This window comes from Paenibacillus sp. JNUCC32 (assembly GCF_014863545.1).
Taxonomy (GTDB): domain Bacteria; phylum Bacillota; class Bacilli; order Paenibacillales; family Paenibacillaceae; genus Paenibacillus_AQ; species Paenibacillus_AQ lautus_A.
This window is the reverse complement of sequence record NZ_CP062260.1, coordinates 5,725,172-5,782,842: the sequence shown is the minus strand read 5'-3', so window position 1 is coordinate 5,782,842 and position 57,671 is coordinate 5,725,172. Positions and strand designations below refer to the sequence as shown.

At 49.3% G+C, this 57,671-nt stretch carries 51 protein-coding genes (2 of these 51 running past the window's edge); 11 read left to right on the top strand and 40 right to left on the bottom strand.

Annotated features, from left to right (window positions below; translation table 11 throughout):
- The 3 genes from JNUCC32_RS25565 to JNUCC32_RS25555 all read right to left on the bottom strand — a co-directional run.
- Positions 1 to 518, bottom strand: the 5' portion of a protein-coding gene (locus tag JNUCC32_RS25565; protein WP_192570193.1) for a uracil-DNA glycosylase. Its footprint begins 82 nt before the window's first position; 518 of the gene's 600 nt are visible here — the first part of the coding sequence; its start codon is at positions 516 to 518; the stop codon falls past the left edge of the window.
- Positions 519 to 773: 255 nt separating this feature from the next.
- A complete protein-coding gene (locus JNUCC32_RS25560; RefSeq protein ID WP_192570192.1) occupies positions 774 to 1,550 on the bottom strand; it encodes an AAC(3) family N-acetyltransferase in 777 nt (258 codons plus the stop codon).
- 198 nt (positions 1,551 to 1,748) lie between these two features.
- Entirely contained in the window at positions 1,749 to 2,303 is a 555-nt protein-coding gene (locus JNUCC32_RS25555; RefSeq protein ID WP_192570191.1) for a TetR/AcrR family transcriptional regulator, read from the bottom strand.
- 167 nt (positions 2,304 to 2,470) lie between these two features.
- Between JNUCC32_RS25555 and JNUCC32_RS25550 the strand changes: the two genes are divergently transcribed.
- Positions 2,471 to 3,922: a DHA2 family efflux MFS transporter permease subunit gene (locus tag JNUCC32_RS25550; RefSeq protein WP_192570190.1), complete on the top strand. Its 1,452-nt coding sequence runs from the start codon at positions 2,471 to 2,473 to the stop codon at positions 3,920 to 3,922.
- 53 nt (positions 3,923 to 3,975) lie between these two features.
- On the opposite strand, the gene JNUCC32_RS25545 is transcribed toward JNUCC32_RS25550, so the two are convergent.
- Positions 3,976 to 4,554: a TMEM175 family protein gene (locus tag JNUCC32_RS25545; protein WP_015738060.1), complete on the bottom strand. Its 579-nt coding sequence runs from the start codon at positions 4,552 to 4,554 to the stop codon at positions 3,976 to 3,978.
- A gap of 251 nt (positions 4,555 to 4,805) precedes the next feature.
- A complete protein-coding gene (locus JNUCC32_RS25540) occupies positions 4,806 to 5,165 on the bottom strand; it encodes a DoxX family protein (protein ID WP_192570189.1) in 360 nt (119 codons plus the stop codon).
- Between the two features lie 167 nt (positions 5,166 to 5,332).
- On the opposite strand from JNUCC32_RS25540, the gene JNUCC32_RS25535 reads away from it, so the two are divergent.
- Positions 5,333 to 5,932 (top strand): TetR/AcrR family transcriptional regulator, encoded by a 600-nt coding sequence (locus JNUCC32_RS25535; RefSeq protein ID WP_192570188.1) that lies wholly within the window; start codon positions 5,333 to 5,335, stop codon positions 5,930 to 5,932.
- A gap of 278 nt (positions 5,933 to 6,210) precedes the next feature.
- On the opposite strand, the gene JNUCC32_RS25530 is transcribed toward JNUCC32_RS25535, so the two are convergent.
- The 4 genes from JNUCC32_RS25530 to JNUCC32_RS25515 form a co-directional block, all read right to left on the bottom strand.
- Positions 6,211 to 6,651: an SRPBCC family protein gene (locus JNUCC32_RS25530; RefSeq protein ID WP_192570187.1), complete on the bottom strand. Its 441-nt coding sequence runs from the start codon at positions 6,649 to 6,651 to the stop codon at positions 6,211 to 6,213.
- Positions 6,648 to 7,097: an SRPBCC family protein gene (locus tag JNUCC32_RS25525; protein ID WP_192570186.1), complete on the bottom strand. Its 450-nt coding sequence runs from the start codon at positions 7,095 to 7,097 to the stop codon at positions 6,648 to 6,650. The genes JNUCC32_RS25530 and JNUCC32_RS25525 overlap by 4 nt, the downstream gene beginning before the upstream one ends.
- Complete coding sequence (locus JNUCC32_RS25520; protein WP_192570185.1) at positions 7,094 to 7,600, bottom strand: MerR family transcriptional regulator; 507 nt, start codon at positions 7,598 to 7,600, stop codon at positions 7,094 to 7,096. Before JNUCC32_RS25520 ends, JNUCC32_RS25525 begins: the two co-directional genes overlap by 4 nt.
- A gap of 218 nt (positions 7,601 to 7,818) precedes the next feature.
- Positions 7,819 to 8,739 (bottom strand): alpha/beta hydrolase family protein, encoded by a 921-nt coding sequence (locus JNUCC32_RS25515; protein WP_192570184.1) that lies wholly within the window; start codon positions 8,737 to 8,739, stop codon positions 7,819 to 7,821.
- Positions 8,740 to 8,899: 160 nt separating this feature from the next.
- On the opposite strand from JNUCC32_RS25515, the gene JNUCC32_RS25510 reads away from it, so the two are divergent.
- Positions 8,900 to 9,370, top strand: coding sequence for a MarR family winged helix-turn-helix transcriptional regulator (locus JNUCC32_RS25510; protein WP_096777227.1), 471 nt, complete (start codon positions 8,900 to 8,902; stop codon positions 9,368 to 9,370).
- A gap of 256 nt (positions 9,371 to 9,626) precedes the next feature.
- Here the strand turns inward: JNUCC32_RS25510 and JNUCC32_RS25505 are convergent, their stop codons facing one another.
- The gene (locus JNUCC32_RS25505) at positions 9,627 to 9,689 is read right to left on the bottom strand and encodes a hypothetical protein (RefSeq protein ID WP_267132990.1); all 63 of its coding nucleotides are present in this window, start codon (positions 9,687 to 9,689) and stop codon (positions 9,627 to 9,629) included.
- Positions 9,690 to 9,835: 146 nt separating this feature from the next.
- Between JNUCC32_RS25505 and JNUCC32_RS25500 the strand changes: the two genes are divergently transcribed.
- Positions 9,836 to 10,837 (top strand): NAD-dependent epimerase/dehydratase family protein, encoded by a 1,002-nt coding sequence (locus JNUCC32_RS25500; protein WP_192570183.1) that lies wholly within the window; start codon positions 9,836 to 9,838, stop codon positions 10,835 to 10,837.
- A 90-nt stretch (positions 10,838 to 10,927) separates the two neighbouring features.
- On the opposite strand, the gene JNUCC32_RS25495 is transcribed toward JNUCC32_RS25500, so the two are convergent.
- From JNUCC32_RS25495 to JNUCC32_RS25455, 10 genes are all read right to left on the bottom strand, one after another.
- Complete coding sequence (locus JNUCC32_RS25495; protein WP_192570182.1) at positions 10,928 to 11,707, bottom strand: class B sortase; 780 nt, start codon at positions 11,705 to 11,707, stop codon at positions 10,928 to 10,930.
- Positions 11,708 to 11,725: 18 nt separating this feature from the next.
- Entirely contained in the window at positions 11,726 to 14,428 is a 2,703-nt protein-coding gene (locus tag JNUCC32_RS31645; RefSeq protein ID WP_267132989.1) for a DUF7601 domain-containing protein, read from the bottom strand.
- A gap of 203 nt (positions 14,429 to 14,631) precedes the next feature.
- A complete protein-coding gene (locus JNUCC32_RS31640; RefSeq protein ID WP_228468822.1) occupies positions 14,632 to 18,120 on the bottom strand; it encodes a collagen binding domain-containing protein in 3,489 nt (1,162 codons plus the stop codon).
- Positions 18,121 to 18,534: 414 nt separating this feature from the next.
- On the bottom strand, positions 18,535 to 24,600 hold the full coding sequence (locus JNUCC32_RS25485; RefSeq protein ID WP_192570181.1) for a CehA/McbA family metallohydrolase: 6,066 nt from the start codon (positions 24,598 to 24,600) through the stop codon (positions 18,535 to 18,537).
- Positions 24,601 to 24,704: 104 nt separating this feature from the next.
- Positions 24,705 to 25,814 carry an SGNH/GDSL hydrolase family protein gene (locus tag JNUCC32_RS25480; protein WP_192570180.1) on the bottom strand — a complete coding sequence of 370 codons (1,110 nt, stop codon included), beginning with the start codon at positions 25,812 to 25,814 and terminating at the stop codon, positions 24,705 to 24,707.
- A 41-nt stretch (positions 25,815 to 25,855) separates the two neighbouring features.
- Positions 25,856 to 26,620: a Cof-type HAD-IIB family hydrolase gene (locus tag JNUCC32_RS25475; protein ID WP_192570179.1), complete on the bottom strand. Its 765-nt coding sequence runs from the start codon at positions 26,618 to 26,620 to the stop codon at positions 25,856 to 25,858.
- The gene (locus JNUCC32_RS25470; RefSeq protein WP_096777233.1) at positions 26,617 to 27,453 is read right to left on the bottom strand and encodes a carbohydrate ABC transporter permease; all 837 of its coding nucleotides are present in this window, start codon (positions 27,451 to 27,453) and stop codon (positions 26,617 to 26,619) included. The genes JNUCC32_RS25475 and JNUCC32_RS25470 overlap by 4 nt, the downstream gene beginning before the upstream one ends.
- Positions 27,454 to 27,482: 29 nt before the next feature.
- A complete protein-coding gene (locus JNUCC32_RS25465) occupies positions 27,483 to 28,433 on the bottom strand; it encodes a carbohydrate ABC transporter permease (protein WP_192570178.1) in 951 nt (316 codons plus the stop codon).
- Positions 28,434 to 28,559: 126 nt separating this feature from the next.
- Positions 28,560 to 30,035, bottom strand: coding sequence for an ABC transporter substrate-binding protein (locus tag JNUCC32_RS25460; protein WP_192570177.1), 1,476 nt, complete (start codon positions 30,033 to 30,035; stop codon positions 28,560 to 28,562).
- Between the two features lie 195 nt (positions 30,036 to 30,230).
- On the bottom strand, positions 30,231 to 30,815 hold the full coding sequence (locus tag JNUCC32_RS25455) for a YdcF family protein (protein WP_192570176.1): 585 nt from the start codon (positions 30,813 to 30,815) through the stop codon (positions 30,231 to 30,233).
- A 331-nt stretch (positions 30,816 to 31,146) separates the two neighbouring features.
- On the opposite strand from JNUCC32_RS25455, the gene JNUCC32_RS25450 reads away from it, so the two are divergent.
- Positions 31,147 to 32,322, top strand: a complete 1,176-nt coding sequence (locus JNUCC32_RS25450) for an ROK family transcriptional regulator (RefSeq protein ID WP_192570175.1) — start codon at positions 31,147 to 31,149, stop codon at positions 32,320 to 32,322.
- Positions 32,323 to 32,585: 263 nt separating this feature from the next.
- Here JNUCC32_RS25450 and JNUCC32_RS25445 read toward each other — a convergent pair whose 3' ends face one another.
- The 5 genes from JNUCC32_RS25445 to pnuC all read right to left on the bottom strand — a co-directional run bounded on the left by JNUCC32_RS25445 (position 32,586) and on the right by pnuC (position 36,271).
- Complete coding sequence (locus tag JNUCC32_RS25445; RefSeq protein ID WP_192570174.1) at positions 32,586 to 32,993, bottom strand: DUF7668 domain-containing protein; 408 nt, start codon at positions 32,991 to 32,993, stop codon at positions 32,586 to 32,588.
- Positions 32,994 to 33,057: 64 nt separating this feature from the next.
- Positions 33,058 to 33,621, bottom strand: coding sequence for a riboflavin biosynthesis intermediates N-glycosidase (locus JNUCC32_RS25440; RefSeq protein WP_192570173.1), 564 nt, complete (start codon positions 33,619 to 33,621; stop codon positions 33,058 to 33,060).
- A gap of 3 nt (positions 33,622 to 33,624) precedes the next feature.
- Entirely contained in the window at positions 33,625 to 34,509 is an 885-nt protein-coding gene (locus tag JNUCC32_RS25435) for an NUDIX hydrolase (protein WP_096777240.1), read from the bottom strand.
- A 77-nt stretch (positions 34,510 to 34,586) separates the two neighbouring features.
- Entirely contained in the window at positions 34,587 to 35,597 is a 1,011-nt protein-coding gene (locus tag JNUCC32_RS25430) for an AAA family ATPase (RefSeq protein WP_192570172.1), read from the bottom strand.
- Positions 35,594 to 36,271: a nicotinamide riboside transporter PnuC gene (gene pnuC, locus JNUCC32_RS25425; protein ID WP_096777242.1), complete on the bottom strand. Its 678-nt coding sequence runs from the start codon at positions 36,269 to 36,271 to the stop codon at positions 35,594 to 35,596. Before pnuC ends, JNUCC32_RS25430 begins: the two co-directional genes overlap by 4 nt.
- A gap of 313 nt (positions 36,272 to 36,584) precedes the next feature.
- Here pnuC and JNUCC32_RS25420 point away from each other — a divergent pair, with 313 nt between their 5' ends.
- Entirely contained in the window at positions 36,585 to 37,691 is a 1,107-nt protein-coding gene (locus JNUCC32_RS25420; RefSeq protein WP_192570171.1) for a PRK06851 family protein, read from the top strand.
- A 348-nt stretch (positions 37,692 to 38,039) separates the two neighbouring features.
- Here JNUCC32_RS25420 and JNUCC32_RS25415 read toward each other — a convergent pair whose 3' ends face one another.
- The 5 genes from JNUCC32_RS25415 to JNUCC32_RS25395 all read right to left on the bottom strand — a co-directional run bounded on the left by JNUCC32_RS25415 (position 38,040) and on the right by JNUCC32_RS25395 (position 41,752).
- Positions 38,040 to 38,444 (bottom strand): VOC family protein, encoded by a 405-nt coding sequence (locus tag JNUCC32_RS25415; protein ID WP_192570170.1) that lies wholly within the window; start codon positions 38,442 to 38,444, stop codon positions 38,040 to 38,042.
- A 278-nt stretch (positions 38,445 to 38,722) separates the two neighbouring features.
- Complete coding sequence (locus JNUCC32_RS25410; protein WP_192570169.1) at positions 38,723 to 39,091, bottom strand: hypothetical protein; 369 nt, start codon at positions 39,089 to 39,091, stop codon at positions 38,723 to 38,725.
- Positions 39,092 to 39,302: 211 nt separating this feature from the next.
- On the bottom strand, positions 39,303 to 39,782 hold the full coding sequence (gene rlmH, locus JNUCC32_RS25405) for a 23S rRNA (pseudouridine(1915)-N(3))-methyltransferase RlmH (RefSeq protein WP_036659547.1): 480 nt from the start codon (positions 39,780 to 39,782) through the stop codon (positions 39,303 to 39,305).
- Positions 39,783 to 39,972: 190 nt separating this feature from the next.
- Positions 39,973 to 41,097, bottom strand: coding sequence for a cytochrome P450 (locus JNUCC32_RS25400; RefSeq protein ID WP_228468821.1), 1,125 nt, complete (start codon positions 41,095 to 41,097; stop codon positions 39,973 to 39,975).
- A 76-nt stretch (positions 41,098 to 41,173) separates the two neighbouring features.
- A complete protein-coding gene (locus JNUCC32_RS25395; RefSeq protein ID WP_015738090.1) occupies positions 41,174 to 41,752 on the bottom strand; it encodes a TetR/AcrR family transcriptional regulator in 579 nt (192 codons plus the stop codon).
- Between the two features lie 267 nt (positions 41,753 to 42,019).
- Between JNUCC32_RS25395 and JNUCC32_RS25390 the strand changes: the two genes are divergently transcribed.
- From JNUCC32_RS25390 to JNUCC32_RS25380, 3 genes are all read left to right on the top strand, one after another.
- Positions 42,020 to 42,193: a DUF3934 family protein gene (locus JNUCC32_RS25390; protein WP_015738091.1), complete on the top strand. Its 174-nt coding sequence runs from the start codon at positions 42,020 to 42,022 to the stop codon at positions 42,191 to 42,193.
- Between the two features lie 54 nt (positions 42,194 to 42,247).
- Positions 42,248 to 42,691 carry a HEAT repeat domain-containing protein gene (locus JNUCC32_RS25385; protein WP_430623445.1) on the top strand — a complete coding sequence of 148 codons (444 nt, stop codon included), beginning with the start codon at positions 42,248 to 42,250 and terminating at the stop codon, positions 42,689 to 42,691.
- Positions 42,692 to 42,801: 110 nt separating this feature from the next.
- Positions 42,802 to 43,095: a hypothetical protein gene (locus tag JNUCC32_RS25380; protein ID WP_090909598.1), complete on the top strand. Its 294-nt coding sequence runs from the start codon at positions 42,802 to 42,804 to the stop codon at positions 43,093 to 43,095.
- Between the two features lie 93 nt (positions 43,096 to 43,188).
- On the opposite strand, the gene JNUCC32_RS25375 is transcribed toward JNUCC32_RS25380, so the two are convergent.
- The 3 genes from JNUCC32_RS25375 to JNUCC32_RS25365 all read right to left on the bottom strand — a co-directional run bounded on the left by JNUCC32_RS25375 (position 43,189) and on the right by JNUCC32_RS25365 (position 46,372).
- Positions 43,189 to 44,235 carry a GTPase gene (locus tag JNUCC32_RS25375; RefSeq protein WP_096777248.1) on the bottom strand — a complete coding sequence of 349 codons (1,047 nt, stop codon included), beginning with the start codon at positions 44,233 to 44,235 and terminating at the stop codon, positions 43,189 to 43,191.
- 187 nt (positions 44,236 to 44,422) lie between these two features.
- Complete coding sequence (locus JNUCC32_RS25370) at positions 44,423 to 44,590, bottom strand: CxxH/CxxC protein (RefSeq protein WP_007129186.1); 168 nt, start codon at positions 44,588 to 44,590, stop codon at positions 44,423 to 44,425.
- Between the two features lie 414 nt (positions 44,591 to 45,004).
- Positions 45,005 to 46,372 carry a S1C family serine protease gene (locus tag JNUCC32_RS25365; protein WP_015738095.1) on the bottom strand — a complete coding sequence of 456 codons (1,368 nt, stop codon included), beginning with the start codon at positions 46,370 to 46,372 and terminating at the stop codon, positions 45,005 to 45,007.
- 1,120 nt (positions 46,373 to 47,492) lie between these two features.
- Here JNUCC32_RS25365 and JNUCC32_RS25360 point away from each other — a divergent pair.
- Complete coding sequence (locus JNUCC32_RS25360) at positions 47,493 to 47,756, top strand: alpha/beta-type small acid-soluble spore protein (protein WP_192570166.1); 264 nt, start codon at positions 47,493 to 47,495, stop codon at positions 47,754 to 47,756.
- A 145-nt stretch (positions 47,757 to 47,901) separates the two neighbouring features.
- Here JNUCC32_RS25360 and JNUCC32_RS25355 read toward each other — a convergent pair whose 3' ends face one another.
- From JNUCC32_RS25355 to JNUCC32_RS25325, 7 genes are all read right to left on the bottom strand, one after another.
- Complete coding sequence (locus JNUCC32_RS25355; RefSeq protein WP_009591509.1) at positions 47,902 to 48,705, bottom strand: MBL fold metallo-hydrolase; 804 nt, start codon at positions 48,703 to 48,705, stop codon at positions 47,902 to 47,904.
- Between the two features lie 7 nt (positions 48,706 to 48,712).
- Positions 48,713 to 49,462 (bottom strand): two-component system regulatory protein YycI, encoded by a 750-nt coding sequence (gene yycI / locus JNUCC32_RS25350; RefSeq protein ID WP_009591504.1) that lies wholly within the window; start codon positions 49,460 to 49,462, stop codon positions 48,713 to 48,715.
- A 37-nt stretch (positions 49,463 to 49,499) separates the two neighbouring features.
- Positions 49,500 to 50,774, bottom strand: a complete 1,275-nt coding sequence (locus JNUCC32_RS25345; protein WP_192570165.1) for a YycH family regulatory protein — start codon at positions 50,772 to 50,774, stop codon at positions 49,500 to 49,502.
- The gene (gene walK, locus JNUCC32_RS25340) at positions 50,771 to 52,525 is read right to left on the bottom strand and encodes a cell wall metabolism sensor histidine kinase WalK (RefSeq protein WP_430623473.1); all 1,755 of its coding nucleotides are present in this window, start codon (positions 52,523 to 52,525) and stop codon (positions 50,771 to 50,773) included. The genes JNUCC32_RS25345 and walK overlap by 4 nt, the downstream gene beginning before the upstream one ends.
- A 74-nt stretch (positions 52,526 to 52,599) precedes the next feature.
- Positions 52,600 to 53,331 carry a response regulator YycF gene (gene yycF, locus JNUCC32_RS25335; RefSeq protein WP_009591483.1) on the bottom strand — a complete coding sequence of 244 codons (732 nt, stop codon included), beginning with the start codon at positions 53,329 to 53,331 and terminating at the stop codon, positions 52,600 to 52,602.
- A gap of 915 nt (positions 53,332 to 54,246) precedes the next feature.
- Entirely contained in the window at positions 54,247 to 55,806 is a 1,560-nt protein-coding gene (locus JNUCC32_RS25330) for a peptidoglycan DD-metalloendopeptidase family protein (RefSeq protein WP_192570164.1), read from the bottom strand.
- A gap of 279 nt (positions 55,807 to 56,085) precedes the next feature.
- Entirely contained in the window at positions 56,086 to 56,772 is a 687-nt protein-coding gene (locus tag JNUCC32_RS25325; RefSeq protein ID WP_192570163.1) for a hypothetical protein, read from the bottom strand.
- 253 nt (positions 56,773 to 57,025) lie between these two features.
- Between JNUCC32_RS25325 and JNUCC32_RS25320 the strand changes: the two genes are divergently transcribed.
- Positions 57,026 to 57,671 carry the 5' portion of a response regulator transcription factor gene (locus JNUCC32_RS25320; protein WP_096777256.1) on the top strand. 32 nt of this gene lie beyond the right edge of the window, so only the first 646 of its 678 coding nucleotides appear in the window; the start codon lies at positions 57,026 to 57,028; its stop codon lies beyond the right edge, outside the window.

The window sequence follows — 57,671 nt, the reverse complement described above, 5'->3', positions numbered from 1 at the left end:
CTTCTTCTAACGGCCAGCGGATGATAGGTAAAGCCAATCGGGATTCCTTCAAATTCATGCCAGCTCCCCCGCAACTCCTTGACGGTGGCATTCTCCTTCTGCGGGAATAATCCTTCGACTACGACATTGCCAAAGCCAAACAATACGAGCGGCTGCTTCTGAAGGAGCTGCGACTGCAAATGCGGAAGGCATGCCGCTCGGGTTGCAGGCTTATCATAAGCACGGGTTGGCCGGCGTTTCAGCAAATAGGTGACGTAAACCGAGTGGATATCCATGCCCGCTTCCCTCATGCCGAGTTGGAGGGTTTCCCGGGTCCCGCACAAGAACGGGTTACCCTCCCGATCCTCCCGGGCTCCCGGATTATCCAGGATCATCATCAGCGAGCCTTGCGGATTGCCTTCCCCCCAGATGACGCGATTCCGCTGTCTGCACAATTCGCAGCGTTCGCATTGCTGCATATCTTCGGGTGCTTGCTCTTCTGGCAAAATGACACAGGGATGGTTCGTTTCCGTAGACATGCCATTTCTTCCTTTCTATCGCATGCAATGGTTCCATTATGCCCACCTGTCACCTAATGTAAAAACTTCCCGCGCGTATATTCGGTCAGGTCGCCAGCAGAACGAACACGGAATCCAGCGGGATCGGCCTTTATCTGTCTAAACAGTTAGTTGAGAAGATGAACGGGAAAATGGATGCAGCGTTACAAGACGGCTGGTTTATTCTTAACATCCATCTTCCCATCCATCGCAGTCACATACGATGAAAGTCCTCGTCTAAACGTTATGCATGGTATGGTCCAAGGGTTGATTATCCGAGAACAAGTCCGGATTGTCCTTGAGCATTTCCGTTATGACATCCGCCACCGCGGCCGCATCGCATACCCGGACGACGGCATCGCCAAGATGCCCCTTATGCATCGCGCCCCGACTTTCCAGGACCTCATCGACCTTCCAAAAATGCTCCGACCACGACAACCCGCAATGTCTGCGGGAAGGCACCGGGATTTCCGTTCCATCCGGTAAAACCGTGTACAGCTTCTCATGGCCATCCGTTAACCTGCCCGGGATGTCCACCCACTCCTCGACTCCATGAATAAAGGTGTTGCGTTTTAAATCGACACCCACTAACAAAATCGTCGCCTTGCGGTCAAGCAGCTTGCCCCAAGCGGATCCTCTAGCGCATGGCGTGTCGAAACGATGGTCGTCGTTTGTGAACGGGATGGCATCCTGGCCCAGTGCCGCCACGGAATGCGTGGGGTGCAGCGAACGCACCACATCCGGACGTTTGCGAAAAAGCTCCGGCAGGATTCCGACGCAGGATGGAGATTGGTCTACGTAAAATTTCGGATTATCCGCATTGATATAAGACCACGTGTGGGTGGGCAGCACCAGCAGCCCCTCTTTCATATACGCTGTCAGCGCATCGAGGACCGTGTCCGCGCCGCCTTCGACCTGCCCCATGCTCTTCATGGAAGAATGGACCAGCAAGGTCCCTTGTCCGTCAATGCCCAGCTGCTCTAATTGCTTCATTAAGCTTTCCCATGTATGCATGTTCTTCTCCTCCCGGCCAGGATATCTAAACTGGCTGTCACTAATATTTTTCGATGATTTCCCAGTGCAGTTCCGCGGATGTATCTCCTTTTATAGGCTTTTACATACGATACGTCCATGATATAGAGAACTGGGAATATTTGCAATGAATGCACGTTGGTTCTAACGTTCCAAGCTTTACCTCTTGCGCCTCATCGGTTACAAATACTTTCTTCTATACATCAAGGTAATCTGATCGGCAATGTATTCTGCGCTATGCTCGGTACCATCCTTAATCCACCACATAATAATCCCCAGAAGTGATGAGGCCACAATATCAACGGAGGCAACCCGACTTGTGGAATGGATGTTTCTTGCGTCTCTGCGTTGTTCTATCGTGTTTTTCAATAGGTTCGACAAGTGGGTTTTGAAGCCCGTATGCTCAACCAACACGGCGAAAATTTTCCGGTATTCATAAAAATAATTTAAAAATGTAATTAGCTGCTCCCGCTCGTTTCTGCTCTTCACTTGTAATAGCGGCTCGACTTTCATGGACAGGTCGTCAAAGATCTCATGCACGATCTGGCGCAGCAAATCATTAATATCCTCATAATGCAAATAAAACGTGGCGCGATTTAGCTCTGCGCGGGTTGCAATTTTTTGGACGGTCAATTGAGAGACTTCCAGATTGTCGGCCAGTAATGAAAAAACGGCCTGTTTCAGCAGCTTTTTGGAGCGAACGGCTCGTGGATCCACTCTTTTATGTTCAGGCATGTCATCCCTCGATTATCGTTTATTTGGCACTTCATCGACCGATCTTCCCATACTGTCGTTTAGTCGACAGTTTCAGCAGAATTGTAAATGGGAATCACGCTTCAATGCTGTTAAGATATATTTTATTGACACTGTGTCGAAAAAGCAATGAAGAGAGGACCGCAGCCATGCAAGAAGACATAAAGAACATAAATAAAGGGATATTACTAACCATCTTAATCCTTGGTTGTTTCTTATCCACGCTCAATCAAACGCTGTTAAATGTCGCCTTAAGCAATCTAATGGATGTATTTGATGTCACGGCAGCCACCGTTCAATGGATCTCAACGGGATTTATGCTGGTCAACGGGATATTGATCCCGATTACGGCCTATTTAATGAAACGCTTTACCACGCGGCAATTATTTATAAGCGCCATGTCGTTTTTATTGATCGGTTCAGTCATCTGCGCGGCGGCGCCAAGCTTTGTTGTGCTCTTGTTAGGACGGATGGTCCAAGCAGCCGGTGCAGGAATCGTGATGCCCCTCATGATGAGTGTTGTGCTCGCCATCTTTCCCGTTGAAAAACGCGGCAGCGCTATGGGGCTGCTGGGACTGGCCATGATTTTCGCTCCGGCCATTGGGCCGACGCTAGCGGGATTTATTGTCGAATACCACTCTTGGCGGTGGTTATTTATCGGTCTCATTCCGCTTGTCATCATGGTCATCGCATTGGCATTCAAGTATTTGGTCAATGTTTCCGAAACGGCAAGGTCGAAGCTTGATATGGGAAGCGTTCTTCTATCAACCGTCGGATTCGGCTTTATTTTATACGGTTTCAGTAGTGCAGGCAGTAAGGGCTGGGACGATGCCATGGTCATCTTGTCCTTAGGCATTGGGATCGTGGTAACGGCCATATTCTGTATACGACAAGTCAGGTCCGATGATCCCCTATTGAACCTGTCTGTCTTCAAAAACAAAATCTTTACGTTAACGTCCCTTATTAACGTGTTAGTCACGATGTTGATGTACGCGGACATGATCTTACTGCCTATTTATCTGCAGGATGGTCGCGGTTTTACAGCATTCGAAGCAGGACTGCTCTTATTGCCGGGTGCGGTTGTCAATGCGCTGATGTCACCCGTCACCGGCAGGTTATACGACCGTTTCGGTGCGAGGCCGCTGTTCATCATTGGTTTGCTGTTTATTATTCCATCCATGTGGGCGGTAACAGATTTATCTGAATCGACCACGTATATGTATTTGATGATTCGCACCATTGGCCTGCGGATCGGATTAAGCTTCATTACCATGCCGCTCAATACGGCCGGACTCAATGCGCTGCCCAAACACCTCGGTACGCACGGTACCGCGGTGAACAATACCGTTCGCCAAATAGCCGGCGCCATTGGTACTGCCGTTGTGATCACGATTTATACCGTGCAAGCAACCGGCCATGCAGCTGATGTGATGCAGAACAATCCTACAACGACTGCTGAGCTCCTTAAATCCCTTACTTCCATTTTAGGGGCAAGCGACGCCTATTCCTTCATGATGATCCTGGCCGTCATCGCGTTAGTTATCACATTATTCATGCCGATGAAAAGCAAAACCAGGATCGAACAAAAGCAAACGCTATAAACCAAAAAAAGCTCTTCGAAGCCCGCCCGCATGCGAGAATCGAAGAGTCTTTCTTATTGGCTTCTCAGGGCATGCTCGATTCGCTTATCGGGCATGAACCAGATTACGGCAACAAGTACGAAAAAGAAGCCGGATATCCAAACACTCACATATGCGGTCAAGGCCGCCGTCAAGTAGAGTAAAGGAGAGAGTTTCCCCTTCCGATTTTTACCCATCGTTCCAACGAATGAGGAATCGCCCGAATGCTGGTTCATAATCATGCGCTGAAGCAGCCAGTACGAGAGCGCAGCTAGGAATAGAATGATACCGTACAGCGCCGTCGGTGTAGGCGCAAAATGGCTTTCCCCCATCCAAGCTGTCGTGAAAGGCACAAGGGATAGCCAGAATAGCAGCAGCAAGTTGAGCCACATCAACCTTCCGTTCATCGTTCGAACCATATGCAGCAGGTGATGATGATTGTTCCAGTAGATGCCGACATAGACGAAACTGAAAATATAACTAATTATTTTGGGGCCAAGCTCGACTAGCGCATGCCAGTCATGGCCTTCCGGCACTTTGAATTCCAGCACCATGATCGTAATAATAATGGCTAACACGCCATCGCTGAATGCTTCCATCCGATTTGCTTTCAAATCGTCTCACCTTTTCCCCTCGCAACATATGTCTCTTATTCCATTATAGAGATCGTTTGTCCTGAGTCTACCTACTTTTCACCTGAATTTTCAGGTCGGCGAACAATAAAGAAAGGAACTGGCCATTGCGCGAAGTTACAAAAGCCATCCTTGAGGGACGGCCTTTTCAGAAGTCATTCAGTCTCTATTTCAGGACCGACTTGGATTTGTATCATGGGGTCTTCAACTTGCTCATATCCCGTGGAAGAAAATCAGCTCACGATCACGTCCGCATTCAGGATGGTTAGGATGATGATCAACACAAGAAACACAACGGGCGTCATCGTTTTGCCAATCGCATCTTTGACCCTTATATGCGCAAGTAACGCCACCAGCATCGTAATTCCAAGCCAAATGCCGCCCCAAACTATCGCATCCGCATTCCAATAACCAACAACGAGTACAGCAGCTCCAACTAACTGGACCAAACCCGTAACGATACGAAACCATTGGGGTATCTTCAGATTGCTGAAAATTTCAACCCAGTATTTAGCCCCTACGACCTTGGCAAAACCTGAAAAAACATAGTACAAAACCAACAAGCTTTGAAGAATGATCGACATTACGGCCATGCAGGTATCCTCCTTTGATTGGAAAAAAATTCTGCTTACTGAACAAATGGTAAAATACAACTTTATTTTCGTCAAGTACAATTTTATATTTGTTAAGTTAAATTTGACATCAATTCAGTAAGCGATTACGATAATATTATTAGATTGCTTATGGAGGTACAGCCAAAATGGGTGAAATACGCAATGCGGAACGCACGCAGAAGAAAATTCTCGAGGCTGCAAGAAGGGAGTTTTTCGACAAGGGGTTTAAAGGGTCGCGTATCGAGTCGATTGCAGAAAACGCCGGGGTGAAGAAGCAGCTGATCTATCATTACTTCAAAGGAAAAGCGGAATTACTCGAAGCCGTTTTGACTGATTCGGCGACCGGTGAGCCTGAGTGGGTCTCTCAGATTCCAGATAATCCGCTCCATATTGCCGAGCATCGATACAGGGTCAATAACCAGGTGAGAGCGGATTTTATTAAGTTCACTGCCTGGGAAGCACTTGAGCTGCGGGCAGAGCCGACGTCCTGGAATAAAGGCGGAGAGGTCGCCCTTCAATCCTATGCTGCTTATTGGAAGGATCAAAAGAAAAAGGGGGTTGTACCGCAAGAGCTTGAGCCTGAACTTCTAGCACTGGCGTTAACCGCTCTAACGACGTATCCCATTATCTTCAGCAATATTGCCAACATCATTACTGGAGTCGAGTCGACTGACCCCGAATTTCAAGCGAGATGGTCAACATTTCTTACCAAACTAAGTGAATATATTTTAACAAGTAGAGACTGAAGGTTTCGATATCCGGCTAATATCGGTTATATAGACTCTTCGAAGCCCGGCTTTAAGCGAGAGCATTCAATTTCGGTTATGCTCACGGCTCAGCTTGACGGAGAAATCAGCAACAGAAGATCTGCCTTGATAGGCGCTACAGATCTCTACCGCCGTCTTCCGTTACTAAAACAAAAATCGCCGTCCGATTCCCCGACAGGGATCGTGAACGGCGACCATTTTAGAGTCATCAACTAGGCAGCAGTCATTTCGGTCAATGCCGATATCAAATTACAAAGCTAGTCGGCCAATTCCGCCAGCACCTTGCCAAGTCGGTCAAGCTGCTGTTCATTCGCTTCTACGCAGATGGGCTTAGCTTTTTCAAAATCCTCTTGTTTCTTGAAACGTTGACGGAAGGTGACTCTGGTCCGGCCATCGAAGACCTCGAAGGTAGCCGTCACCCGAAATTCGTGAACGTTTAGATGATCAATCACGACCCGCTCCGTCGGCACGAACTCAACAAAGACATTATGGTTGGGATAATCCACGCCATCCGGTCCGTGCATGGTGAATTTCCACGTACCTCCCGTCCTCATATCGCACTCGTGAAACGTATTGCTGAAGCCTTTGGGCCCCCACCATTTTGCTAATAAATCAGGGGTTGTCCATGCCCGATACACAAGCTCCTGCGGGACATCGTACTCGCGGGAAGCAATAAGCTCATTCTCACCTATGGTCATGTTCCTACCTCCACTTCTACTACCTTGCCCAGTGTGTCCAACATGATGTTAGTCCCGTGTTCCCGTATTTCTGGCGTATCGTGTCCGTCAAAGAATGCACCCTGCTCTGTGTAAATCAACTTCGTACCACCCTCCACCTTGATAAGCTCGACCGTTGTGATCGAGACGGAGACACGTACGTCACCTGAATCCAATGTGTACGTATAGACAATACGCTGCTCTGGAACAAGCTCCTGGTAGCTGGCATCGAAGGTAAAGACCGGCCCTTCCGGCGGCCCGCCGCGGCTGTACTCCCGTCCCCCAACCTGGAAATCGAAGACCTCCGGCTTCGAAAACCACTTGGCTTTAGCAATCGGGTCGGCCCATGCTTGATATACCCGCTCCGGTGTAGCCGCATAAATCCGTTCTACGACGAAGGTTCCATGCTTGACGAATCGTTCGTTCATTCATTCTCCTCCTTATGTTTCGAAATTCCATTCTCTTCGGCAAGAAAATCTCCCAACAGATCCAAATGTCGCTCCCAACCCGTTTGCCGCTCAATGACCGGTTTCTCAAATCTCATCTTCATCGCCTGCAGAAGGCTCGTGAAATCTTCAACCGTTAATTCCGCCTTGCCTTGCATAAGCTTGGATACGTATCTTAGCTGCTCCAATAGTTTCTGCTGCAGTTTAATCTGTTCTTTGATTTGGTCGATCTGCAGTTCCACGATCTCAAGCGGACTGATCTGCCCGCCATTTAAGGCCGATTTAATCTCTTCCAGAGATAATCCCAGCTCCTTAAGCGATAATATCTGGTGCAAACGCGACAAGTCCCATTCATTGTACAGCCTGTGGCCGGATTCCGTTTGCCCCGACGGAGAGAACAACCCTATTTGATCATAAAACCGCAGGGTTCGGACGGTAAGCCCCGTCAGCTTGGCGAGATCCCCGACCTTCCAATGTCTCTTCATGAACCATCTCCACTCTTTGGCGCTAGCTATGTACCGGTATCTCTATTGTAAAACATTACGTTACGTAAGGTTCAAGTGAAATCGTGACGCTCTGCCAGAATTTTTCGACGCCCTAATTTTGAATGGTCCAAGCTTATGACAATCCTCCAGAATAAAAACAGCCTTTGCTAACAACTGGCAATTAGCAAAGGCTGTCATCATTCATTTTTCTGCTTCCCTTACTTGGACTCAATACGCCCCAGCGGGATGGCGCTCTCTTCCAGAGCTGCACAAGCTGCCGGCCAGCTGGAATCTTCAATGTCCAGCGCGTTGCGAAGGTAAGCCAACGTAAGCCGCTGGATCAAGCCAACTCGTTCCGGGCTCTCATCCGTCGTCTCCGCGACGCTATAGCCGGAGATCCCGCCGAGCGAGTGCTCCGCCCCGAAGAGAGTGAGCAGGCTCTTGCGGCCCGGGCTCAGGAAGTACGGGTCGGTGAACCAGTCCGGCCCCCGAGTGGACAGTCTGGACTGGTCATGGTCCCCCGCCACCACGAGGGTCGGCGTGCTCATCTCCGCGAAGCTCGGATTCATGAAGGGGAAGTGCTCTGCCGCGAACGGACTCAAGTCAGCTCCACCCTTGCCAGTCGTGGCAAGCAGCACGCCCGCCTTGATGCGCGAGTCGGACATATCCTCTCCCGGCTCGCCGTTGTGATCGAGGACTCGCGCGCCGAGTAGCATGCTCGCCGTCTGGCCTCCCCAGGAGTGTCCGGCAGCGGCGATGCGGCTCCGATCGAGGCGCCCACTAAGACCGGGAACGGAAGCTTCGATAACATCAAGCTGATCGAGGATGCGCTTCAGGTCCTCGACTCGGAAACGCCAGATCCGTGGCGTACGGGGATCTTCAGGAGGAAGGTTCAGCGTCCTCGAATCGAGATGAGTGGGCTGAATGACCACGAAGCCGTGAGCAGCCCAGTAGTCGGCCAATGGGCCGTAGCCGTCCAGCGACCAGCCAAAGCCGTGAGAGAACACAATAATAGGCAATTCACTTCCTGTGGCGGGCGCAGACACTCGCATTTGCAGATCCTCGCCGCGCCCTGGGGCTGATAGAACTACCGGTTTCACCGAGATGACCGGAGCAGACATACTAATGTTGATTTCCATAATAAATGTTCCTTTCTTGGAGAAAGATTGGCCCAACCGTTGCTGGTAAGAAGCGGTCAAGCAGTATCCTGATATAAACCGAAAATTTACAAGTTGATGTATCAACCATAGCAACGATAACACATTGTGGTTGACACGTCAACCATGCTATGATGTTCCTATGGATAAGAACGAGCTGAACGAAGAAGAAATGCGAATATGGCATATGTGGAAAGGCTCCTTTCAGAGCATTTTCGGTCGGGTAATAAAAGAGATGTCTGAGCATACAGGACTATCAGAGGGTGATTATGGGGTATTGGATCGGTTAGATCTTTTGGGGAACGGAAGCCTTCGCCAACAGGAATTGGCCGACTCGATGAACTGGGATAAGAGTCGATTGTCACATCATCTGACGCGAATGGAAAAACGCAGACTTGTGATGAGGAAACCATTAGACACGGATCGTGGTGTTCAAGTCGTTATCACTCCCGCCGGAAAATCGGCATTGGATGATGCCCGTCCCATAGTCTCCAAGGCAATACGGAAACATTTCCTTGACCAATTAACGGATCAAGACATTGAGTCGATTACGAAGCTTGCGGAAAGGACAAAAACAGGGCCTTCAGCGTCTTGTGAAGCCCCGTCGACATGACCGCGTTTTTGAGATTATTCATGAAGGGATAAGTGGATCGGTACTCCACGAAAGAAAAGAACTCTCCAGGTTTGGAGGGTTCTTTCATTTTTATCGATATAAAAAAAGACAAGTTCATTTAATTGAACCTGCCTTATGATGTAAAATTACCTCTACGAATCTTCATGAAATTTGATGAATGACTTGCATGATTTTCTTCTCCATGATTGCATCATCTACCGTATCCAGAAAGATTGGCGTAATGAGTTGATATTTGTTACTCATGTAGAAATCCTTTCGAAGAGAAGTATTTATACATGGTTGGCTTACTAATATCCATATGCCTTGCAATATCGTCCATTGTGAGCTGGCTAAATCGATTAAGTTTGAACTAAATTAACTAATTTTGTGTTTTTAGTTTACTAAGTTCATTTTTTGTTGTATATTTGGTGCAAACCAATAATTTACATTAGGAGGAGAGGTACGATGCGGGCTTTTGTGACTGGAGGTACGGGATTACTTGGCAGTAATTTGGTTCGGCTTCTTGTGGATCATGGTTATCAGGTCAAGACGCTTGTCCGAACGGCAAAAAAAGCTGAAAAGTTACTTGGCGGATTGAATGTTGAGGTTATTACAGGGGATATGATGGACATTGAAGCATGGGCGCATCACCTAAAGGATTGCGATGTTCTCTTCCATACGGCCGCTTATTTTCGCGAGACGTTCCGTAGGGGAGATCACTGGACCCTTTTAAAGAAAATCAATGTGACCCATACCGTTCGGTTATTTGAATATGCCGAGAAATACGGTATAGGGAAAATTGTCCATACCAGCACGAACGCGACGATTCGCAAACGTGAGGACGGAATGCCTAGCGATGAAAGCGACCGGATGAATCCGGATGAAGCACTAAATTTATATGGGAAAAGCAAAGTGATCGGCGACCAGGAAATTGAACAATTTTCACAGGATCACCGAACTCCGGTCGTTACCTTTTTACCCGCATGGATGTTCGGGCCCGGCGATTCCGCACCAACCGGCAGCGGCCGGTTGGTATTGAATTTTCTCGCCAGGAAGTTACCGGGGTCCTTCCCTTCCGGTATAGATGTCGTGGATGCCCGAGATGTCGCGCATGCGATGATTAAAGCAGCCGAATCCCCTATTGGCAACGAGCAGTATATCATTTCTGGTCACTATACGAACTTAGAAGAATTGTTTGCCATTCTTCAGAACGTTTCCGGAGTTCAAGGACCGTCCAAAAAATTTCCGATTCCTATTGTCTATCTGTCAACTTGGATCAATGAACGATTAGCAGCCTTGCGAAATAAAGAAACAGATCTGTCATTAGAGGAGCTTCGTGTCATGACGGAAATGAAGCGAACAAGCGGAGAAAAGGCTGTCCGTAACCTGGAGGTTACATTTAGACCCCTTGAGGATACAATTCGAGATACTGTAAATTGGTTTAGAGCCAATGACACAAATGGATAAAGGTGAGGCGTGAAATAAAACTTCTTGCAAAAAAAATCGCATCCTCCAAGGGGAGAACGCGATATGAAGCAGCTTGATGTTCCAGCATCGTCATGAACGCTTTCGGGCGACCACCGCTAACCGGCCGTTTTCGGTCGAGTACTCGCACGTGGACAGTACAATAAGCTTGTCGCCATACCGGGCTGTTACGCCCGTGTCATAAAGAGCGAGTTTTTTGATGTTGTGAACATACGAATCGAACTCGGCGGGCGTACTTACATTCTCAATCTGGTAGTATTTAAAAACGTCGTCCGATTTGCGATAAACTTGTGACAGAATGACGGCAACAATCTCATACTCTTCCTTTTCGTAAAGCGTGCTGAACTGGAACGTGGCATGCTCTTTATAAAAGCTTTCGTTCTTGTACTTCATTAAATCTTTAAACATCCAGCCGCTTTTCATGTGATGGCCATGAATCAGCACAATGTCCGAACCATTGGTCCGGCTATGCGCGTCCAAAAAGGGGAGGCCGCCTTTGTTTTCCTTTTTATCGAAATCATGATTGAGGTAATAATCCGCATCCTGTGGATTCTGCATGACCGGGTACTCAATTCGGGTACCGTCCATCTTCAGCCAGCCGACGATGTCCGAGTTCCTCTCGTAAAGCTCTCGAAATTCGGGAAGCATGACCGGCTCATTCGCCTTATTGAACAAAACGGAGGGGGATGCAGCCCCTCCACCTTTGTCCGACCCTTCCTCCCAAGCCGTTGCCAGCTCTTCGATTTTCTGCTGCTCCACATAATCCCGCAAGAGAGCTTGCGAAAAATTGACGAGCGAAAATACCAATACAAGGAAAGAAACGGCGATAAGAATTTTTTTGGTTTTGCTCATTTTCTTACCGCCTTCCGGTCACTGGATGTGCGTTTTCTTCTTGTTACCGAGTAGACAGAGCCCGATCGTCATCAAGGACATCAGCGCCAAAGCCAGATAGAAGATTGGCGATACGCTGTTGTCTCCGGTTTTCGGAGCATCGTCCAGCTCGTTAATTCCATTGCCCGCACTCTGATCAGCTAAGTCGCTGACATTATCAACTTCGTTGTCATCGTTGTTAGTCCCATTGTTGCCAGGTTGGTCAGGAACAGGGCTGACAGGGTCTGGATTTACTGGCTCTGGAGCCGGGTTAACTGGGCCTGGATTCTCCGACTCTGGAGTCGGGCTTACAGGACCTGGATTCTCCGGCTCTGGGACTGGGTTGACAGGACCTGGATTCTCCGGCTCTGGGGCTGGGTTAACAGGACCTGGATTCTCCGGCTCTGGAGCTGGGTTGACAGGGCCTGGTCCGCCGCCGGTGTTGATCGGCTTCATCGGCACATCGTATTTCACAATGTCGAAGTCGACAGAAATCGTATCACTTCTGTGCGTCTCGTATCCGTCCTTCGTTACGATCAGATAATAATCCGCTTCAGGAAACACCATATATGCATAGAAGCCATTTGCGTCGCTATCCTGCTCCGGGCTCTTGTTGTCATGCGGCGCAAAATTCGGAACCGGAGGAAGCGTTACCTTCGTATCCGGAGTACGGCCTTTATCTCTGTTCCGCTGTGTATCCGCATAATACAGTGTCACTGTGGCTCCTTCAATTTTCTTGCCAGTGACGGCATCACCTGTCGTTTCATCATAAACCGTACCGTAAGGGTCGACCAATTCCTCGGAAATATTCAGCTCTCCGTTAGCCTTCACGTCCAGCTGCGTTACTTTGAAGAGCAGTTCCTCGCCGGTTTCAGCTTGATAGCGAACTTCCATGGTGTACTGCTGCGCACTCAGCTGTTCGTCTTCTATGGAGAAGGTGCCTTTCGAAGCCAGCGGGAACGCCTTAGGACGACCGTTCTCCTGAATATATTTGCCGTCCTTGTCCTTCAAGTAGATGCGCATCTGACTGGTAAGCGAAGGGTTGAACAGCTCTGTTGTTCCGTCCATCTGTTTGAACAGAACGATCCCTACGGCCGTAATATCCGCCGGCACGGTCTCGCCTGTCACACTGCTGTCCACATTTGCTTTTTGCGTGAATTCGATAGGCACTTCTTTTCCGCCTACCGTGTACACCTTCGTATACGTGATCGTATAGTCGGTATCCGCCTCGGCAGGGACGGAATATTCACCCTTCTCATTCGTCTGAATCGTCTGCTTCTCACCTGACTTCAGATTGGTCACCGTGATGGATGCATTCGGAATGACTTCTCCTGTGTTGTTGTCACGCAGTATGCCTTCCAGATAAGGGCGAATATTGACAAAATGCGCTTCAGCCTTTGTTTTCTCCGGAATGGTGCCTGTGTGTTCCAGACTTTCAGGATCCGTCACATAGCCGTCCTTCGAATAATCATCCTGGGTCACCGTATACTTGAGATACGTCGGAAGATCTTCGATAACGAGCGTCTGACCGTCGGTAAGCTCGAAGGTATCTCCGCTCGTGATCGTTCCTGTGCTGCCGTCCGACTTCTCATAAGCGTAGGATTTGTCCGCTCCCTCGCCTGTGAAGGTGAGCGTGTACTTGAACGGCTTCGTCTTGTCGTTGTCTTTGCCTTCAACTTTGTTGCTGATGATCAGGCCGCCTTCGATAACTCGCACGTTCGTGAATGGAGCAGCTTCATCCTTGCCCTCCATAATCCCGGTATAATGCCGTTCGATAGGCAGGGTCACGTATTCGTCCGTTGTGTAGTCTTTCTGCGTCACTGTGTATTTCAGATCCTTAGGCAGACCCACAATTTCCAGCTTCTCTCCATCCTTAAGGGTGAAGGATTCGCCAGACTTGATCGTGCCCGGTGTACTCGTCGCGCCGTCCGACTTCGTATACGCGTAGCTTCCATCCTTGCCTGCTTCTTCAAAGATGACAGTGTACTCGAACGGCTTCGTCTTGGCGCCGCCATTGCCCATGACCGTATTGCTGACGGTCAGCTTGTTTACGATCCGATCATTGATGAAGTCTGCATTGCGATCGGCCCCTGCCATGATTCCCTCATCAGACAATCCTGCAGGGGTGGTTGCGTATCCGTCGTTCGCGTAACCGTCCTGGGTGATCATATACTTCAAATTTTCTGGTAGATCCTTAATTATAATGATCTCACCATGTTTGAGCTCGAAGGTATCGCCGGATTTGATCGTGCCGGTCGTGCCGTCTGAATGCTCGTAATTGTAAGCTTGACCTTTACCTGCACCGTCGAAGATCACCGTGTATTTAAACGGCTTGTCCGGTTCTGCGCCGTCCCCCGTGACGGTATTGCTTACGGTCAGATTGTTAACGTAGCGCTTGTTGACGAAATCCGCCTTATGGTCGCCTTTATTCACGATTGTACCGGAAAGCTCTCTTGTCTCCGGCATGGTCATGTAACCGTCAACGGTCGTATAATCCGCCTCGGTTACGGTATAGGCCAGATCCGCGGGCAGGGCCGGAAGGACAACAGATTCCCCATGCTTGAGGATAATCTTGTCTCCGCTCTTGAGCGTGCCAAACGTATTATCCGGCTTCTTATATGTGTACTCTCCGTCCTCGCCCTCGCCGGTGAAGGTCACCGTGTATTCAAAAGCTTTAGAAGCATCGCTTCCGTTGCCTTCCACTTTATTGCTGATGGTCAGTTTACCTTGGGCAGGCGTAGGTACGACCAGCGGATTTTTACTATCTACCAGATTGCCGTCCACCCAGATAGGGTTAAATGGTGTACTGGACACACGCACGTTATAAACTCGCTCGGTAGGCAGATAGGTCGTCTCGTCGATCCAGGTTTCTTTCAGATCGTACAGCCCTACCTCAACATTAAAAATCAGCTCGCCTTTGCTGTCGGTAAATCCCTGATCGGATCGCCATTCTTGTCGCGAGCTACCGAACCGTCCTTGTTGTACAGCGTAAACTCTACGCCTTGCAGCGGCTTGCCGTCCGGATCGACCTTTTTCAGCATCAGAATAGGCTGCCATCCGGCGCCTCCGCTAATATCCGCACTTTCTACCATGTATTCTGCATGGCTGCCGACATCCTTGGCGGCATCGTCGCCCATCATCTGCACATTGTTGCCGGCTTTGTCGCCGACACCCAGTACAGTGCCGTCGATTTCAGTTTGGTAGACGAACAGATACAGCTTGTTCGGGTTCGCCATCTTGAAGGTCAGAGTCGTTGTCCCGTCTGTCTCCTTGTTCGCCTCCACCTTGACCTCGCTGTCTGGAGCGTACAGATCAAGAGCCTCACCATCCTTCGCCAAAGCTCCGCTAGCCGTTAGCTTGGCAGGATAGACCGCCATATCGGGAGCTCGGAGTGAGAGTCGGTCAAATTCATCATTGCGCAGTTTAAGTCCTTGGCCTAACGTATCCTGCAAGTAGGCGGTATCCTTCACGGTAAATGGCGTGGCATATTCCACGGTCCACTCCAGCACGCCAGGCGCTGCTTTTTTCACAGTTTTGTTTATGGACTTTGACGGAGGAATGATGACTTTACGTTGAATGGGCGTCTTGTTATCCCGCTCGACGTCGACTACCGTATCCTCGTCTCCCCATTTGATGCGCAGCTCCGCCTTGTTATATACCGTCTGTTCTGTCTGACCGGCCTCGGCATAATGCTTGAGGGTTGCCGCCGTTGGACCCGCCTTCACCAAAATCACGTAAGGCTGTTCCAACTTCGTAAAGCTAAATGTCCCCACGTTGCCTGCGGCAGAAAAGCTTACCAGATTTTCGGGATCGGCAATAGGTACAGCAGGTGCAGTAGCGTCGACCCTTAACCCATAATCGGCTCTTGCCCCTTTATAAATCTCAAATGCTTTCCCCTCGGAATAAGGTTTAAACTCCCAGCCTTCGGGGAGTATGTCGACCACCTGAATATTTTGTGCGACATGCGTGCCGCCATGCTGCGCCATTTCCTCGGTTTTGATTCCGTTGGCATTGACCGACAGACGGAAGGTTACGGTATTGGTCGACCGGTCATAGGCCGCTCTTGTCCAATAGTCCTTCTCATTTCCAGAGTAGATAAAACTGTTGACCTGATTTGGCGCAACATTATCTTCCACGCCGGTTGTCGGATTCACCGGTTTTGACGCAAAGAGCATCCCCTTGGATAGCATTCCGCTGTTGAAAGCGTTAGCGTTCGAGCCTGCACCCATTACATAAGTTCCAGCGTCGAACAGAGATACCTGATTATAGAAATTACTCCCTAAATTGTGTGCAAAGTGCTTCCAGTTCGTCAAGAAAGTATTAAAGGTATACGTATGTACCTTTTCTCCGGTTGTAAGGCCGGTGACGGCCAGAATATCGGCGACTGCCTTGCCATCTTGGGTAATGGTATAGACTTTTTCAGTTAACCCATCGGCAGAGCTAAAGGAACCCGGCTTATACCGCTGCCAGTACCTTGGATTTGCCGTACTTTTGGTTCGTATTGCTGTCAAGAGTTCCGAATCGATGGGTGGACTGACCTGAACGTTATTCCAGTCTATGTCGCTTCCATCTCCATACACGAGCAGGTCATAAATGTTCCCGTCCGGCATCGCGTCCAGCGGCTTAACGGTCACCTTCCATCCTAAAGTACCTGATGTCAAATCACCGCCGTTGGCCGTCTTGCTCAGGCTATTGGTCGCTTTGTTGACCGTTGCCTGGTCTGTTACCCCGATATCGTTGTTTTGCCCGTTCCCGTCTGTCTGATCCAGATTCCACTTGGCGGTAGCCTTGTTAGTAAAGCTAGTTTGAGTGCCGGTAATGTCGGTGACAATGACCAGCCTCACCGGGCCTTCCACTTGTCCGAAGGAATAGACATCGTCTGCGGGCCTTGTCGTAATCGTATTGATATCCGACCATACATTTGCTTCAGACTTCTGAAACGTTGCTGACTTGAAGGAGAGCCCTACAGGGATGATATCCGTTATTGCCAAGTCTTGCAGAGGCTTCCTGTTGTATTTGCCATTATGGTTGACCGTAATGGTCCATGTGATGGTGTTATCCTTGTAGTTCTGCACGCCGTCCTTCTGAATCCAGACGGGCTTGAGCGCAACAGTCCACAGATTACTTGTTGCCAGCTCCGTATTGTCCGCTTTCAGCAATTTTACTGCGCTTGTTGCCGTACCAGTTGTTGCACCATTGCTTACTTGTTGTGTTGAGCTGAAGTCCCAGCTACTATCATTATACCGATATTGTTTGTAATATTTTTCCTTTGGGATCCAGGTTTCGAAGTTGATGGTTGCCGTATCGCCGATATTGTCAGGGAAGGTGTAGGTCAGCTCGCTCCCGTTATAGTTCGGCGTTGCTCCTGTCACGACGTTGTTGGCGGCATCCTTTACCTCGAAAGAACCTGTTACATAATTGCCTACATTAGCCAAATCATTGGAAAATATCGTTCCGTCCAGCGGCAGCTTGATGTTCACGTCGTCCATATCGGTAGCTGTGATGATCGCTTCCCATTTAACTTTGCCGGCTTGGAAATCGGTGCTGGATATCTCAACCCTGCCTCGCTGCTGCGTATAGCTCACAAAGCTGTCCGTGTTACTGTTGGAGCGTAAGCTGATGTTATACTTCGCTGTAACTTCCGGGTTTTCCAGCATGTAGCCGCTCCCGAATAAGGCGAGGGGCTTCGTCGTGCCGTAGCCCATTCCCGCCACATCGGCCTTAGCCGTGGTGTCAAAGCGGAAGTAAACATTTTTCCCTTGGAGGAATAAGCTATCATCGCCGTCAAAAACGACCTTAATGCTGGTCTCGGTGAAATAGGCGGTGCCCAGCTTGTAGTTTTGCCCGAACAGGGTGACGTTCAGAACTGTTGTGGCGTTCGTCAAGGTTACGCCCTCGAACCAATCCGCTTGCGTTAACTCAATGAAGTCGCCTTTTTGGATGTATGTGTTCGGTTCATTCACATCAATGCCTTCATCGCTCCGCATCGGCACACGGAGACTTTCCGACGTGATTGTAAAAGTCTGCCTGCCGTTGATCTTGTCAACGTTCGGGTCGTAGCCAGGGGCTGTAGTAGACTTTATCTCACTCGAAGGAGCCCCTTGGGAAACCGTCAGCGGAAAAGGGTCATTTTTACCCATAAATAAACTCGTCTTATCCGTTGGCCCAGCCGCTAAGGCCATCGGGGCGGAAGCCGGCTCATCATACACCGCTTCCGTTACTGACGTCGGTTCGTCCGCGCTCGGCAAATCCGCTTCGATAACAGCCGCCGGCCCGGAATCGCTTGGCGCGCTATCCGCATATCCAGTGACAGAGAATGCCACCGTCTGCAAGACAAGCATGATTGCCAAGCATAAAGAGAGTATTGCTTTACCTATGCTGCGTTTTCGTTTCAAAACTTATTTCTCCTCCATCCCGGAGCTGCTAAATTTTTAGCGACACTAAGATCATCGACCCGATTACGCTCAACCGAATAGACATCTTCCGTTTGCTTAATCCCAGCAGCCCTTTGCTTCATCGAAATCTTGCGGAGTTCCCTCCTTTTATACCTCCTCCCTTATTCCGAATGTCCACACTTTCTTTTTCATAGTTTAAAAACCTAATCTCTACAAAATCTCTACAATGTGAAGAATTGCTTTTGCCTTCTCCTTGCAAATCTCAATAATAGATTGGGAGTGATCATGAGGGAGGATATCCCTAAAGCGATCTCAGTTATCGGAAAGAGGGCTGTTCAAAAAGTAATACGTTCACTTGCGGTCATAAATGAAAATGAGCCCGGCATCATTACCGGACTCATTTCATTCAACTGCCTAATACATATGGTGCCGTTCAAACGATCTTATGGCTTGCTCCGCCGTTAAGGCAAGAGGGTGCGGCTGATTCGCGCTCCACCACTCCCCAGTTCCGATTAAGGCCGAAGAAGTGAAAGGAAGCGTGCCTCCAGAATCCATGCCTGGGTCGACTCTCTCCATATCGATTTGTTTCGGAGTCAAGGTTTTTAGCTCATAGGATGAAACCAAGCCGTCATACTCTGTGGTGATGATTACGGTTCCTTCCGAATTCGCCTTTACTACACCGCTAACGCTGATCTCCGCAATCCTTGGATCACTGCTTGTATAGGTGACGTTTATCTCTACCTTTTCACGGCTTCCATCACTGTATACTGCAGTAGTCACCGTTTGATCACTCTCTCCAACGGCCAGCGTATGTAGCCCCTCGAGCTCAAGCCCAATCAGGCGAACCGGCTCTTCTCCGTTGCCTTCTGATATCGATTGTAAAACAGGTCGTTTACCCATACCGTCCCATCTCCAAATCGCGTTAAAGTCCCACCCTAACCTGTCTGTATAGGTGGATGGAGTCTCTATTTCAGTTTCAGCTAGACCTAAGCCTTTAAGGGTTGTTAATGCTCCCTCAGCGACTCCTTCTTTATCAACCATCATGCCGTCAAATGCATAATTATTTTCGAGCGTGGCGGTGTGCCCCGCAAGAACTCGTCCCATCACCCGGTTCGCCATCGTTGGCGCCGTAACCGAAGGGCCCAGGGCAATGACATTTCTGACGACCGTATCATTGTATCCGTATCCAGTCACTCCGCCCGCATTGCTCGTCATCGCCCGAACGGTTCCAGACGCATACACGTTTTCTGTTAGGCTGCCCGAGTTCGTAATTCCGATTAGGCCGCCGGCCTGACTTACCTGAGCGGTTACATCCGCGGTAGAATAGCTGTTTCTTACGATGCCATTGGAATAGCCCACTAGGCCGCCGACTGTGCTGGAGCCAGTAATGGAGCCTGTTGAAAGACTATTCTCTATCTCGCCATTGTTCGTGTTGACGAGTATGCCTATTCTGCTCCCGCCAGTGACGCCGGCATCGATCATGGCTATATTTTTAATCACTCCGCCATTAAGATGGACTAAGCCGCCGCTCGAGGAATTAAAGTTGACTATTTTCTTCCCGTCGCCATCCAAAACACCGGTGAACGATACATCTTTAAAAAGTGGCTCAGCCGGTTGTCCTGCGTAATCCAAATCATGGTCCAAAATATACTTTTCTGCCGGGAAGGCTTCCATAACATTCAGATCTTCAATGGACTTGATTCGGTAATAACCAGCTTCATTTCTTTCCAAAGGCACGACAGGCTCGCTTGCCTCTTCAGGGTTACTGCTCAATACCGGACGCTTTAAAGCATCATTCCACATCCAAACCGACTCAAAATCCCAGTTCAGTCGATCGGTATACGTGTTAGGGTCTTCAACCTGCTGCTGAGAAAGCCCCAAACCCTTTCTGTTGTCAGCAGCGGCAATACTCTCGCCTTCTTTATCCACAATCATGCCATCGAACGCATAATTATTCTGAAGCGTTGCCGTATGCCCGGCAAGGACTCGTCCTACCACGCGGTTCGCCATCGTCGGCGTCACGACGGAAGGGTTAAGAGCAATCACGTTTCTAACAACCGTATCATTATAACCGTAGCCAGTCACTCCGCCTGCGTTGCTTCTAAGCGCCTGAACGGCTCCGGATGCATACACGTTTTCCGTTAAGCTGCCTGAGTTCGTAATTCCGATTAGACCGCCAGCTTGGTTCAGCTGGGCCGTTACATCTGCCGTAGAATAGCTGTTTCTCACGATGCCATTGGAATAACCCGCTAGACCGCCCACGGTACTGGAACCTTCGATTGAGCCCGTGACATAACTATTCTCTACCGTTCCGTTGTTTGTATTAACGAGTATGCCTATATTACTTCCGCCAGTGACGCTTGCATCTACCATAGCTATGTTTTTAATGGTTCCGCCATTGAGATGAAATAAGCCGCCATTTTCTGAATTAAAATTGGTTAAGGATTTATTGTTCCCATCAAACGTGCCAAGGAATGGCGTCGCTTTAAATAGAGGTTCAAATAGCCGCCCTTCAAAATCAAGATCATCCTCCAATATATAATTCTCATTTGGGAATTCGGATATCGTTTTTAATTCTTGAATCGAGCGAATGATGTAGTACCCCTCTTCATTCCGATCAAGCTTCGGTTTTGGGATATTGTCTTCGTTAATTTGCTCCAAATTACTTTGCAGTAACGGACGTTTGGCATCTTCGTTCCAGATCCAGATCGTATCAAAATCCCAACCGAGAGTCTCAATGAAAAAGGATGGCTTCGAGAATGCTTCTGCACCGACACCCTGTCCTTTCTCATTGTTCGGATCATTCGCCGTAACGTTCTCACTGCTAACAAACATATTTTCATCGGCGTAATTATTGACTAAAGTTGCCGTCTCCCCAGCTAGTACTCTGCCGACGATTCGATTCGATGCAGTACCTGTAACAATAGATGGATTTAATGCCATACTATTTCGAATAACTGTATTGTTATATCCGTATCCGCTGATGCCGCCAGCATTTGATTCTTCTGCTATTACGGCTCCGGTTGCATAGACCTGTTCTGTTGTACTCCCTCGGTTCGTAATCCCGATCAAGCCGCCGGCTTGCTTGCCTCGCGCATGGACTCGAGCTGTTGAATAACTGTTTCTAACGATACCGTTCGAGTAGCCCACAAGACCGCCAACCGTAGAATTGCCTCGAATAGATCCGGTACTGTAGGCATATTCTACGATCCCATCATTCTGATCAACCAGGATCCCAATATTACTTCGGCGAACATCAATGTCGGCATGGGTGATTCCTACATTACGAATCGCCCCTTCATTAATAGCAAAGAGGCCCGCGCCGCCCGAGGAGACTATAACGCCTGTAATCGTATGCCCTTGCCCATCAAACGTACCCGTGAATGGAGTGCCATTCACGCCAATGGCTTCAAAAAACATGCCCTTACCGTCAATGTCTTGAGCTAAAACAAAATGTTTGTCCGGGAACTCATGCATTTTATTGAGTCCACTGGCACTTTTGATTTGATAGGGGTTGCCTTCCGAACCATCGCCCAGCATGCCTTCTTTAGCTATTAACGGTTCCGTTAACGGCTCTTGATCGATTGGATTATTAACCACTCTTACGACGATCGTATGTTCATCGCCAAATGCAAGAGGGTTGTCAAATAAGATGATTTGTTCACGTCCGAGATGTTCTAGCGTTGCTTCTTGAATAACCGTTTCCAGCAGCTGTTCACCTGTATGATCCCGCTTTTCCCCGATAACGGTGACACGTTCAGGCGAGTTCGGATAATTCAGGACCCCGACGCCCTTCAAGACGTTATTTTCTATTATTGCGCTTGTTAAGTTCATATAATTTGCAGGTTGTTTAATCGTAAATGAATCAATTTCAACACCGTCGCTGTTGTAGGCTTTCAACGTGAGAGATTGATCGTTTGATTCTAAAATAACACCTGTCTGCTTATTTTCATCATATACGATATGATCCCAGTCAAACGATTTGTTATCATAGAACGTTGGACCTGATGAACCAACTGTCACAAAGGTTGTACCTAGATTCATCGCTTCTTCCGATATATCTTTTACACCGTTTCGTATGGTTGTCCGTTTATACACATGATCATGACCGCCAATGTACAGACTGACACCAAGCCGTTCAAAGGCTTGAGACAATTTCACTCTCATCATGTCCATACCGGTCTCATCACCTGATTGACCGCCATAATAAGGATAGTGCCCCATAACGATTTTCCACTTCTTGTCGGTTGCCCGCAAATCTTTTTCCAGCCATGACAGCTGCTTGTCGAAATCCACCACGGAATTCAGAACAGCAATGTGCATATCGCCATAATCAAACGAATAATTCGTTTCCCGATAACTGCCTTCGCCATTCTTCGGCAGGTTGAAAAACCCGGAGAATGGCCCGAATTTCCGCTCCGTCGCATGTTCACGATCCCCGACGATATGAGCAGATACTAGCCCCATATCGTTGTTGTAAATGTTGTTAAACACATCATTCCAAGCATAATGATTGCCGCCTAGTTCGACCAAGTCTCCGACTTGAATCACCGTCTGTCCGTTTGAATTCTTCTCCTGCAGAACGTCCAGCATATTGTTAAAGAGCTGGAAGCTTTCCGGATTTCGATCCGGAACTCCAAGATCGCCCATCACATACATAACGGCTTCCTCTGAAGCTGGTGCGGTCCTAAAGCTATAACTGTCGCTCCAAGGTCCAGTCGGCGACATTCCATACCGATAGTCATACGTAGTCCCTAAGCCGAGATCTGTTACATTCGCTTCATGAGCTGCAAGCACCCGATAGTTACTCTTGGCAAACGTATCACCATAGGCGACTTGAAAATAAGAGACTTCCGCTTGTACTACTTCCGCATTGTCCCACGTCGTCTCGGACTCAGGTTTGTACTGAACATACGACGTTTCTAATGCCTTATCCGTCACTACATTTATTCTTACTTCACGTTCATTCCCACCTACATTAACAATGGGTTGAAATTCATTTAAAATGATATCGGCATCCAGATTTTGCTGATCAACAAGGATTCGAATAAGTTCAACACGCGTATTTCCTTGAGCGTCGGTTGCTACATACTTAATGAAATACTCTCCGTACATGTCGACCTTGAAATGCTGATTTAGAGCCGCCACTTCTCCCTTATCATTTAGAACGATGGCTTCCACCGATAAAGATTGACCGCTGTGATCTGTCGCCGAAGCGCCCAGCACTTCTACCTGATCCCCAAGCTTAATAGTATCCGGATATTGTCCATGAACCTTAATTTCAGGCGCATGCACCGTGCCCCTCGTTTCATCACCAATCCATATTGGAGCACTTATAGCTTCTTCACCGTCCACTTGGAAAGCTCTCACGAGGAAGTAGTCCCCATCTTTACTTGCTAAGGATACTTCCTGATTAAATTGATTGCTGGCAATATTGCCGTACTCCTTGATAATTTCACCGCTGTTTTTGTAAACAACGACTTTATCCAACACATCGTTTGCATCAGGGTCACTTATCTGTATCTTGAGATTAATTTTCTTTGTTTTGGCCGGAAGAATCGACCCCATCATCCGACCTTTGGCTGAAACCGCCATTTCTAAGTTGCGATCAAATGATACATAGGTGCGGTGGTTTCGCATCGCCTCGTAAAGGCCTTCTCTAGTAAGCTTTTTCCCCCACATACCGGTCACATGGGGTTGAACCATTCCCCAATTTCCTTTGTGCTCGTCCCCGCCAAACACAGGAGAAACATGCCAGCCTCGATCTAATGCCTTGGTATAGATTGCAAAATCATTGGACGATTTGTATTCCATCAGATTAAGGTTTCTGTCAACTTCCCGGTTATAGTGTTTAAATTCATTGAAACTCCAATTTCCTGATGATCGTGGATGATTAAATTGCGCAATCGCATTCGGATCTTGGGCAAGTCTTGCGTAAAAGGTTGGCAGATCATATTTGATGTCGCTCCAGCCCCAAGTGCCATCCGCACCCACTCCATGTGTTCTTGCAAACCATGGGGCATTAAATAAGTTGATATGGCCTGCTTCATCATACCAAGTCACTTCCGTACCCGGCAGCGTAATAAATTCGTGATCATGATTGTGAGCATCGGATTGCTCATGCAGCAGCTTGTATTCTTCTGAATAAGAGTCTTGAACATTCGTAATAAAGTCACTGCCCGTACTGATGTCATAGGTCACGTCGTGTTCCGTCACTGCAAAAAAATCAAAATCTGTATTACTTTTCACAAAATTATAAGCATCATTAGGCAGCAAGATCCCGTCACTGAGAGAAGTATGGGAATGCATATGACCTTTGAACAGTGAAGCTCCTAAATACTTAGCTCTATCTTTTTTAGAGACACCATTCTCTGTCTCTGAAGACGCCGCGAATACATTAATGCCGTAATAAAGACTAACAACCCCCGCAATCATACAAGCCATCACAATAAAAGGTAGTCTTCTTCTTTGGGACTTCACTCAAAACCCTCTCCTTTTTCGGCTTAAAGTGTCTGACTGATAAACAAACAGCCCCTAAACCAAAAAATGCAGTCTGAAGGCTGTTCTATCCTCTATCTTGTTAATCACAGTTGCAACAATGGCTTAATGATTGGTGCTAGCGACTGTGCCATGCGCAAAAACCCGAGGTCCGTTGGATGTGTTCCGTCAACCGTACAATCATTTACGACGAAATCATCGCCCAGCAGCTTAAAGCCGTCAACGAAATGGATATTACGGTCTCCTTCTGCCATCCTCTGTTCCACATGCTCGATCTGAATCAGCCTGCGGCGATCATGAAGCCCCCTTCTCTCCACATAGAACTGGTCTTCCGCAGTGTAAATCCTAGAGACTACTAATATAGGAACTTCGGGATGCCGCTCTCTCAAAATTTGGATGAAGGCAGGCAGCGTTCGTGCAATGTTACCGGCCTCGCCCGTATTCCCTTCATAATCAAGAATGAATAGAGCCGGATCATCGATTTCCGACATGATATGCGCGAGCTCCGGCTCGCCCTTTCCATTCCCCGAGAAGCCAAGATTGACGAACTCCACCGGAATCATACGGCTGAGAATATTAGAATAAGCCATACCCGGCCGGGAGGCGCATCCCCCTTGCGTAATCGAAGTTCCATATATAATAACGGGTCTACTGCTTGCATAGGCAGGTGCATCGCTTATGACAGCATCCTTATCTACACCGATCCACACCTCTTCTACCCCTTGATAGAGCGGTAAATTTAAGGTGACGGCCACATCTTTTTTGGAATCCCACTGATAAAGCTGTGATTCATATTCACTTTCCGTTGGTTTGAATTTAGCCGTGGTGATAAAGCTCTGCTCTCCCGGCTCCCCAAGATAGCAGTCAACCCCGCACTGCCCTGTAGGCGGCATATGGTACATATTGGCCGGTCCGGCAAGGCGTACCCTTATGACCAGCCTTGAAGAATTCGTGCGAAAGCGAATTTGCCCGCCTGCCGTACAATAAGCAAGCGTATCAACCGCGGGAGGCAAGACAGCCTCGGAAGCCAAGGGCAGGCGTCTGTATATCCCATCCTGTGCAAGCCAAGGGAAGCCCGCGATGTGAAAGGGCGCTTCCAACGGAGAATGCCATCTCAACTCTTCGCCATTAGTTGTCTCCTGGTGTATAGTTCCGCCCAGTTGATCTAAGTTTATCTCTTTCGATTGAACGGTCATCTATTTCTACTCCCTCATTATATTTACTAGCAAAGCTGCGTTTACTCCATTTGGAATACATATTTTCGAATCGCCAGAGCAACGCCGTCCTCGTTGTTGGTAGCCGTGATTACGTCCGCTATGGATTTGATATGCTCTTCACCGTTGGCCATCGCAACACCGAGACCTGCCGCCTTCAGCAGCTTCGCGTCATTATCACTGTCCCCCATAGCAATGACATCGGACATCGAGAAGCCCAGCGTCTGACAAACCTCGCGCACTCCGCTTTCCTTTGTAATGCCTTTAACTGAAATCTCCATATTAGTAAGAGCCGAATGGGTAACCTCGAGCGTGCCCCAACTGAGCAGCTCTTCCTTAATTTCCGCAAGCTTCCGCTGATCATTGCTGCCAATGCCGAATTTCATCCAATCCCGTTCGAACATCTCCGGCGTCCATTCCTTGTCGCCCGTCAAGCTTTCCACGCTGTAGCCCCAGTACCACTCGCCCCGCTTGGCAGCAATGGCGTGCATATCGCGGACCGTGTCCCGAGGGAGGAAGACTCGCTTTTTAAGCCTGCCCGGTCCCTCCCAAACTTCTGCTCCATTGAGCAGCACCATGGGGGAATCGAGCCCAAGCTCATCCCAGAAGCCCTTGGCAGTTTGCAAGCCTCTCCCGGTGGAGAACATGACTTTAACACCCTGATCTACTGCATATTGAAGCCACTTTTTGGTCTCATCCGTAATGTGCTTTTCATCCGTCAGAAGCGTCCCGTCCAGATCCAATGCAATCAGCTTATATTTCGCCTTCACTTGCTCTGCAGTATTCATCCCTTCACCGCCCCCATGGTCGCGCCTTCCATAAGAAGTTTTTGGAATAAGATATAAATAATAATGGACGGTACCATCGCAATGGTTACACCGGCAAACAAAGTCACCCAATCCGCAGTAAACTCCATTTGCTTATTCGCAGAATACATTTGCACCGCAATGGGATATTTCTTGGGATCGCTCAAATAGATGAACGGCGCTAAGAAATTGTTATAGAACCCTAAGAACTTGAATACGCCAACGGTTACAATTCCCGGTGTAGACAAAGGAACGATAACACGCCAAAACTTTTGGAATAATGTAGCGCCATCCATCGTTGCGCTCTCCTCAAGCTCCATCGGCAGAGAGCTCATAAACCCTCCGAGCAGCATAAGATAGAACACGCTTTCACCTAGACTGGACAGAAGAATTAATCCGGTCAAGCTATTGGTCAAACTCAGTTCCCGCATAATGACATACTGGGGTACAAGCGCATTGATGCCAGGCAGGAACAGGGACAACATAATCAAGCCCCAAATCAATTTTCTGCCTTTGAACTGCATTCGAGTAAGCGCATAGGCGTTAATTGTCGTAAAGAAAAGCCCAAGCACCAGACTTCCGCCAACATAATAAAGGGTATTTAAGAGTGATTGCCCAAAACCGTATTGATTCCAAGCCTTCGAATAATTCTGCCATCTTAGTTCCGAAGGCAGCGCCCATATATCTTTAAAAAACTCAGGATTGCTTTTTAACGATTCATAGATAACCCAGGCTAAAGGAAATAATATGGTCAGCGACCAAGCATAAAGCAGCACACGCCACACAACGTCCATAAACGTTCGTTTTTCCTTCAAACTTTATCCCTCCGAACTTCATATGGAAACTAATACTCGTAGCCTTTGTTCGGCACAAATTTATCGATTAACAGCTTTGCCGTTACTAATATGACGAACAGGATCATACCGACTGCGGAAGCGTAGCCGTAATTCCGATACTCTACGCCAAAAGCCAAGTTAAACATGTAGAGGCCGATGACATCCGTCGACCCGAATGGGCCCCCGTTTGTCATAATGAGGATGATTTCAAAACCCTTCATCGTGCCCACGACCAGGAACAAAGCGCTGACCCGAATAATGGGCGTAACAAGCGGCATTGTAATTTTAAACAAACGCGTCATATGTCCGGCCCCTTCAAGAATCGCCGCCTCGTACAATGACTTTGGAATCGCCAGCATCGCATTGGCAAAGATAATGACGTACAAGCCGACGCCGCCCCATACCCATGCCGGGATAATCGACGCAAGCGCCGTATTTTCATTGCCCAGCCAATAGAAATTACCGGTATCAACGCCAATGAACTTTAGAAGCCCATTCAGCAAACCGTACGATCCGTCATAAATAAAAGCCCAGAGGAGCGCGACTACGACCGTAGATAAAACATTCGGAAAGAAAAACAATATCTTCAAAAACTTATTTTCTTTATACGATTTATTTGTAATTAAATAGGCAAGTATCAAAGAGATGATAATAACAAAGAAGGGCACCGTTATCATTAAAATCAAGTTGTGGGTAAGCGCGCGCCACACGTATTTATCTTGAAATGCGTTGACGAAATTGGACAACCCGACAAACGTTGCATCCGTAAACCCGTCCCAATTAAGCAGCGCATAATAAACGGATAAGATGTTCGGAAACAACGTGAAAAGCAAATATCCGCCAAAGGGAGGCACAATGGCTATGAACAGAAATATCCACTTCTGCGTATTCGCTTTATCAAGACCCAGTTTGCGCAGCACAGAGGGCCTTGGTGTCTTCACAGCGGTTAAATCAGACACGAAAGATCAACTCCTATCTTACTGGACGTGAAAATCCGACTTTTGAACACGTACTATGTGAAGCCTATAGGGTCGCAGAAGTTAAAACGGAAGAGCGGAGATGAGTCCTCCCCGCTCCATCACGTCTTATTTTTTCTTTTCAGCCTCTACAGCTTTCTTCAGCAGCTCTTCGGCTTGCTCCAGAATCGGTTTCGGATCCTGCATACCCATAGCAAATTTAACAATATTCTCATTCAATAATTTTTCCGCTTGAGCAAGATTCGGATCGGAAATACTGATAGACCGGCTTGCTTTATAAGTTTGAGCATTATTATCCGCAATGTACTTCAGAACAGATTGGGCGGAACTGGAAAGGTTAGCCGTTCTGGCAGGGTCTTCCGTCAAATCCTTGCGCATTGGCAAAGCGCCTGCCTTTTCAGCAGCAAATTGTTGATTTTCAAGCGTAACCATCCATGTGATCAATTCTTTGGCCCACTTTTTGTTAAGCTCCGGCTTAGCTGCCCAGATATAGTTGAAGTTTGAAGTTCCGCTTCGAATCCAAAGCGTTTGATTTGTGTCGTCTCTGAAAGGAACAGCCATGAAGCCCCAATCGAAATCCTCGGGTGTTGCTTCCTTCATCTCATTCTCGACATGAGTCCCTGTCGATACCATCGCCGCTTGTCCCTGAATAACCTGCATTTGCGATTGCGTATGGTTCAATGCCGGAAGTCCTTCTGCAAAATATCCCAGCTTCCCAAGCTCATAGATGCGCTGCCAGGTTTCAACTGTCTCCGGATTTGTGTATTGCGGCAGACCATAGGTTCTATAATTTTCGATAAATTCATCCACATGGCCATTGATATCAGCCAGCTCAAAATTTTTGGCTGTTCCGAAAGCCCAGTTATGGTAGCTTGGATGAATACCCGGGAACGTTATGGGAGCAATGCCGTCCGCTTTAATGTCTGCTAGAAGTGCTTTAAATTCATCCCATGTGTTCGGGTTTTGGTTCCAGCCATGCTCTTCGAATAGCTTTTTATTAAAAAACAACCCGCCAAAGCTGCTCGCCGTCGTAAATTCATATCTTTTCCCATTGATCAGCTGCGTTGACTCGTACATGCCCGGCATCATAAGATCCTTGACCTTTTTGTCCGGCACGTCTGGAAGAGGGTATTCCCAAATGTCATCCATTGGTTCAAGCTTGCCGGCTTCAGCGAGCCCCACAATACCCCCCGCTGGATCTGTATTAAATAGATCAAACATGTCATTATCATTGCCCGCAGAGATTTTTGTAGAAAGAATCGTCTTCATATCAGCTGAAGCCGTGATGTCTACTTTGACATTTGGATACTTGGCTGTGAACGATTCAACTGCATAATCGAACCACTCCCGGCCATATCCTCCTACAAAGAAGCCTACCTTTAGCGTTACTTCCTCATTCTTCGGCAATCCATTCTCATAAACTTCTACTTCTGCAGATACACCCGGCTTATCCGAACCAGCAGGAGTTGTACTTGGACTAGCCTCGTTCTTTCCGCTGTTTCCACCGCAACCAGCCAGCATGGCTAATGATAATGCCGCTGCAACACCCGTGCTCATGAATCGTCTCATTTTTCCATTAAACATTATTTCGCTCCCCCGTTAATTAATAAATAAATTGGATTAACTATTTAAGCATAACTATGATTTGTTAATCAGCAATCAAATCAGGGTAAATAATTTGTAAATAAGTACTGGCTTTGGCCTTTTAAGCCTCACCTCCCATATATTCTGGAAACGCTTACATTTTAATTATTAAACGGCCAGTTGTCAACCTTTTTGTCAATCGTTTTGATCATTGATGACCCTCTTAATAATAGGGAGAGTTAATCGAAATGCTCGAATCTCCAAAAATGTTAATTTAAGCTGGAATCCCACGATGCTTCTAAGGCTTCGATTGGCGCAGAATCCGCCCTTTATGCCAAGACGATGCATAATATACTTCGTGCGGCGGACATGAAATAAATTGGTTATGATAACAAAAGATTTTAGCTGGTACTGCTCCATCAATTGCTTGCTAAAGATTAAATTTTGAACGGTGTTGTTTGACTTGTCTTCTTCTAACACTCTTTTTGCTGGGACGCCCTTCTCAATCAGGTACTTCTTCATCAGCTCCGCTTCCGAGCGACGTGAACCAACCGCTCCCCCCGATACAATGATATATTTGTGCCCATACTGCCGAAATAGTTTGTACGCTTCATCCAGTCTTTCTTTAAGCAACGGGTGTATTCGGCCGTCTTTAGATACATAGCCAAGTACAATAAGTGCATCTGCTTTACCAGGTTGTAACATAACTGCATGCAGCCAGCATATGTAAGTCAGCACCGTCATCGCTGCTATTGCAATGATCCATCCAATCCATACCATTACTTACTCCTCTAGGCGTCAAATTATTGTATTTAATCAAATCAGTTTACAAATATAATATCCTTTTTTATCACAATGTCAATACAATTGGCTGCGTTTTTTTCATTGTTTTTGGATTGAAAGTTTCCGTACTGATTGTATCATGCTGCATAAAACCGCCATCTATCATCGTTTTTAAGAAATTTAAAAATGTACGTTAGTTGAATTAAACGAACTTGCAACTTTTATTCGCCTCGTATTAATGCTACACTTGAAGCAAAGTATGTTCCTAATTTGTCAAATGTTTTGAATCTATATTATATAAAACGTTGTTGGAAAGAGGATGCATATCGTGAGTGATTCGGTTAAACAAACCAGCCATATGTTATTAAAATCAATAAATCAGCAGAAGGTTCTTTTTCTCATTTATTCAGAGGGGCCGATCTCTCGCGTAGAGCTTGCGGAAAAGACTGGACTAAGCAGACAAACGGTAACCAACATCGTGAATCGCCTGTTGAAGGAAAAAATAATCGTGACAGGGGAGCTTATGGACTTGGAGGCAGGCAGCGGAAGGAAAAGAGTCGGCCTTCATATCAACAGCGGCCATTTTTATGCCATCGGGCTTGAGCTCGCCGGCAAATACATTCGCGGAAAAGTGTTCAACCTGCGTCAAGAAGCTGTCGCATCCGCTGAACGCACGATCAACAAATATGGTTCTATAGATGTGCTGATGCAGCTGTTGCATGAAGTTATCGATGAGCTGCTCACCCAGGTGCCCAACGCCTCCAAAGTAAAAGGGATCGGAATCAGTATGCAGGGCCTGGTAGATTCTCAGCATGGCATCGTTCTGCGGACACCCGGCATAGGCGTTCATCGCCTGCCGCTCAAGCAGCTGCTTGAAGACAAATATGACATACCCGTGTATATCGAGAACGATGTCAATCTTCTCTCTGTCAACGAGAATATGAACGGCTGCTTGAAGGATTCCAATAACAATATCACCATCAAGTTTGATTATGGTACAGGCGGCGCGATCGTCCATGATAAACAAATTATTGCAGGATCAAGCTTTGTTGCAGGTGAATTCGGGCATTATAAAGGCTTCTATGGAGAAGATGCCTATCCATGCCATTGCGGCAGATCCGGATGCTTAACGACGCTGGCTTCCAGCAGCGGACTTAGTGTTTCCATCAAATGCACACTAGAGGAGTTCGCAGAAGGCATAAGAACAGGAGATCCTAAGTTCCTTGGTTTATACGAAAAAATTGTCGATGGCATCGCGATCGCCGTTACCAATATCATTACATTTATCAATCCAGACAGCCTGCTTATGACTGGCCGAGTCATTCCTACCATCAGTCCCGAAATGTTCAACGAGATTAAAGCTAGGGTGATGCACCAGTTGCCTGTGACAGTTAATAACGTACAATTAATCCACCTTCAGGACAAACCGGATGAAACCAAGCTTGCTGCCGGGTTAGTTATTAAACGCGCATTTGAAATACCGCTGGATACTTTATCTCTTTGATTGCGCCCCTTCATGAATTCTCTCCCCCTTGGATGGAGTTCTTCCGTTAGATTTTTGCACGGTAGGATACCTTGATTTCTGGACTATAAGTAAAAGCAGGCCCTCTGTAAACTTGCAGATGGCCTGCTTCAATAACCTTTATCCTTATGCCTTTTTCTTCAGACCAGGAACAATCCTGCAAGCGGCAGGATGCATCAGCCAACAAATAGCTGTGCATATTCGTAGCCGTATTTGGTACCTTGTTGTTCTTAAATACGATGTTATTAAAGTACAGTAATCCCACTCTCAAAAATGACTTTCAAATAGTCACCTTCAACGTGAAACTCAACGCTCAAAGTCAAATCATTAGGTTCGCCATCGGTCGTCAATGCATATTCGTAAGCAATTCCGCTTCCATCGTTAAAGTGATAGAAAGATTCTTGTTGATAAACACTGCCATCTTTATAAACAGGCCTAAAGGTGCATGCTACATCAAACCTATCGATCTGTTCCAACTCATTATCTTCCTTAAAACTCTCGATGACCTCTTTTAATAGCTTAACGTCCCAATTCTGCATATCATCAACGTTTCGGGCAATTTCCTCATATCGTCCATCTGCGATGGAGTCAACAATCTCTTTTGCGAACGCCCGAATAACATCTTCCTCTTTGCCTAACACCCGTTTAAGCATACCATGTGCTCCTTTATCTCCAGAATCATATGTATCTTACGGAGACCGTCCTTTCACTGCTCCATCACGATGTCTTACTCACCTGCAGCAACTCGTCCCGCGCTTCGGTCAGCGCAAACCCCAGCAGGTTTCGCCCCCGCCATTTCACGGGATTCTCCGCATCCGGATTGGACTGGCCCATGCCGATCCCCCATATGCGGTCCCGCGGGCTGGCTTCGACGAGGATGCGGTTCTTCGTCGACTTGAGATAATCGCCGAGCTCCGGATTCTGCGAAAACTTGGCCAAGCTGGCTCTTTTGACGATGCCGTAGCCTTCCTTGTCCCAAGTATCCTTGTCAAAGTTACGGACCGCGCGCCCATAAGCCTTCATTTCCTTGGGATGCTTAGCCGTAAGGATCGACTCCAGCATTTCGTTGTCGCCGAACAGCCTTGCCTTCTCGGCCATCATAAACTGCTCGGCACAGGAATACTCCGTCCCCTCTACCGTGAACGAGCACATCCACCACTGGCTGAAGCAGCTTTTGTCGACGCCCCCGTCCTTAGGCGGCGTATGGCCCCAAAAGAATACATACTTGAACGTTTTTCCTTCGTTATAAGCTTTTCTTAGCTCATTGAGATTGTAGATCATCCGTTAGTCCTCCAGTTTTCTCCGATACAACCGGGATGGTCGATGTCCCGCATTTTCGGTGTAATGATCGGTCTCCGCCACGAGATCGGCTACCTTGCGCCGGAAGGCCGCCTTCAATAGCTCTTTATCCATAATGACCTCATAAACCTGCTGCAGTTCCGTCAAGGTAAAAAGCTTTGGCATTAAGTGCAGCGCAATATCGGTATCATTCACTTTTCCCCGCAGCCGCTCGATCGCGCATGCTATAATCTTTGCATGGTCGAAGGCCAACCCGTTATTCGATACAATCTTATACTCCGTGCTAGTCGATGTCGTCTTCACCGTCAACGTTCTGGCCACGACTGCCGAAAGCTCCTCTTCACCGCTTAGCTTGAGTTCATACTCCAGCGTCTTGACGTATCCGTCCTCCATCAACTCTTTCTGCTCCCGCAGCTGCCGATAGGAGACCTTGAACCAAGAGGCGTCGGCCGCATCGTCTCCCGCTCTAAGCTCCAACTTATCACTGTTGATCAGCGCCATGTAGCTGCAGCTCATCACCCAGGTTCGGGGATCCCGCCCGATATCGCTGAACGTATATAGCTGCTCCAAATAAACGTCGTCCACGCCGGTTTCCTCACGCAATTCCCTTGCAGCGGCCTGCTCAGTCGTCTCGCTCGGCTGGACAAAGCCGCCAGGCAGCGCCCATTTCCCCAGGAAGGGGTGACCTCCCCGGCGGATGAGCAGGATGCGGAGCTCTTTTTCCGGTAATTTGCGATAACTGTCAGCCACCCCATTCGTAACCGTGAAGATCACCATATCGGCTGCCACCGAAGGCCGCTCGTAATCTCCTGCCCGGTACTGCTCCAAAAATTCGCGTTCCGTAAGTCCGTTCCGATCCAACAAATCCAATGGGGGCGCCTCCTTTTTTTTTGATTCTAAATGAGCTGTGGTTATGGGTTCACTTTACTCCCTGCCTGCATCCAATTCTAACCGTTCAGCTCCCCGAAATAGTTTCGATAGGGCTCGAACTTCGCCAGCACCTCGTCTACTTTGCGCATGCGTTCCTCCAGGCTTCCCCGCAGCGTAATGTAGGGAATGCGCCGCTCCTTCAAATCCGCGATGATCTGCTTATGAAAAACATGCCGCTTCTGATCCCCGCTTCGATCCCACGTATCGTCGTAAGGAATATCGTCGTCGCACAAGAAGAACAGATCGTAGCGCTGCGCATTCTCCAGAGCAATCCGGGTCAATAGCTCCGGTGCCTCGCCGTGGTAATCCATAGCGAACATATACGTCGTAATCGCATTGGTATCAACGAACAGAAATCGGTTCGCCGCAAGCAAAGCCTGCTCTTCGCGCTCGATATGACCTACTGCGATTTCATCGAACGCCTCTAGGCCGATTCTGCGGTCCACCTGATGCTCGGTCCAATAATCGCGTCCGTATTCGCTCGCGTAGTCCGTGTTATACTGTCTTGCCAGCGCTTCGGTGATCGTCGACTTCCCCGTCGACATCGCCCCAACAAATACCACCTTCGTGATTAAGTCCCGGTACACGATATCACTTATGAACTCCCTGTACTTATATGGGTCGGAACGGATCATCGTTGCAGAGATCGGAACCCGCTCGCGGGCTTCATCGACCCGTCGGTCGACCGAGCCCAAAGCGAGACTCATATGACTGCCGTAAAACTCGCTCGAGTAAAAATGCGTGACTTGCTCGCCGTTCAGTAAACCGAGTATATACTGTTCTTCCCGAATCTCATGCGCTCTGTCATCCGAATACCCGTCCGGTCCGTCCCAAGCTTCGATGACCCGGACTGCCGGGTATAGTCGCCGTATCCAATTCGCCCGGATATGAAGCGGGATCGGAGTGACCGTCGTCTCGTAAATGACCACGATTAATTCATCGACCTCTTGCAGCGCCGTTTCGATCATGAACTGATGGCCTTTATGCAGCGGGGCAAACTTTCCTAGCGTTAATCCGAGCGTTTTCATGCCGCCACCTCCTTGGCCCCTTTGTTCCAATTGTAATACCCGTATACCGCATTGACCAAGTACGCGCTCCACATGACGATCATCAGCATGCCTTCGCTGCTGCCCTCCAGCAATCGAATCGCCCACAGCAGCACCGTAAACAAATTCAACACAATATAGACCAGCCATTGTTCCTTGAATCTGCGGACCATTAAGAAGGTAGCTACAACGGACAGCACCGTCGTAGTCGCATCGATGTAAGGCGAGTTCTGTCCGGGGATGAACGAAAGCCCATATCCCAGCAGCAAACAGCCCAATACACAGACGGCCCCAACGAGAAGCAGGCCTCTAAGCTCCATTTGGCGCATGATCAGCTTGCCGTCTTGGCGGTTATTTTTCCACATGTAGAAGCCAATGACGTTCATTGGAACGAAGAATAGCAAATTCAGCATGACCTCTCCAAACAAACCGTTAATGTAGGCAAGATAAGCGTAACCGACGGTATTGTACATGCCGAAAACATAGCTCATCAGGTTGCCCTTCGCCGCAAGCACCACGCATAGCACCCCGGTAATAAAAACGGTAAATCCGAATAAAGAGTCCTTTGAAATCACCGTAAACAAGGCGGCAATCGAGGTAAACAGCGCCAACCACGCTATTTCGAACAGGCTCCAGCCACTCGCAACCTTCTTCAAATTGCATCCCCTCCGTCTTCTCCACTGAGTTTACAGAGCGAAAACGCCCAATCAAACTTAGTATCATTTTGTTAATAACAATTTGTTACTATCAAAAATAACAGAAAATCCATCTTAGGGCAAGTGAAATCTCCCCATTTATCGCAGGCTTGATTTTTACCTTCTGTAGCCCGGTCAACAGATAACGAAAAACATGGGAGAGGACGAACACCACTTGTTACAACACGGAATATACAAATATATAGGCACTTATCCCAATCATGCTTATTCTGTACACTTTGCGAATCGGAATAGGCACAAAGGAGTGTGTAGGTTGGTACTAAAATCATCTCACTATTTTGCCCACGGCAACACTGCGCGCGGGGCTCATTTCTTGTATACATCCGCATTTGATGGGTTGAACAAGATCTTTGTCCTTACGGGGCCCCAAGGCACGGGGAAATCGACGGTCATGCAAAGCTTGGCGGATAGCCTGCTGGATAAAGGCTCCCATGTGCAATGCTTCCACTCCCCTCTCCGTCCCGACGAACTGGATGGCATCATTTGTACGGAATTGAAGGTTGGTATTGTCGACGGGCGAGTCTGCAAGGGGATTTCGGATAGCGGGGCCGGTGACATCGTCTTTATCGATTTCGAGGAAGCGTTTGATGACAGCCTTATTTTACCGGGAGACTTCATCACGATAGAAGATCTTAGAGTCAAGCTTGAGAGTGCCTACTCCAATGCGTATGAAACGTTCGCAGCAGCATTGCGGATTCATGACGAGTGGGAAAAATTTTATATCGATAACATGGATTTCACGAAGGCTGACCAGATTGCGCTGGAATTGATTCAAGAATTATACGCCGGTCATGAAAGCGATACGTCAACCACTTCGCGTCACGTATTTTTCGGAGCTGCGACTCCGAGGGGGGCTTATGATTTTATTCAAAGCTTGACCGCTCAGCTGGAAAGACGGATTTTCATCAAAGGAAGGGCGGGATCCGGCAAATCGACGCTGCTGAAAAAGCTTGCCTCCGCTGCCGAACAGAAAGGAATCGATGTGCAAGTGTTTCATTGCGGCTTTGATCCGAATAGTTTGGATATGTTGATATTCCCGAAGCTTCAAACAGCCATCTTCGACAGTACCGCTCCGCATGAATACTTTCCAGATCGGGACGGGGATGAGATCCTTGATATGTATATACGGACTATAGCTCCTGGAACAGATGAAGCCCACGCTGCCGAAATAGCCGGTATCAAAGCACGCTATTCGGCAAAAATGAAAGAGGCCACCTCCCATCTGGCCGAAGCCGAAGCCATCGATTCTCAAATTAAGGCCTACTATGTTGCGGCCACCGATTTTTCGATTGTAGAGAAACTCCACCTGCAATTACAGTCCGAATTGAATGAACTGATCGGCTCCATTCAGCCTTCATAATAAGATACCACCCAAAAGCGTTCGATTTCAGACGGGGCTCAGCAGTCTAAAACAAGCTGAGCCCCGTTTGAGATTGAATCTGCTTCCGCTTCTCCTATGGCCTTCTCCAAAACGACTGTGCGTATGGGACTGCAACGGAGCGCTCTCCCTTTATTCATGAATACATCTCTATGATCTTCATGTACAATCGCCGTTTTCCCGTTATGCGAGACACACTATAACGTGTGTCGTATACAGGGATATTTTTAATTCGGTTACCAATTTGCATCTAATTTTCGCCGTTACTTATACTTACGGCTCAACGCGTTGTCTGTAACGGCAAGTTTGAAGGCCATCCTTTACGGCCCGTCAATGTCTACCTCTAAACCGTTTAATCGCATCCTCGGTCACCGGCTCGAAGAGGTTAAGAAGGTTGCCATCGGGATCGCGGAACAGCATAGAACGGTTCCCCCACGGCATCATGGTCGGTTCCTTTACCCAATGATCGATAAATGGCTTCAAGCGCACATATTCGGCTTCGACATCGTCGACCCGGAACTCGATAATGACCGTGCGATTATTGGCGCCCACTACGGAATCGGCACCGAATAGCTGCGTCGTCTGGGAGTGGCCGATGGCAAGGGTGCATGATGGCAAGGCGAGTTCGGCAAATACGGGCGCGGGTCGCTCCGCCGAAACCCCCATGACTTTCTCATAGAACTCAACAAGACGATCCACGTCGTCCGTAATGATGCGTACAGAAGCGAAATTCACAAGTTATCATCCTTCCTAATCATAGGTTTGGCTGTGTCCCACAGCCGTTGTAAAACATACTTTTTACTTATCTATCTCCTTTACATTTACATGTCCAATATAAAAAAACGCTACTGACAACGTTATGTCAGTAGCGTTTTAGAATTCTTTGGGCATCCTCACGAATATGATTTCGGAATGCTTCGGGTTCCTACACTGTTACGCCCGCTCCCAGCCAAGCACCCATTGCAGCAATTCATCCAGCTGATTCCGCTGCGACTACCTCTGCAGGTCCTAGACTACTTTTTTTCTTCTTGTAAGGTGGCAGCCCCACCTATTAAACAGGGAATCTCAATATCATCAATGTCAATCATCTTATCTTTCTCTGCATCATAGTACTCCCCGAATAAAAATAGTGACTCACTTTTCCTATTCAATAAATAGGGGATAATTGTTTCACAAAATTCTGTAACGCTTTTAAACATACTCTCTGGTGCAATCCCCGTTTCATCGATAACCAACAATTCTTTGTGTTCAATAAGAGCAGGGTTGCGATTTAAATGGTAAAGTTGAAAAGAAGTACCCTTGCGATACGCTTTATAAATTGGAACTTCTATGTTTTCGATGAAATCTCCTTCCGTATAATTCAAGATAAACTTTACAGTCATCCCCAGTCTCCTTTCAACATGAGTTCAGCATAAATATATATGTTTCTCTATCGGTAATCCATATTTATTGGAGAGAAACTAACGGTCGTTTTCAATTTCTCCATTGCTTTTTTGATAAAAGAAATTAAACTCATCGGGCAATTCTGCACCCGTGCGTCAAGGATATTGAATTGTTCTTTGACGCTTCAATTAGCGAGATTTTCTTTGCGCCCTACTTGTGATACGGTTCCCCCCGATTAATCTTCACCGCCCGGTAAATCTGCTCCACCAGCACCAGACGCATCAGCTGGTGCGGAAGAGTCATCCGACCGAAGCTGAGCTTCGTCTGGGCGCGCTTCAGGACGTCCTCGGAGAGGCCGTTAGAGCCGCCGATGACAAAAGCCACGTTGCTGGTCCCGTACGTGCCCAGCTTGTCCATATGGGCCGCCAGGTCCTCGCTGGACCACAGCTGGCCGCCGATCGCCAAGGCAATGACATGGGTGTCCGGCTTGATGTGGCCGAGAATGCCGGCGCCCTCCTTCTCCTGCACTTGACGCATCTCGGCTTCGCTCATGTTCTCGGGCGCCTTCTCATCCGGCACCTCGTGCACGGACAGGCGCACATAAGGCGCAAGACGCTTGCTGTACTCCGCAATGCCCTGCACCAGGTACTTCTCCTTCAACTTGCCTACGCATACAATCTGTATATTCATGGCGCTGTTTCGCTCCTTAAACTCGACTTTATGACGTTCATTCTAACATTGTACCGCTTCCAATTAAAGGACATACCATACGCATCCTACCTCCTAAGAGAGCTCTCACCCTCTTTCGATTCCACTAAACTCAAGCCGTATATTAAAAAAGAGCCCTCTCCAACGGGAGCGACTCTTCTTCTCTTCCTATCTATTTTAAAATGACCGGCAGCTCTTTCAGCGCAAACATCATCGTGCTGTCCATCCGTGCCAGCCCTACGGAGCGGTCCCGGCGGTATTCGGGGTAACGGTCCAGCAAAGTCTGGAGGGCGATTCGGGACTCCATGCGGGCTAACTGAGAGCCCATGCAGTAGTGGATGCCGCTGCCCAGACCCAAGTGAGGGTTCGGATTCCGGTGAATGTTGAATACGTCCGGCTGATCAAACACATCCTCGTCATGGTTGGCCGAGGCCATCCAGATATAAACGAACTGTCCCTGCTTCAGCTCCTGCCCCCGCAGCACCGTGTCCTGCTTCACGCTACGGAACATCAGCTGAACGGGCGAGAAGTAGCGGAAGACTTCCTCAATGGCCCCAGGAAGCAGCTGTGAATCTCCAAGCACCGCTGCACGGACCTCCGGCAGGCTGTCGAAGGCGAGCACGGCCGATGAGATCAGGTTGGTCGTCGTTTCATTGCCGGCTACGAGAAGGAGAATGCAGAACCCGATAATCTCCAGTTCGGTCAGGTGTTCATTGTCGATACGGGCCTCGACCAGCTTCGTGATCAAATCGTCCTGCGGATGCCGGCGACGGTCTTCTGCGATCTCGGAGAAGTATTCGCTCATCTCGCGCTGGCATTGGAAATAGGCATCGGCATTGTCGCCCACCAGAGCATCCGACCAGACCTTGAACCGTTCCCGATACTCCATCGATACGCCGAGCATTTCCGCGATCACCGTGATCGGTAACGGACTTGCGAGATCGGCCACGATATCCATCTTCCCCTTCTTCTCGGCTTCGTCCAATAGGGATGTCGTGATCTCCTGGATCTTGGGGGCGAGCGATTCGATCATGCGAGGCGTAAAAGCATGGGATACCAGCTTGCGCAGCTGGCGGTGCTTCGGCGGATCCTGCCGCAGCACACTGGATTCAATAGGGTCATCGGAGGATGAGGAGCCCTGGGAAGAGAACACTTCGTAATTCGTGAAGACCGCTTTGACATCCTCGTATTTAAATACGTTCCAGGCTCCGCCACCATCAATCGCCGCCACCGGAGATTCCGTCCGCATCTGGCGGAACCATTCCAGCGGGAGTAAACCGTTCTTATTCCATTCCATGCTTAACACCTTCGCTTTCCTCATCAAATTTGAACTGACTGGTCAGTTATAGGCATGTAAAAAAAGAAGGCCTTGCTTATTCAAGCGATATAAACAGGCCTTGGGTAATCATCGTGAATGCAAACCGCTCCAGATCCTCGCGCGAATACCGATCTTGATGATTCAAGTAGTAATTGCAAGTGCTCTCCAGCGTACCGACGATGCTGGCAGCGGCCAGGTTGGGATCCACGGCACGGCACAGGTTCTCCTCACACTGTCCTTCCTCAATCATGCTTGCCAGAAAGCTTAAATAATTCCTCTTAAGCTCCTTTAACTCATCCAGGACATCCTGCTCGATACCGTTCGAAATCTCATTGAATACGATATGCGAGAAATGTCGGGATTCAAGAAACAAATCCAAATGATGGCGAATCGTCCGCTCAATCTTCTCCTTCATCGGCAGCGAGGAATTCAGATCCGCTTCCGTCCGCTGCATGATATCCTCAAAGCCCTGCTTCACCACCGTCTTGAAGAGCTGGGATTTGCCCGGGAAGTTGTAGTACAGCGTCCCCTTGGCAACCTGGGCGCGAGCGGCAATCTCGTCCATGCTTGCGCGGTGGTATCCATTCTCGGAGAATACTTCAATGGCTGCTTGGATAATTTTTTCTTTGCTCACAATAGGGTCGGCCCTTTCACGGCTAAATTTAGTTCACTGTTCTTATTCTGACTGGTCAGTTCAAAAATAAGATACCATGCTGGCAAAAATTAGTCAACGGATACGCCTTTCCTCCATATGAATGTTGGATTCCATCTCGATCTATTTCGATTCTTAGGTTTATTTCCGTGGTATCCTATACATATGGACAAATACGGTGTATATTTCAACAGGGCTGGTAAAGAATCAGCATATAGGAACAAGAATATACCGTAACGGAGTGATGGTTTGAGTAAATCCAAGGGCAAGGGCGGAACAGGCAGAGGCACGGGCAAGAAAGGCTGGAGCCGATGGGATGCAAGCGCAAGAAGAGCCAAGAGTAAACCCAAACCTTATACCAGTAAAGGGACCAAGCAGGCGGACAATACAGCGGACGCCGATAATCATAAAGGTACCCCATAATGAACATATGGTTTTAAGAACCCCTGATACAACCTAATGAAGGAGATGAACGGATTGGACAATCAAGAAGTTTTGACGGACATGCCGTCGAATTATGAGGAATTGAAAAGCTCCGCCAACCGAAACGCCAATTGGAGAGAACGCTTAAGCGCCGTTGAAGAGCTGGGAAAATGGAAAAATCAAAAATCCATCGATATTTTGCTGCATAGACTGAATACGGATGCGGTTCACCAAGTGCGGGAGGCTGCCTATCATAAACTCCTGGCCTTTGGCGAGGACGTGCAGATGCCCGAAAGACGCAAAGGCGAGCTGATGAAAGACGTTTCGAAGGTACTCCTGCGCATCAAAAAAAGCCTTCCCCGTGACCACACGTATGAAGACTTCAAAGAAAAGCTGAAGAAGATGAGAATCGACATCTACGATACGTACGAGGGTGACAAAGGCGCCGACTTCGACAGCTGGCTGGAGCAAACCTGGTCTTCCTTGTTAAGAAGATAACGGTGCGCTCAGCCTTCCGGATGCCCACCATGTATATGAGAATTCCGGTTATGTTATACTGAACACAAATATTAATTTATAGGAGTGGTACTCTGAGAAAGCAAAAGCCCATGTCGTTTGATGATCTGCTGAAGGAATTGCAAGGCCAAAAATCGGTACAGGAGGATCCGGATAACATCTCTCTGGAAAAGCTGTTCAATGAATCGTTTATGCGTAAGCATTCATCCCACAACAGCTTTGGGGATTTTGTCGTAAAAGGCAACTTCCAAGTGGAAACGCACGAAGATATCGATAACATTCCGGACGAATTGTTTGACCGTCATGTCTCCAGAGAAACCGATTTCCCGGATTGGAAATCGATGCTGGAGCAGGCCAAAGCCGATCATGCGGCTGCCATGAAGTAATATCGCTGCTATGACGCAGCTATGATCAGGGGCCGAAGGCCCCTTTTTCTATTCCATCCTTTTAACGTGGTATGCATTTCGACATCGACTTGCTTACTTCGACTCGGACTTGGATTCCGAATCCGGTTCCGTCTCGGCCTTCTCTCTGAATTTCTTATAGAGCTTTGTAATATTCGCCGTATTGATCTCGATGTTGTGCTCGTAAGCGTATTTCACTGCATATCCCAGCGCCAAGGTCGTAGCACCCGCTACCGTCGCTCCGGCGACCGATCCCGCGCCAGGGAACACCTTCACGATCTGCCGGAAAATGCTCTTCCCGATATTCCCGAATATCGTGGCAATGACGAGCTCCTTCGCCGTCTCCTTGCTGATCGGCTTATTGTACAGCACCGCAAGCCGGGTAAGCAGACTCACTTGAATGCCGGTAATCGGAATGATATCCGACCCCGGGATGGGGGATGCGCCTACCGCTCCCGCCGAGATCGAGGCACCGATGATCCACCCGTTGGCAGTCGCCGACTTTTCCTTGATGCTTTTGGCAAAGAGGATGTCTTTAGACTTTTTTTTAAGCATCTCCAAAATGCTGCTCCGCAGCCGATCGATGTTCTGGCCCGTCCGTGAGGACACCGGCACAACCTCATAGCGCCCTCCGGTCTCCTTCCGGATACGCGCCACCAGGCGATCGATTTCATCCGCGGCGTCGATTTTGTTCAGCACGATAAGGATGTTCGAGTTAACGCCTTGAATTTTCTGAAACGACTTCTTCTCCGCCTCCGAGAAGACGGTGCCTGCAGCGTTCAGAAAGAACAGCACGATATCCGCCTGTTTATAGTAATTCAAGGTCACCTCCGAATTGGCGGTGTTCACATCATTCAATCCGGGTGTATCGATAAAGGATATATGGTCCTTGTACTTGTGCGGATGAATTTCCGTCGTTTCCCCAGGCTCTGCCCCGACGCCGGCCACCTCTTCGCCCACGATCCGGTTCATGGTGGAAGACTTGCCCGTATTCACGTCGCCAATCAGCGCAATGAGGATTTCCTGCTTCAACTGGCGGTTGATTTCATCCATTTCCTTCTCGTAGGCCTCATCGGCTGCCCTCTTGATCTCTTCCTCCCAAGCTTTTCCGTAGTCATCCATTTCTGATCGTCTCCATTCACGATAGGTTTTCGCGCCTCCGTGCAATCTATACATTCATCATACACTACGCAGGACTGTCCACCGAAGCTGCGTTTCTTCGATTCCCTTCATGATTCTCTTAAACAAAAAAAGCGTGAATTCATCACGCTTTCCCATTCGCATTATTTATTGAATTAAAAAATTCACGTTACACAATTAAAAATTCAGCATGCTTCTCGCACTCCGCGCACTTCACCGGTGGGTCCCAGTCCGAAAACTCGGTCTCCTTCAGATCAACAATATCCGGGGCATCCTCATATTCATCCACGAAATTTTCGATCGCTAGTTCCACATGTTCCTTGCATACGACGTACATTCTATGCATCCTTTCTATCTTTCGCCTCATGTTGTGTTTACCTTCAAACCAGTATAGCCACTCTTCTGTTCTACCACACTCTACGAGAAAAAGAAATGTTTTTAACCCAATTGCCCATCCCCGCTGTATTTCAACCCACAAAAGCTTCCGATCCATCCATGGATTTCACATCCAAGGCCTTCCGCACAACTTGATACAGGTGTGAGCAGCAAAAAAAGAGCGTGAAACACGCTCTTCTTTCGCGGCCGTTTCAACGGCTCGTATCTAACCTTTTTCAATCTCTCTATATATGGATACTATTCCATGCTAACGATAATATATACCCGCTATTTGTTTCAATAAACACCGAACAAACACATCTTTGCGGGAATTTGCACACTTGCTGTGCAAAATCGTCCGCCAAGACAGCCTGCGTTATTCTCCAGGCTTCTCTTCCAGCTTGACCTTCAGCGACTGCAGCTTGCCGTCACGATAGAAGGTCACGTTTAGGTCTCCGCCCACCTTCGTGTTGTAGTACAGGTGCTTGCGGAGCTCGAGCGTCGTTGTAATCGGTTTGCCATCCAGCTTCACGATCACGTCGTTCAGCTGCAGACCGGCATCCAGCGCAGGGCCAAGCGCATCCAGCACGACCACGCCTTCGGTTACCGTCTTCGGCAGCTTGAGATCCTCCTTCTCCTTCTTGCTCAGCGGAGCATACGGATTGCTCAAGTCGACGGTGTATACGCCGAGATAAGGGCGGGCAATATGCCCCTTCAGCATCAGCTCGGTTACGACCTCCGTAATTTCGTTGACCGGAATCGCGAACCCGAGTCCTTCGACGCCGGTGTCGGCAATCTTCATCGTGTTGATGCCGATGACTTTACCGTTCAGGTCCACCAAAGCGCCTCCGCTGTTGCCCTCGTTAATGGCTGCGTCGGTCTGGATGACCTCCTGCTCCCAGTCGTAAATGCCGTCCTGGTTCAGGGATACCGGAATGATGCGGTTGGTATAGCTGACAATCCCGGAGGTCAGCGTATCGCCCAAACCCAGCGGGTTGCCGATGGCGATGACCGTTTCGCCGAGACGAAGCTTGGAGGAGTCTCCAAATTCGGCAACCTCGCCGATGCCTTTGCTGTCAATCGACAGAACGGCAATATCGCTGACGTTGTCCGTGCCGACCAAGGTCGCTTTTTTCTTCTCGCCACCTACCAGCACAACCTCCAGGGAATCGGCGCCTTCCACCACATGGTTATTCGTAATCACGAAGGCTTTGCCCTCGAGTTTCTTGAAGATGACGCCAGATCCAAGGGCATCCTCTTGCGAGCCGCCGAAATCTTCGCCGAAATCAAAATCATCGCCGAAGTCGAACCCTTCCGGAAGCTCGAAGTCGCCCTCATCCTCAGGCAGCGTGCCGGATTCCTCTTCCAGACCTTCACCCTCGATCCCTTCCTCTTCAGGTAGCGGAGTCTCTTTGTGCGTCAATACGCTGACAACCGCAGGACGCACCTTCTGGGCAGCGCTAATAATCCGTTCATAAGGATCCCCATCCGACGTGGACAGCTGATGACTGCCATTGATCATGGTAATCGGTGACGACGTCGCAGGATGACCTGTAATGAAGCTGAACAGCATCACCGCAATCAAGGCGCTGCACACGGAACTGATCGCGGAAATCTGGAATGTGGATAAACCCTTCCTGCGGCGGGTGGACCGCCACTTCGTTCGCTCAGATCGGTCCTCGCTGGTATTTTTGCTCCGTCTGGAAATTTTAGTTGAATAGAAATCATCGTCAAACAATCCCATTGCGATCCCTCTCTCCCCTTGGTTGCTACGCGTCAAGATACTTTACCAGCTTCAGACCTACCGCCATTACCGACTGACCTACTAAAATCATCTTGTCGTCATAACAACCGCCTTGCACCGCATGTATCTATCTTTCTATGAATCGGCAGCGTGCCACCTGTTAAATATCTCTCTATTGTATGACTCTTCTGCGGCTCAAAAAGTTGCATTTTTGAGCTCTGTCTTTGAACTTTTAGTGAAATATCGCTCCTTATCCAATATTTGAACCCACAGCCAGAAATCTAGTTCCAGAAAAGGTATGTATTGACACCCGACCGTTCAAAAAAGACCCTGTATCCTTCTATTACCACAAACAGGGCGTTTTAAGCGCGAAACATCCGTTTTTTTCTAAAAAAGATGGGAATACCTGGGTTGGCTTCATTTGGCGTATACAAGCACCCCGTCCTCTAGTTCGTTGCAGGTGCTTAACCACAGCCCTCAGACCTTCCGGTGCTCCTATTGTACCACACGAACACAGGTTCACGTCAGCTTTCTTGGTAAAAACAAATGCTAAATTGATGGCAATTTTAAGAGTCTGTGTAAAGAGAGATTTTACATTCGATTCATAGCGATTGTCCGGGTGAACACAATACCCTTGTATACGAGCCAGACAGCCAAAAGGTTCCATTTTTCGAGGATATTCCATGACCCCTTCTTCCGGCATACCCGCAATCCTGGCAGCGGCAGCCCTTGATTCGTGCATTCCCCCTTTAAAGACTATACCGAACAAATGTGTTAAGAAAATGGCAACACGGTTGGTCTTCCAGGCCAAATATGTTCATTTCGGAGTACCGCGCTACATCTCTCCGGCGACCCACACATCATTCCTATTTGGATTCACCGTCACTTATTCTTTCCTAAGCTCTCCGCTGCAAAAATACTTCCCCGTCCCCTCTGCAGTATGCCTGCAGACAAGGGGCTTCTACCCTGTTTGACCTATCAAAAAAGCACATTGCCTGCGCAAGCCATAGGATTTCGACCTGCTTCTCTGCTTTCTGGCACTGGTTAGGTTATCCATTCATCTGCAGGTTGCCCGCAGGGAATGTTATGAAGGGGAAACCATATGCAAGGAGGGTTAAGGATGGCAAGAAGATCACGGCGGCACCGGAGTCCCGAAATGCAGCAGTTCATGACGAACGTGATGCGAAACGAAGGCTATCAAGTCGACCCGCAGCGGCAGCAGGACCTCAAATATGAGGTGGCCAAATCACTCGGCGTACCGCTGAAACCCGGCGACAACAGAGACCTGACCACCGAACAGGCGGGTAAAGTCGGCGGTGCCATCGGCGGTTCCATGGTTCGGGAAATGGTTCGTATGGCGCAAGAAAACCTCAGCAAGCGTTAGAGACGAGCCGTTTCTCAGCATGTGATGCGTCCGTCCGCAACAGCAAAACAGCCCCACGTCATCATGGGGCTGTTTTGCTCATGCCTATTTTAAGATATCCATGTTATGAATGCTGAATTCGTCCAAGGCAAGCTGTCTCACTAAACTATTCCCCGACTTTATCCCAAGGGGTCGGACGGTCATAATACGTATCGCACAATTTAAACTCGCTGTCCTTGAAGAAGCAGCCGCGGTCTTCCATCGTGTCGCGTACGGTCATTCTTGCCAGGTCCATCATGTTATGATCCAGGCTGAGATGGGCCAGATACGTCCGTTTGGTATCGCCCGTCAGCAATTCGCTTAACGCATCGCCTGCCGAATTATTCGACAAATGCCCCATATCGCCGAGAATCCGGCGCTTGGTATTCCACGGATACCGTCCCATCCGGAGCATCTCGATATCGTGATTGGCTTCCAGCACCAGCACATCCGATCCATCCAGCGCTTTCTTCACCTTGTCGCTGACATAACCGAGGTCCGTGGCAACGCCCAGCTTCTCGTCGCCGTCATAGAAGCAGTAACCGACCGGTGCCGCAGCGTCATGGGATATTTCAAACGGCTCCACCCGCAGCGTGCCAAAATCCTTGACCTCATGACTCTCCAGCACAATCCGGTTCTCTTCCGCAATCTTGCCCAGCGACTTGCTCATCGCTTCCCACGTCTTCTCATTCGCATAGATCGGCAGATTGTATTTGCGCGCCACCGCGCCAAGCCCCCGGATATGATCCGAATGCTCATGCGTGACCAGGATTCCGTCGATTTCTTCTCCCATCATTTCGCGTTCCTTCAACAGCTCATCGATGCGCCTTGCACTTAGGCCCGCATCGATCAGCAGTGTCGTATCCTCATTGCGGACAATGGTCGCATTGCCCGTTGAGCCGCTCGACAGCACGGAAAATGAAATCCCCATAGTCTTGTTACTCCTTTGTCGTATCGCTTTTTGGCGTCAGCACATCCCCGCTGATGCCCTGCACATAGATCATCTCGCCATGATCCAGCGTAAACCGCCAGGTCGGTGCTGCCAACTGATCCTCTGTATTAAACAACTGCCCATAATAACCAAGCTGAATATCGCGTACCGCCGAATCAGGCGGGATGAAATTACGTTCGATAAGGGTTTCCAAGGCCTTCGATGCAGGCAGAACCTTCTGTTCCTCCATATCGCTGCTTGGCAGAATCTCAAACACAGGTTCGCGAAACGCATGAATCTTCTGGGCTTCATGGATAAACTCCAACTCCACGTTAAACAGCGGCCATTCCTTCTGCACCAACGGCCGGAATATGAAGACATTCTCCTTGTCCGACGGCTCGTCATGGCGATAGTTCCCGAGATCCGCAATCTTGCCTTCCAGCGCATTGCGCAATTCCTTCTCATCGGCATAAATCAGCTTCGTGTCCACCGGCTGCTCCAGCCCTACCGGCTCGCCCTGGGCTTCCGCGCTGTAGATATAATTAATTTTGGGCAGCTGCGGCGTTTCCGTCGGGATCGGACTCAGCAATTGAATCCCATTCTCCTCCATCACCTGCTGGGTGCTCTCGGAAAGCGAGGTGAAATCCAGATTGGAGCCGACCTGCTCGCGGTAATCCATCCAGAGCTGATAGCCCAGTACTAGATTCAGCAGCAAAAACGCGTAAATCAGAACATTTTTGGCACGGCCCCAATCCATGAATATCCCTCCTTGTGATTCAATGTACCCCGTATGATTACTCGAGTATGACAACCGAGCCGTTCTGGAGCTTTAAAGCCCATACCGGCTTCAGCAGCAGCCCTTCTCCCGTCAGCACCGGTAAATAGGCGGGATCCAGACCTGTAACCACACTCTCCTCGTAAGGCTTCAGCTTCGCTTCCAAGGCCTCGCCTCCCATAAGCTTTACCATCTGTTTCTTCAAAGAGGCCGGCTCGAGATATAACAGCGAGCGCTCATAGGAGGTTACCGTTCCCTGCTGCAAGTCCAATTCCATGACGCCATATTGGAAGCCTGGCGTATTCAGGATCGGAAATCCGCCGTAGTATTGCTGGAATTTCACCAGCGTCCGATCCTCGGATTCACCCGCTTTAGCCAGCCTGTATGTGCCGTTCCAGCCCCCGTGCTGATTCACGAAATCGATGGCGGACAGCACATCCTTGCCGGGACTGCTCTCTCCGGATGGCGGCGCAGCCGGATCGGTATAGCTGATCCATTTCTGTCCCTGGTCTACCTGGAGGCTCCGCTTACTGTCCGTATAAATCTCGGAGCCGTCTTTTTCCCGAATGTTGCGGGTGATGCTTGGGTCAAAAAACAGGCTGCGCTGCATTTGATCAACCGTATATTCCCCGATCGGCAGCTCAATGCTGACCATATTCAGCTCCTTCTCCGGGGTATAATACCGGCCTTCCACCATCTTATACGGCGTCCAGCTCAGCCCGAAGTCCACCAGCTGATCCACGTCCTGTACGGTCAAATCCGCCTGGGCGGCTTCATAGACGACATCGCCCTCCGTACTGAAAAACATGACATGGATCTTCGCTTCGCCTTCCACGCTGTACAGCCACATTTTGTTGATACTTTCCCCTTCAAACAGGGTATCCGGGACGATTTGCATCACTCTCTGGAGCAGCGTTACCGGAATGCCTGAATCAAAGCTCAGCTCAATGCCTCGATTCTCGGAACGAACCTTGGCCCAATCGATGTTGCTGACCATCCGCCGCTGGAAATTATCAAAGGTCCGGCCTTTAAGCCGGTTATACACGAGATTATAGAACGTATCGTTCGGATAGAACACCGTATGCTTGTCTTCGCCCAGATGAATGACCATTTTGTCGGGAAAGAGTAGATTCTCGGGCTTCTCTTCCGGCCCCATCTCCTCGGTTCGGATATAGGCGTCCTTCGATTGCACAACCGAGTCGCTGCCCGGAAAACGGAAAATCAACACATAACTCTGTACCAAGCTGCCAACGACCAACAGGACCAGCAGCACGGTTTTCAATCGTTCCTTCACGCTAACACCCTCCCCTCATCGTCCAGGGGCAAGGTAAAGGTCACCGTGGTGCCCTTCTCCAATTCGGATTGAAGCGTAATGAAACCTCCATGTGCCCTGACAATTTCCCGGGCAATGGACAGACCGAGGCCCGTTCCGCCTAAATTGCGCGTCCGTGCTTTATCCACCCGATAGAAGCGCTCAAAGATCCGGTCCAGATCCTTCTTCGGAATACCGATCCCGGTATCCTTAACGGATAAGGATAACATGCCTTCCTCCGTTATGCTTGCATCCATGGTGATGGTGCCTCCGTCCGGCGTATATTTAAGGGCGTTGGATATCAGGTTATCGAGAACCTGGTCAATGCCGTCCCGGTCCAGCATCGCCGTGGATACGCCCGGCTTCACTTCGATAATGGTGCGAATATGCTTTTGCTTCATTTGGAAAGAGAATCGGTCCTCTACGTCCTCCAGCATTTCCACGATGTCCGTCCGCTCCTTATGCAGAGCGGCCTCCTTGGAATCCAGCCGGGACAAATGCAGCAGGTCCGTCACCAGCCGGATCATCCGGCCGGTCTCATTCTGGATGACGCCGACGAATCTCGGCCCCATCTGTTTATCCTCCAGCGCGCCATCCTCCAGCGCCTCGGTATAACTCTTGATGGTGGTCAGCGGCGTGCGCAGCTCATGGGATACATTCGCCACGAACTCCCGCCGGGATGCCTCCAGCTTCTCCTGCTCGGTGACGTCCTGCAGCACGGCAATCGTACCCGTGATGCCAATCTCCCGCCGGTGAATCGGCGTGAAGGTCACGCGCATCATGAACGGCTCGCCGCCCTCGCGCGGCGTAATCTCAAGCAGCTTCGAATCATGGCCTTCGCCGCGCGCCAAGGCTTCGGATTCGGATTCTTCCAGGCCCAGCAGGGACACGATATCGTGTCCTGCCAGTTCTTCCCCCTCCACGCCCAGCATTTCGCCGGCGCGCCGGTTCATCAGGATGACACGCCCTGCCTCATCGGTTGCGATCACGCCGTCGCTCATATTGGTCAGGATCGAAGCAAGCTTCTCCTTCTCTTCTTCGTTCTGCGAGAGAGCTTCGCGCAGACGGCTGGTCATATAGTTGAACGCCTGGCTGAGCTGGCCGATCTCATCGCTGCCGAATACCGGCGTTTTCTCGGTAAACCGGCCGTCCGCGACGGCCCGCGCGTGCTTGGTCAGCTCCTTGATCGGATGAGTAATCGTATGCGACAGGATGACGCCGAGCACCGCGGTCAAGCCGAGGGCCAAAAGAATGCCCGATATAAAAATATTGTTGATCCGCTGCATCGTGCTGTACAGCTCGCTCATGCTGGCTACGATATATATCGCGCCGACGATTTTCTCGTTGTACATGACGGGCTTGGCCACCACTTTTTTGCGGATATTATCATCGTCGATGATGTACTCTTCATTATCCTGTATTCCCTGCAAGGCCCGACTGACAACCGTCTGCGTGTTCTTGGTGCTCACATAATCGGCATGGGAGGGCAGCGAGGTGGTCAGCACCCGCCCGGTGGAATCCAGCACCTGGATCTCGGCGCCGTTCAGGTTGAACAGATTGTTCACCATGACGCGCAGGCTCTCGATCGGATCCTCCTCGGTATCGTTCTCGCCGCCAAGGGTTTTGGCCGCCAAAACCGACATCAGTTCGGCGCGTTCCTGCAAGTCCTTCGTGAAGTTGCTGGTCAGCGAGTTCTTCATCGCACTCACAAAATACACCCCGATCAGCTGCATCGCGATCAGAATGAGAAGGACATAAATGATGATGACCTTCGCCTGGATGGTGCGGAAGAAGGACAGCCACTTCATTACAGGCCTCCGTTTTTCGCGCTGCGCATCAGGTAGCCCAGTCCGCGCCGAGTCAGGATATATTCCGGTTTGCTCGGATTCTCTTCAATCTTCTCGCGAAGCCGGCGGATCGTCACGTCCACGGTTCGCACATCGCCAAAGTATTCAAAGCCCCATACCGCCTGCAGCAAATGTTCCCGAGTCATCACTTTGCCGGCATTACGGGCCAAATAATAAACCAATTCATATTCGCGGTGCGTCAGATCGAGCGCTTCCCCGCTTTTATATACCATGTACATGTCCGTATCAATAAACAGCTCAAACAGCCGCAGGCCTTGTCCGCCTGCACTTGTGCCGCCTGTGTTATCCGCCGAGTTGTCCGGCTTCTGCTGACGTCGCAGATGCGCCTTCACGCGTGCGAGTATTTCTCTCGTGCTGAACGGCTTCGTCACGTAATCATCCGCCCCGAGTTCAAGCCCAAGCACCTTGTCGATCTCTCCGTCCTTCGCCGTCAGCATGATGATCGGGATCTGCAGGTTAGCGGCACGTACCTCGCGGCACACGTCCATTCCGTCTTTGCCGGGCAGCATCAAATCAAGCAGCATCAAATCCGGCCGCTGCGTGAGCGCAATCTCCACGGCGCTGATGCCGTCAAAGGCGCAGATGACCTCATAGCCCTCTTTTTCCAAGTTAAACTTTAAAATATCGGCGATGGGCTGTTCGTCATCCACCACCAGAATGGTTCCCTGCATCTTCCTGTTCACCTCATACCTTCTTAAAGAGGATGTTCAAAAAGTCCCTTTTTGAACTCACACTTAAACGGTCTTCTTTCCATTTTACCACACCTGCCGCCGCTACACACCCACTGGTCCGCCATTCGGAGAGCGGCAGCGATCGCCTTTGGATTCGGAAAATCTCATCGTAAGCGGCATTCCTATTTTCCGAATTCAACAGCGACGGAGGAGGACACCGCTTGCGACACCACTGCAGACTATTTTCCCGTTCTGTCCCACTCACACCGCCTCCCCTACGGCCGCCCCGATTCAGGGGGCGGCCACCCGCTTCGCAGCTTAGCTGGAGTACACGGGGATGGATCCGACAGATAAGGGAAATACCCTCTACCGCAGCATGCGGTGTCATTCGGAGAGCGGCAGCGATCGCCTTTGGATTCGGAAAATCTCATAGTTAAGCAGCATTCTTATTTTCCGAATTCAACAGCGACGGAGGAGGATGCCGCTTGCGACACCACTGCAGACTATTTTCCCTTTCTGTCCCACTCACACCGCCTCCCTTACGGCCGCCCCGATTCAGGGGGCGGCCATCCGCTTCGCAGCTTAGCTGGAGTACACGGGGATGGATCCGACAGATAAGGGAAATACCCTCTACCGCAGCATGCGGTGTCATTCGGAGAGCGGCAGCGATCGCCTTTGGATTCGGAAAATCTCATCATAAGCGGCATTCCTATTTTCCGAATTCAACAGCGACGGAGGAGGATACCGCTTTCGACACCACTGCAGACTATTTTCCCGTTCTGCCCCACATCCCCAAATCACCGCCTGCAAGACGCAAAGATGGCCGCCCCCGTTAAGGAGCGGCCATCTTCACTATTATGATATATGAACCAATAATGGCTTATGTCGCATTGGTTTACCTAGTATAACACAGAACTACAGATATTTCATCGGATTTTGGGCAACTCCATTTTTTTGCACTTCGAAATGCAGATGCGTTCCGGTGGAACGGCCCGTATTACCCATGACGCCCAGCTTGGAGCCTTGTCCAACAGACTGGCCGTTGCCGACGGAAATCTTGCTCATATGCCCATACAGCGTGCGATATCCATTGCCGTGATCGACAATGACGACGTTGCCGTAACCGCTCTGCTGACCCGCGAAGACCACTCTTCCGGAGGCCGCTGCCATAATGGTGCTTCCGCCAACCATATCAATGCCCTCATGGCTTCTTCCCCACCGATGTCCGAAGGAGCTTGTAATGCGCGCCCCGCTCACCGGCCAAGCGAACATGCTGCCGCTGGACTTCTGGGTCACCGCTGCCGCTTTTTTCTTCGGTGCTACCTTGGTTCCTTTGTACACCACTTCCGGCAGGGATTCCTGAACCACCTGTTGGCCTGTCCACTGCTTGGAGATAACCTTGCCGTTCTCTTTGGTCACGATGTAATCCACCGTCTTCACGCCGTCGCGTCCGGGACGGACGACCTTCCGCTTGCCCAGCGGGAGCTCGCTGCTCTTGCGAACAATCGTCTCTGGTTTGCTCGGCTGCTTCACCGACACCGTCTCCACCGTTCTGACCGTCAGCGGCGCTTCCGGCTTCGTCACCTGCAGCTCGGCCCCGATCTGAACGTATTTCTCTTCGAGCCCGGGATTGAGCGCCATGACGTCGGCAGACTTCATGCCAAAATGCTGTGCGATCGAGGAAATCGTATCTCCCTCTTTCACCGTGTACACCACCGGCTTGTCCTTCGTGCCGGTCAGCACCTTGACCGCTTCTTCCACGTCCAGCACCTTGTTCGGGTCAGCCTTCGTGTTGGCAAGCGAAATCTTCTCCTTGATGTCCACGGACTCGAGCCCGCTTGCGTCATCCTTCTTCGCCGATGCGGACGTTTTCGTGAAAGCGACTCTCTGCGTCTTCTCCCTCTGCGCAGCAGCCGGAGCGAACTTCAGCTTAGCCGCTTCGACGGCAGCCTTGGCCGTCTGTTGATCCTTCACGATCGCCACCGTCTTGCCATCCACCTTCAGCTCCACGCCGCGGGCATATGCTTTCAGCATGCCATCCAGCTTATGAAGCGTCTCCTCGCTGTTCACGACCGGTTTATAGGAACGGTCGGCCTTCGTGGTGATGCCGTCGGTATGAAGCACCATGGGCACATCAGGGTACTTCTCCTGATATTCCTTTTGCTTCGCTTTCAGCAGCTGGTCAAGCTGGGCATCTTCTTGAATGGTACCGATCGATTTCCCATCGACATACACATGATAGAACGGAATTGTATTCGCGTTCACGTAAGCTTTTCCGCCGGTATATATCGATCCTGCTATGAGCAATACCCCTGCCGACATCCAAATCCATCTGCGCGGTGATGTCCACCCCCGCTTTGGCGGATTCGACGACATCGGGGACTCCTGATTTGAGTTGTGATTGAGGGTAGACTGATCGGCCGCTTGCTTGCGCAAGATGCTGTCCATCCACCGTTTCCCCTTAGAACCTTTCATGTCTCTCTCCTTTAAGCCTTGTCCATATGTAAGAATCCGTTATTCGTTCATCTGAACTTGCTGACTTAGCATTGAATATGACACAACCTGTCAAAAGGTATCAAAATTTTAACCTTTTCGATCTTCGTATACTTTAACATAGCCTTTACAATCATTTCAAGTTTACGAAAATAGCGAAAAACCCGCGCCCCGCGCGGGTTTCCTGATATTTTCCAATATGGGGCTTTTGCATGTCGGTGACAAAACGGTGACAGAGCCTGCCTGAAACCCGTCATACCACTATTCTTTGAGCATGGTGATCAGTTTATCGAATTCATCCGGATTCAAATATTTGGATATGCCCTGCTCGATCTCCGCAAGCTCCGCAGCGGTCAGACCGTCCTCCATCGCCTCAGAGATCTTCTGCATTTCGGATTGGGGCAGCTTGTTCATCAGCATGGCGAAAATCTCTTCCTTCTCCTCCGTTGGCAAACGGTCCTTCCGGTCCACGATGTCCCCCGGTGTCATGACAATCTCCTGATCTTCCAGGGAGGAGTCGCCAGACTCTGTCGTATTCGTGCCCATGACGGGCAGGGAATTATCCGGTGCCTCTTCATCGTTCGAAGTCTCCCCTGACGTTCCCGTTGATCCTGAACTCGTCTCTTCGTCCTCCTTGGCCCCTCCATTCGTTTGGGTGCCGGCTTCCGATTCCGGTTCATCGTCCGCAGCGCCCTGATCTTCTTCCAATTGGCGATTGTCCTTCGCGGCATTGACGCTGCCTGCATCCGGCTTGGTGCCGGAGCCCACGCCCAGCATCGACTTCATAATACCTCCCACCCCCATTGGCTCCGCTTCCAGTTGAATGTTAAAGCTGGATAACACCGATTGAATATAGGCATTCACGACGATGCCCGTGGTCACAATCGTAAGCGTGCTCACCAGAATGGCGGTCAAGCTGATTTTCAGCAGCCATTTCATCCACTTCATCCGTATCTCCTCCTTCCTCATGCACGCTGCAATGACATGACGATGATTGCTTTCTTTTTCCAGTATTGACCACTCGGTATCGCTTCAATCGTGGGAATCGCCAATTTTTCTACTTCGAATCTGATATATTTCATGATTCGGTTCCTTTTAGGCCACACTACTTCCATGCGATAGAGCGCTCCATCGACCGCACCAGGGAATGTATGATACATATATAGTCATTGGAACGCTTATGAAGGAGGTCAATCTAGCAATGATTCATATATTGATCGCAGATGACGACGCGCATATTCGAGAGCTCCTGCTATATCATCTTCAAACCGAAGGATACACGGTATTCACTGCAGCTGACGGGGAAGAAGCTTCTGCCCTTTTGGCGGAAGAACAGGTTCACCTGGCTGTCGTGGATGTCATGATGCCGAACAAGGACGGGTATCAGCTCTGCGAAGAAATCCGGCGTTATTATGATGTACCCGTCATTCTTCTGACCGCCAAGGATCAGCTTGTAGACAAAGAGAGAGGTTTTGCCGTCGGCACGGATGATTACTTAACCAAGCCGTTTGAACCAAGGGAGCTCCTGTTTCGAATCAAAGCCCTGCTGCGGCGGTATCAAATGGTCAGCGCGGACAAAATCCGTCTGAACGAAACGACCATCGACCGCAAAAGCTACGAAGTTCAGGGACACGGAAAAGTACTGATGCTGCCGATGAAGGAGTTTGAGCTGCTCTCCCAGCTTGCGAGCTATCCGGACCGGACGTTCTCGCGCGAGGAGCTGATTCAGCTCATCTGGGGAACGGATTTTGACGGAGATGACCGGACCGTGGACGTTCATATCAAACGACTCCGGGAACGCTTCGCGGACCGAAGTGGCGATTTCCGAATACGGACCGTTCGGGGCG

What these genes read in the sequence shown, in the direction of transcription:
- JNUCC32_RS25560 (WP_192570192.1), bottom strand. Translation starts at nt 1,550, where the DNA reads ATGCATACATGGGAAAGCTTAATGAAGCAATTAGAGCAGCTGGGCATT.
- JNUCC32_RS25555 (WP_192570191.1), bottom strand. Translation starts at nt 2,303, where the DNA reads ATGCCTGAACATAAAAGAGTGGATCCACGAGCCGTTCGCTCCAAAAAG.
- JNUCC32_RS25550 (WP_192570190.1), top strand. Translation starts at nt 2,471, where the DNA reads ATGCAAGAAGACATAAAGAACATAAATAAAGGGATATTACTAACCATC.
- JNUCC32_RS25540 (WP_192570189.1), bottom strand. Translation starts at nt 5,165, where the DNA reads ATGGCCGTAATGTCGATCATTCTTCAAAGCTTGTTGGTTTTGTACTAT.
- JNUCC32_RS25535 (WP_192570188.1), top strand. Translation starts at nt 5,333, where the DNA reads ATGGGTGAAATACGCAATGCGGAACGCACGCAGAAGAAAATTCTCGAG.
- JNUCC32_RS25530 (WP_192570187.1), bottom strand. Translation starts at nt 6,651, where the DNA reads ATGACCATAGGTGAGAATGAGCTTATTGCTTCCCGCGAGTACGATGTC.
- JNUCC32_RS25525 (WP_192570186.1), bottom strand. Translation starts at nt 7,097, where the DNA reads ATGAACGAACGATTCGTCAAGCATGGAACCTTCGTCGTAGAACGGATT.
- JNUCC32_RS25520 (WP_192570185.1), bottom strand. Translation starts at nt 7,600, where the DNA reads ATGAAGAGACATTGGAAGGTCGGGGATCTCGCCAAGCTGACGGGGCTT.
- JNUCC32_RS25515 (WP_192570184.1), bottom strand. Translation starts at nt 8,739, where the DNA reads ATGGAAATCAACATTAGTATGTCTGCTCCGGTCATCTCGGTGAAACCG.
- JNUCC32_RS25510 (WP_096777227.1), top strand. Translation starts at nt 8,900, where the DNA reads ATGGATAAGAACGAGCTGAACGAAGAAGAAATGCGAATATGGCATATG.
- JNUCC32_RS25500 (WP_192570183.1), top strand. Translation starts at nt 9,836, where the DNA reads ATGCGGGCTTTTGTGACTGGAGGTACGGGATTACTTGGCAGTAATTTG.
- JNUCC32_RS25495 (WP_192570182.1), bottom strand. Translation starts at nt 11,707, where the DNA reads ATGAGCAAAACCAAAAAAATTCTTATCGCCGTTTCTTTCCTTGTATTG.
- JNUCC32_RS25480 (WP_192570180.1), bottom strand. Translation starts at nt 25,814, where the DNA reads ATGACCGTTCAATCGAAAGAGATAAACTTAGATCAACTGGGCGGAACT.
- JNUCC32_RS25475 (WP_192570179.1), bottom strand. Translation starts at nt 26,620, where the DNA reads ATGAATACTGCAGAGCAAGTGAAGGCGAAATATAAGCTGATTGCATTG.
- JNUCC32_RS25460 (WP_192570177.1), bottom strand. Translation starts at nt 30,035, where the DNA reads ATGTTTAATGGAAAAATGAGACGATTCATGAGCACGGGTGTTGCAGCG.
- JNUCC32_RS25455 (WP_192570176.1), bottom strand. Translation starts at nt 30,815, where the DNA reads ATGGTATGGATTGGATGGATCATTGCAATAGCAGCGATGACGGTGCTG.
- JNUCC32_RS25445 (WP_192570174.1), bottom strand. Translation starts at nt 32,993, where the DNA reads ATGCTTAAACGGGTGTTAGGCAAAGAGGAAGATGTTATTCGGGCGTTC.
- JNUCC32_RS25440 (WP_192570173.1), bottom strand. Translation starts at nt 33,621, where the DNA reads ATGATCTACAATCTCAATGAGCTAAGAAAAGCTTATAACGAAGGAAAA.
- JNUCC32_RS25430 (WP_192570172.1), bottom strand. Translation starts at nt 35,597, where the DNA reads ATGAAAACGCTCGGATTAACGCTAGGAAAGTTTGCCCCGCTGCATAAA.
- JNUCC32_RS25410 (WP_192570169.1), bottom strand. Translation starts at nt 39,091, where the DNA reads ATGACTGTAAAGTTTATCTTGAATTATACGGAAGGAGATTTCATCGAA.
- rlmH (WP_036659547.1), bottom strand. Translation starts at nt 39,782, where the DNA reads ATGAATATACAGATTGTATGCGTAGGCAAGTTGAAGGAGAAGTACCTG.
- JNUCC32_RS25400 (WP_228468821.1), bottom strand. Translation starts at nt 41,097, where the DNA reads ATGGAATGGAATAAGAACGGTTTACTCCCGCTGGAATGGTTCCGCCAG.
- JNUCC32_RS25380 (WP_090909598.1), top strand. Translation starts at nt 42,802, where the DNA reads ATGTCGTTTGATGATCTGCTGAAGGAATTGCAAGGCCAAAAATCGGTA.
- JNUCC32_RS25375 (WP_096777248.1), bottom strand. Translation starts at nt 44,235, where the DNA reads ATGGATGACTACGGAAAAGCTTGGGAGGAAGAGATCAAGAGGGCAGCC.
- JNUCC32_RS25370 (WP_007129186.1), bottom strand. Translation starts at nt 44,590, where the DNA reads ATGTACGTCGTATGCAAGGAACATGTGGAACTAGCGATCGAAAATTTC.
- JNUCC32_RS25365 (WP_015738095.1), bottom strand. Translation starts at nt 46,372, where the DNA reads ATGGGATTGTTTGACGATGATTTCTATTCAACTAAAATTTCCAGACGG.
- JNUCC32_RS25360 (WP_192570166.1), top strand. Translation starts at nt 47,493, where the DNA reads ATGGCAAGAAGATCACGGCGGCACCGGAGTCCCGAAATGCAGCAGTTC.
- JNUCC32_RS25355 (WP_009591509.1), bottom strand. Translation starts at nt 48,705, where the DNA reads ATGGGGATTTCATTTTCCGTGCTGTCGAGCGGCTCAACGGGCAATGCG.
- yycI (WP_009591504.1), bottom strand. Translation starts at nt 49,462, where the DNA reads ATGGATTGGGGCCGTGCCAAAAATGTTCTGATTTACGCGTTTTTGCTG.
- walK (WP_430623473.1), bottom strand. Translation starts at nt 52,525, where the DNA reads ATGCAGCTGATCGGGGTGTATTTTGTGAGTGCGATGAAGAACTCGCTG.
- yycF (WP_009591483.1), bottom strand. Translation starts at nt 53,331, where the DNA reads ATGCAGGGAACCATTCTGGTGGTGGATGACGAACAGCCCATCGCCGAT.
- JNUCC32_RS25330 (WP_192570164.1), bottom strand. Translation starts at nt 55,806, where the DNA reads ATGAAAGGTTCTAAGGGGAAACGGTGGATGGACAGCATCTTGCGCAAG.
- JNUCC32_RS25325 (WP_192570163.1), bottom strand. Translation starts at nt 56,772, where the DNA reads ATGAAGTGGATGAAATGGCTGCTGAAAATCAGCTTGACCGCCATTCTG.